This window comes from Fictibacillus sp. NPDC058756 (assembly GCF_042746035.1).
Classification (GTDB): domain Bacteria; phylum Bacillota; class Bacilli; order Bacillales; family Fictibacillaceae; genus Fictibacillus.
On the sequence record NZ_JBHYPU010000004.1, the window covers coordinates 1 to 56,501 of the forward strand.

A 56,501-nucleotide genomic window follows, 5' to 3' on the forward strand; every position below is an offset into this window, starting at 1 on the left:
GAGGTCACACCCGTTCCCATACCGAACACGGAAGTTAAGCTCTTCAGCGCCGATGGTAGTTGGGGGTCTCCCCCTGTTAGAGTAGGACGTCGCTGGGCTTTATCTCAAAATACGCAAATTATATTATTCCACAGTAGCTCAGTGGTAGAGCTATCGGCTGTTAACCGATCGGTCGTAGGTTCGAGTCCTACCTGTGGAGCCATTACTTTTTGCTTCCATAGCTCAGCAGGTAGAGTGCTTCCATGGTAAGGAAGAGGTCACCGGTTCGAGCCCGGTTGGAAGCTCCATATCATAAATATATGGCCCGTTGGTCAAGCGGTTAAGACACCGCCCTTTCACGGCGGTAACACGGGTTCGAATCCCGTACGGGTCACCAACTTTTCTTTAACTGAACATAACTTTTGGAGGATTAGCTCAGCTGGGAGAGCACCTGCCTTACAAGCAGGGGGTCGGCGGTTCGATCCCGTCATCCTCCACCATTTATGCCGGTTTAGCTCAATTGGTAGAGCAACTGACTTGTAATCAGTAGGTTGGGGGTTCAAGTCCTCTAGCCGGCACCATGTCTACTTACTATATATCTTCTTAGCTGACATGCGACGAGGAATATTCAGCTTGTATAAGCTAGTAGACGCAGGAGCATCAAATTGATGAGGAACATACTTCTTTTGAAATGTCTTTTAGACACAGGAGCATGTTTTAAAACGTCTCTTTTTTTATGTGGAGGGGTAGCGAAGTGGCTAAACGCGGCGGACTGTAAATCCGCTCCCTCCGGGTTCGGCGGTTCGAATCCGTCCCCCTCCACCATCTTTGTATAAGATTTAAAAAGACAGACAATACTGCTTTTACATAATGCGGGTGTAGTTTAATGGTAAAACAAGAGCCTTCCAAGCTCTGGTCGTGAGTTCGATTCTCATCACCCGCTCCATTTATTCCGGGGCTTTAGCTCAGCTGGGAGAGCGCCTGCCTTGCACGCAGGAGGTCAGCGGTTCGATCCCGCTAAGCTCCACCATATACATAACAATTGATATCAGGCGTTAGCCTTTTTTTTTATATTTAAAAACGGTTAGAAGATGGATAATTCCATCTTCTTTTTTATTTTAATGAATGATATTACCGAAATGTCGAAAAGCCTATAAACGGAGAATTACGGTCAGAAAATTAAAATTACAGCCTATAAAAGAGAATTACGGCTTAGAAAATAATATTACAGCCTGCAATTTCAAATTACGGCTGAAAAAGTAATGAAGACATTCCGCTGCAGTCATTCCCTTCTTTAATAAAAAAGAATCTCACCCATTTTCCATTCTATTTCTTATAAATATGTATCCAAGCATCGAAAGCGCTTTCTTTTTGGTATATCTATGCAAAATTTTGTCCAGTTGAACCATGAAATCCCTTACAGATACAATAGTATTAGGAATTCGTTAGTTTTTTTGTTTTTTTAAGGGAGGAAGAAGAAATGTTAAAAGATATATCAGTGATCGGAGTACCGATGGATTTAGGGCAAATGCGACGCGGTGTAGATATGGGACCGAGTGCTATCCGATATGCAGGAATTATTGAGCGTTTAGAAAACCTTAACTATCTGGTTGAGGATTTAGGTGATATTGAAATTGCTCGTCCAGAAAAACAAAGTAATGAGAACGAAGGTAATCTTAAAAACTTAAACGGAGTTTTGGAAGCAAGTGAAAAGCTATCTGAATCTGTATCCAGTGTAATTACGAACAAAAAGTTCCCATTAGTATTAGGCGGAGACCACAGTATTGCGATCGGAACTTTAGCAGGGGTTTCAAAACACTATAAAAACCTTGGTGTCATCTGGTATGATGCGCATGGTGATCTGAATACCGCAGACACTTCACCAAGCGGCAATATTCATGGAATGCCTTTAGCAGCCAGCATCGGTATTGGCCATGAGATGCTAACAAACATCAGCGGCTATACACCTAAAGTGAAGCCAGAAAACATTGTTATCATTGGAGCGCGCTCACTTGATGAAGGTGAGAGAGAGCTCATAAAAGAAAAAGGCATTAAAGTTTACACGATGCATGAAGTGGATCGTCTTGGTATGACAAAGGTAATGGAAGAGACGATCGAATACTTAGCACATACTGACGGGGTTCACCTTAGTCTTGATCTTGATGGATTAGATCCACACGATGCTCCTGGAGTTGGTACACCGGTACTTGGGGGAATCAGCTACAGAGAGAGTCACCTTGCGATGGAGATGCTTGCAGAAGCAGAAATTATTACTTCAGCAGAGTTTGTAGAAGTAAACCCGATTCTTGATGAGAAGAATAAAACAGCAACAGTTGCTGTGGCATTAATGGGATCTTTATTCGGAGAAAAACTTTTATAAAATTGTTCAAACAAAAACAGTTGCCTCTCTACGGAAGCAACTGTTCTTTTTCATTTATACGTTGATATTGATTTAGCAGCTGGTCTATTTCTTGAGAAAGTTCAACAACTTCTTCTGCAATTAAGGGAAGATGTTTCGAAAGCTCATTCATTTGTTGTCTGGAGTGTTCGATCTGTTCGATCAATACATCTCTATGCATACAAACAGCCCCTCTCTTCACTCGATTAAAGTATTTTATATGATTAATATTCCCAGGGCTTATTAGTTTGAAACACCGAAACTAGAAAAATATACCTTTTTATTTCGCCAAATTCTGCAACATGATAAAATAAAAAAATAAAGAGAATCATTGAAACTTATGGCAAGCTGGTACGTAAATAAAATCCGAGTGGTGATAATAGATGGACGCCTTAGTAGCGAATATGGTTGCCCAAGTCAAAAAAGGGGACCAGGAAGCGTTTGAAGGCATTGTAGACCTTTTTAAAGATAAAATATACCGGCATTGTTACCGGATGGTCGGCAATGGACACGAAGCAGAAGATTTAGCACAAGAAACTTTTTTAAGAGCTTACCGTAATATAAGTAAATACAATAATGAATTTAAATTTTCAACTTGGATTTTCAGAATTGCCACAAACCTATGCATTGACAGGCTCAGGAAGAAGAAACCTGATTACTATTTAGATGCTGAAGTGCCTGGCACTGACGGAGCTACGATGTATAGTCAGCTCTCATCTGAAGAACCGCTGCCTGAACAGGTGGTAACAGAAAATGAAAGATGGAATGAACTGCAAGAAGAAATTATGAAGCTCCCCGAGAAGTATAGGACAGCAATTGTTCTAAAATATGTAGAAGATTTATCACTGGAAGAAATCAGCCACATAATGGACATACCCGTCCCAACTGTAAAAACTCGGATACATCGAGGCAGAGAAGCGCTGAAGAAAGTATTTCAAATGGTTGTAAAAACGAGGTGAAGAAAAATGCAGTGTGAAGCTTCTGTATTTGATAAATTGATGAACAAAGTACTCGATGGTGAAGCGACGAAGGAAGAAGAGCGAGTCTTTCATGCTCATCTGGAAGAATGTGAATCATGTAAAGAAGAATACGAGCTGCTTTTAGATACTCTAAAAGAATTACAGTTACAGAATCATATTTTAAAGGCACCTGAAGGATTTACTCAGGCTGTTATGGCAAAGCTACCTAAAGAGAAGCAGCAGATGAAATGGAAACGATGGATGCAGCGCCATCCTGCTTTAACAGCCGCGGCGATCTTTATGTTCTTTATGGCAGCATCAGTTTTCACAAGCTATAATCAACAAGATCTGGCTGTTGTAAAAGGAGAAGGAAACCTTCAGATTAAAAAGGCTGAAAGGGTAGTCGTTGTCCCAGCTGGGGAAACGATAAAAGGCGACCTTGTCGTTGAGAATGCAGACGTCCGTATTGAAGGAAAAGTAGAGGGCGACGTCACAGTAATAAAAGGTAATCAATATCTTGCATCAGCAGGTGAGGTAACGGGCCACAGTCAGGAAATCGGCCAAGTTGTCGAATGGGTATGGTACAAGTTGAAATCATTGGTTAGTACAAAAGAAGAAACGATGCAAAATAATGATAAGGGCCGTTTTGAGACGGCTTTTTTTGTTGGGTGAAGAAAAATGATACGGGGGTATCGGCGGCGTGAAGTTTGTCAGGGATTGTCGTCTCGTGTGTATTTTTTAATTAACGTGCGAAAAACTCAACTAACGTGGGATTAATTCAGTTTACCGTGGGAATCCTTCCTCTAATACCTAGGGTGGTATTAAGCAAAGGGCAGTTTCATGGCCGCTACCAAAAGGGTGAGCCTCGAATTTCATAAACTTGAGTCTCTCATGCTCAGTTTTCTTTGTAATGAGGTATGCTATAATAAATAAGTTAAATCCATTATAAACTTCAACTTGGAACACATACCCGAGTTGGGAGGGAAGTTATGTTACCAATCGCAGATTTTAATATTTTTAATTACCTTACACAAATAATTGATATTTTATTGGTGACGTATGTCATCTATAAATTAATCATGATTATCCGGGGAACGAAAGCTGTTCAATTGTTAAAAGGGATAAGCGTGATCATTGTAGTATGGTTCCTGAGCAGTTCGTTCGATCTTCGGACGATGTCTTGGCTGATGGATAAAGTAATTACATATGGTTTACTTGCCATTATTATTATCTTCCAGCCAGAGCTGAGAAGAGCGCTGGAACAGCTTGGACGAGGCAGATTCTTTTCAAGGACGGGAATTCCTGAAGAAGAGGAAACCGAGAAAACGATCGCTGCTATTGTGAAATCTACAAACTATATGTCTAAACGCCGAATCGGAGCAATCATTTCCATTGAAAGAGAAACAGGATTGAGTGAGTACGTAGAGACTGGGATTCCAATTCAGGCGCACTTAACTTCCGAGCTGTTAACGAATATTTTTGTACCGAATACACCGCTTCACGATGGAGCTGTCATTATAAAACAAAGCCAGGTTTTTGCAGCTGGCTGTTATTTGCCGCTTACAGAAAGCCCGTTTGTTTCAAAAGAACTTGGGACAAGGCACAGAGCAGCATTAGGGATCAGTGAAGTGACAGATGCTATAACGGTTATCGTTTCTGAGGAAACAGGTACGATCTCCCTTACAAAAAACGGGGAAATCTATCGGAATCTGGACGAAGAGTCTTTAAGAAATTTGTTAAATGCAGAATTGATTATTGCTAATAAGTCCACTTCCTCAACTCGCTGGAATTGGAGGGGAAAGAAAAATGGACAAACTCCTTAATAGTTCATGGTTTGTTAAAATTATTGCTTTCCTCCTTGCTTTAATGATGTATACCATCGTTACAATGGAAACGCAGGAAGAAGCAGCTAACCGTTCTATTTTTTCAAAAATGTATACGGAAAGCGAGACCATTCAGGACGTTGAAATTACACCTTATTTTGATGAAAGGCAATATGTCTTAACCGATTTGCCTTCTTCAGTAGATATTACCTTAACAGGCTCGAGCCGGTTAATTACGAAAGCCACAAAAGTAGATAAAGAAGTCGAAGCATATATTGATCTGACTAATGAGGATCCGGGCAATAAACGGGTTAAAGTAAATGTCCGAGGTTTGCCTGAAGGCGTTAAGGCGAAGGTGAAGCCTGAATACATTGATGTAATCCTTCATAAGAAAGTTACGAAAGAGATGCCGGTTAACGTTGATCTGAAAAATACAAGAAAGCTTCCAGAGGGTTATACAGCTGGAGATGTTGAATTCTCTCCAAAATCCGTCAAAGTAACTGGTCCAGAAGGAATGATCGATCAGATCTCATTTATAACGGGATTTGTTGACGTAGGGAATGCGGACGAGACTATACAGACCAAAGTGCCTTTACGAGCATACAATCAACAAGGCGACCTCATTGATGTTCAGGTTTCTCCTGAAACGGCAGAGGTATCAGTGCCTATAAAGAAACCTAAAAAAACAGTACCTATTTCCATCCGTACAAGTGGAGAGCTGGAAGAAGGTCTCTCAATTGCGTCAATAACATCTGACCCGAGTGAGATTACGCTGACAGGTACAACGACTTCTCTAGATAAATATGATTCATTTAAAGAGATTTCTATAGATCTTAGCAAGATTAAAAAAGATACAACATTAACCGTGGATGTTCCTGTTCCAGATGGAATTGAATCTGTTTCTGTAAAAGAGGTATCCGTTTTGATTGACGTTGAAGATGAAGAGGTTACACGAACGTTTGAAGATGTTCCATTAACATTGCTTGGCACGACCGATGAGAAAAAAGCTACTATTCTAGACCCTGAAGATGGCGCCGTCAATGTGACGGTGCGAGGCAAGAAGAGTGCGCTTGATTCGCTCCAAAAATCAGATCTCGAAGGTATTTTAGATGTAAGCCAGCTTGAAGAAGGAACTCACGAAGTAAAGATAGATTGGAAAAATCCTGCTGATATTGATCTGACAGATACAGTTCAAGAAGCCAGTGTGGAAATTCAAACAGAAACTAGCAGTCAATAGATGAAGGAGAGAGCAATAATGGGAAAATATTTTGGTACCGACGGAGTAAGAGGAGTTGCAAATACAGAGCTGACGCCTGAACTTGCCTTTAAATTAGGACGTTTCGGAGGATATATTCTAACAAAAGATACAGATAAGCCAAAAATCTTGATCGGCCGTGATACACGAATTTCAGGACAAATGCTGGAAGGCGCTCTTATAGCTGGCCTTTTATCCATCGGTGCAGAAGTAATGCGCTTAGGTGTTATTTCGACACCTGGAGTTGCTTTTATTACAAAAGCGCTGGGAGCACAAGCAGGAATCATGATCTCAGCTTCGCATAATCCAGTTGCGGATAATGGGATTAAATTCTTTGGAGCAGACGGTTTCAAGCTTTTAGATGAGCAAGAAGCGGAAATTGAAGCACTTTTAGATAAAGATACAGACGAATTGCCTCGTCCTGTAGGAGGCGGCTTGGGCTCTGTCAGCGATTATTTCGAAGGCGGACAGAAGTACATGCAGTATTTAAAACAAACGATTCCTGGAGACTTCTCAGGATTGCATATCGCACTTGACTGTGCACACGGTGCTACATCATCACATGCACCGCACTTATTTGCTGATCTTGAAGCAGATATTTCAACGATGGGCACTAGCCCGAACGGCTTAAACATTAATGAAGGTGTTGGAAGCACTCATCCAGAGAAGCTTGCTGCGCTTGTAAAAGAAAAAGGCTGTGACATGGGATTGGCGTTTGATGGTGACGGAGACCGCTTGATCGCGATCGATGAAAAAGGAAACATTGTCGATGGTGACCAAATTATGTTCATCTGTGCGAAGCATCTTAAAGATCAGGGCCGTCTGAAGCAGGATACGGTTGTATCAACAGTTATGAGTAACCTTGGATTTTATAAGGCAGTTGAAGCAAGCGGCATGAAATCTGCCCAAACGGCTGTTGGTGACCGTTACGTAATGGAAGAGATGCGCAAAAACGATTTCAACTTGGGCGGAGAACAGTCCGGCCACATTATTTTCTTAGATTACACAACGACAGGTGATGGACTTCTTTCTGGAATCCAGCTTGCATCTATTCTTAAAGCAACTGGCAAACCACTATCAGAGCTTGCAGAAGAGATGAAGAAATTCCCTCAGCTTTTAATCAATGTTAAAGTAGCAGATAAATCTAAGCTGAACGGAAATGAAGCGATTAAAGCGGCTATCGATCAAGTGGAAACAGAACTTGAAGGAAACGGCCGAGTGCTTGTGCGTCCTTCTGGAACAGAACCGCTTGTACGCGTAATGGTAGAAGCACCTACAGAAGAACTTTGCCAAAAGCATGCAGAAACAATCGTAGAAGTCGTTAAAAAAGAGTTAGTATAAGGCTTTTTCTAAAAGATTAGTGCTTGAGGTCATTTTTTTCATTCTCTTCATTGACAAGTTGATTGGAGTGAAAGGTGTGAGACTCCTCGAAAATGAAAAATCACATTTTCTTCGTGCGATGTAACGCTGACGAAGCCTTCCTTGTCCTGCAGGATCAGTGGGACAGGTGAGACTCCTAAAGGCGCAAAGCGACAGGAGGCTCACCGCCCGCCCCGCGGAAAGCGAGCACCTGGAGCGGAAATCAAGAGCAACAAGGATTACGAGAAGCGCCTAGAATAAAAAGGAAGACCTTTATCCGACATAAAATGAAAAAGGGCACGAAACATATGCATATGCGGCTCACACAAAGGGCTGCTTATGCATATTTTTTTATTATGGGACTTTATGTTTCAACTTTTTCTGAAATAGGGAAAGAATAATAATTGACGGTTTTGAAAAACCCGTGTATGATTATTTTTGTTTACTTCAAATAAAAGGAAGGAGTTTACAGTTAATCATTCATCCTAAAAGCGCCTGAACTGCTGATCGGAAAAAAGCAGTTGACGAGGAAGAGGTTCATCGATATTTCGGCGGATGCCTCTCGGAACATTCACTTCCGTAAGCTTTTGTTCAAACCAGGCAAGGTGACTTCCTGTACAAAGACGAAAGCAAGTGAAACCAAAATAAAAATAGAAAACATAGGTGGGGTTGTGAGCCCCGCTCACGGCCCTCTTATGTAAGCCGTCAGCAGAGTGTGATGGCTTAAGGAGGACGTTTATTTATGTGTGGAATCGTAGGGTATATTGGAAAAAACGATGCAAAAGAAATTTTATTGCGTGGTCTTGAGAAATTAGAGTACCGCGGATATGACTCAGCAGGAATCGCCGTACTTAACGAAGACGGAGTTCATGTATTCAAAGAAAAAGGCCGTATTGCCAACTTGCGTGAGAGCGTTGATCTAGGTGTAGAAGCATCTGTAGGGATCGGACATACACGCTGGGCAACCCACGGTGTTCCAAGCAAAGTGAATTCACATCCACACCAAAGTTCAACAGAGCGTTTTACACTTGTGCACAACGGTGTAATCGAGAACTTTGAACAGGTGAAGAAGCAATACATTTCAGGTGTTGAGTTATTGTCTGAAACAGATACAGAAGTAATCGTTCAGCTGGTAGAGCACTTTGTAAAAGAAGGCATGAAAGTGGAAGAAGCATTCCGCCGTACATTGTCTGAACTTAAAGGTTCTTATGCGATCGGTTTAATCGACAACGAAAACCCTGAAACCATCTATGTTGGTAAAAACAAAAGCCCATTGTTAGTGGGTAAAGGTGAAGGCTTCAACGTTATTGCAAGTGATGCAATGGCTATGCTTTCTCAAACAGATCAATACGTTGAATTAATGGATAAAGAAATTGTAATCGTGACTCGTGACAGCTATACAATCAAGACTCTTGATGGTGAAGTTGTAGAACGTGCACCTTACACAGCAGAACTAGATGCAAGCGACATTGAAAAAGGCACGTACCCTCATTTCATGTTAAAAGAAATTGATGAGCAGCCTTTCGTAATGCGTAACATCATTAATCAGTACCAAAACGAAAATGGCGACCTTAAGCTCGATGATGATATCCGTGCTGCAATGAAAGGCGCAGACCGTGTATACATCATTGCATGCGGAACGAGCTACCATGCAGGTCTTGTTGGTAAGCAGCTTATCGAAAGCATTGCAAACATCCCAGTTGAATCACACATCGCAAGTGAGTTTGTTTACAACATGCCGCTATTATCTGAAAAGCCATTGTTCATCTTTATCTCACAATCCGGTGAGACTGCAGACAGCCGTGCCGTATTAGTTGAGATCAAAAGACTAGGTCACAAAGCATTAACGATCACAAACGTTCCGGGATCTACACTTTCTCGTGAAGCAGACCATACGCTTAACTTATATGCTGGTCCTGAGATCGCAGTTGCTTCAACAAAAGCATACACTGCACAAATCGCAGTTCTTGCTATCTTAGCTGTTGATTCTGCTCGTGCAAAAGGCATCGAGTTAGACTTCAATCCGCTTCAGGAGCTTGCGATTGTAGCAAACGCTATGGAAGTTTTATGTGATCAAAAAGAAGAGATGGAACAGATTGCTCGTGAGTTCTTAGCTGTAACTCGCAACGCATTCTTTATCGGCCGTGCTGCTGACTTCTATGTATGCTTAGAAGCTGCACTTAAGCTTAAAGAAATCTCTTATATCCAAGCAGAAGGATTTGCTGGAGGAGAACTTAAGCACGGTACGATCGCGTTAATCGAAGACGGTACGCCAGTTATCGCTCTAGCAACTCAAGAGCATGTTAACTTAAGCATCCGCGGTAATGTAAAAGAAGTAGCGGCACGCGGTGCATACACATGCGTAATCTCTATGGACGGACTGCAAGAAGAAGGCGATCGCATCGTTCTTCCGAAGATCCACCCATACTTGACTCCGCTTGTATCTGTACTTCCAATGCAGCTGATCTCGTACTACGCAGCGCTACACCGCGACTGTGACGTAGATAAGCCGCGTAACCTTGCTAAGTCAGTAACAGTAGAATAAATGATAGTAAAAACCCCATTTCTATTTTGAAATGGGGTTTTCATTTTTACATCTTCTCTTTTGAAAGTTTAGTTAATTCATTCCCCAGCTGCCCAAACAAAATCATCCGGTACATGCGAAAATCGGCTATCAAAGACCAGAATGGATGTCCAAAAGTAGCAGGCTTATTTCCCTCAACGAAAAAGTGACTGAACCAGGCAATGCCGTAAGCTACAACAGGAGCTAATAAAAGAAACAAAAGGCTTTTCCAAACCGCAAGAATAATAAAGATAAAGACAAATGAAGTACCAACAAAATGCCACGCTCTAGTCGATGGTTTGCTATGCTGCGAAAGATAGAATGGCCAAAATTCTTCGTAATTCTTAAACTCCATGCTAACACCTCCCTATAGTGGTTTAATATTCTCTTATCCAATACTAATTCCTTTTTCTTAAAGGGAAACTCAGCTTCTTGAGGAAGACTATAAAATGATGTGAAAAAAGTTTTGACTCTGTGGTGCACAACACGGTTTATGATGGAGATGCAGGTGGTGAATGAAAGGATGTATAGAGTTAGTGAGTTTTCAAAAATGACAGGATTAAGCAAGGAGACATTGAGGTATTATGCAGAGGTGAAACTGCTTGAACCAGCTTACATTGATCCAAAGAATAATTACCGGTATTACGATAATGGATCCTATTTAATTGCAATGATCCTGGTGAGTTTGCGGAAATTCAACTTTACGATTCAAGAAATGATCACCGTTATTGAAGATGAATCCTTCGAGAACCTGGAGAACATCCTTAATCAAAAAAAGCGGGACATTCAGAAAAAAATAAAGGGATTGCACGGCACAATAGATGAAATCGACCAGTTTTTAAAGTGGGGAAATGAGGAGGATGTAAGATGAAAACATGGAATGAAGAGAAAGTAATCTCCGTAAATATTGAAAAGGTGTGGGAACTCTTTTCTGATGAAAATCTGCAGCGCATCATGCCAAACGTTGTAGAACATAAACCAATTGAAAAGAAAGAAGGCATAGTGGGATCCACGTATCGTCAATCTTACAAAGAGGGACGAAGAATAGAAACATACATAGTTGAGACTCTCGGGTATGAAAACACTGAATCAAAAAAATACATGCGTATAGGTTTTACGTTAGGAAAAGCCTTCGAAATTGAAGCAGCCTTTACATTAATAAAATTGGATGAAACAAGCACACGCTTTATTTATACGGGACATACTAAAGGCATTAATTTCTTAGGCAAAGTCATGCTTAAAATCGCTGGTGATAAAAATAACAACAAAGTGGTAAAAGATTTTATGGATAAGGTAGAAGAGGAAGCGATGAAAGAATCTGCTTTTGTTTAACTTTAAACGAGTCTGCTCCGTTCATGCATAACATGATGTTTTATTTTCCATCCTAGAAGGTAGAGTTAGAAGAGCCAGTAAATTAAAGGAGTGGATGAAATGGATAAAGAGCAGCTAAAACAAGAAATATTGAACGTATTAGAAAAAAGACAAACAGGAGTACTTGCGAGTGTGAAACAGAATAAGCCGCATTCCAGATATATGACCTTTTATCATGATGAACTTACATTCTATACGCCAACTAGTATCGAAACTCATAAAGCTGAAGAGATTAAGGAAAATCCTAATGTGCATCTTTTAGTTGGTTATGACGGTGATGGATATGGTAACCCTTATCTTGAAGTAGAAGGTACGGCAACAATTCAAGATGAGCAGGGATTGAAGGAAAAGTTTTGGTCTGAGCAGATGTCTCATTATTTTGATGGACCAAATGATACTAATTATATACTGCTGAAGATAAAGCCAAGCTTAATCAGATTAATGAACAGTGAAGAAAATTCACCGCTAACATTAGAGTTATAAAAATAAAGGCCTCTCTTTTGAATAAAAGAGGGGCCTTCGTTCGTCTAATAGAAATAATCGAACTTAATTTTCCTATAATTGTAAAAAACGGTAAAATAAAAAGACCGAACATTCTTGAAATTAAAGGGGGATAACATGAAGAAGATATGGACGGCTATTGGACTATTTGTATTATTAATCGGATGCTCTGAAAAAGAGATAGATAAAGAGCAGAAGTTTACAGTGAAAGATGCAATCGAGAAAGATCATGTAGTCATTCAAAATCTATCGGATAAAGTAAACGAAATTATGACCGGGGGAACGAAAGCAGAACATCTCGTTCCTATGTTCGCTTTTCTAGATGATGTAGAGGCGGATAAAGAGAGTACTTTAAAAGTAACGATTTTTCCTAAAAACGGAGAGCCTAACACAAGTGAATTACACTATGTGAACAAGGACAAGACAATTTTTAAGAATAAGAATAAATCATTCACCATGCCAATAGGTGATATTGAATGTTCGAGTATAAGAGCTAGCAGTAGAAATTTAATGGCAGATGGATGTAATGGTAAGTACAGTACTGTTTTAGTCATTCCATTTGGAGTGAGGGAGTATAATCTTGCAAATGTAGAATACAAAAAGCAAAAAAATAAATAGGGGGACGTTATGCCATATATATTAAAAGATAGTTTGCTCTCTCTCATTCTATCTGTTGTTGGAATTATTCTCTTAGGCTCAGTACCGTTTATGTTTACAGGGTTGTCGTTTAATACAGGCAGCTATTTAGATGGAATAGGGGAACTATTTAAAACGATGATGAAACCTTCTGAAATCGTGTATTTTACCGGAAGCGGAGTATACCCTCTCTTTCCAGAAATATGGGGTATAATCGGATATTCATTAACCATTTTATTTTCTTCATTTTTTATCGCCATTCTCTTAGCGCTTATGTTTGCTCTTGGGATTTTTACGCTTCCAACACGATTAAAGGATAAGATCCGTGTATTTTCGTTTATGTTCGAATCGATTCCTGATGTTCTCATTGCGATTGGAATGCAGTTCTTTATTATCTGGTTTTTTAAGAAGACGAATATTCTCCTGTTTCAGATTGTCTCTTTGTATGACCAGAAAACTTATTTTGTACCGATCTTTTGTTTAACGGTATTGCCAACTCTGCTTATTTTGAGGATATTGCTCCTTAATATGGAAGAGGAATTCAAAAAACAATACATTGATACTGCTAAGGGTAAAGGGATTGGCAGATTTCGCATTCTCTGGAGGCATGTACTTCCGAACACGCTGTTAAGTGTTTTTCACCAATCTCGCAATATCCTCTGGTTTATGCTTTCTAATCTATTAATGGTTGAATACTTGTTTAATATCTATGGAGTTACAACACTGGTAAGAGAAATGGGGAACCCTGCTATTTTTACGATTTCTATGCTTCTATTATTTATACCCATGTTTCTATTTTTTACGGCTCTTAGAATTTTTACGTATAAGTGGGTGGGTGAAAAATGATAAAAGCGATTTGGAAAGACCCTTTTTTTCTAGCTGGTTTTTTATTTATTTTTGCTTTGATTAGCTTTAGTTTTTACCATCATTTTGTCATGAATAATGAAATCTATGAAAATCAGATTATCTATGAAGGAATTACACCTGTTGATAGAGCGCCTTTTGAACCTTCAAGTAAGTATTGGTTCGGGAGTGATCGTATGGGAGCGGATTTATTCTATCAGATTATTTCTGGTGCAAAATACACTTTGGGTGTTGCATTCGCTGCTAGTTTCCTTAGATTATTCCTATCATTCTTTGCTGGAATTTTGTTGCTAAGTGCCGGCAAAGTTCTTCCGTTCATTAAAGGATTAGGGCAATCTTTCTATTATATACCGTCGGCTCTATTAATCCTTTTCATAGTAGGACCGATTGTCACAGCAGAACAAATAACTTTTTGGGAAAAAGCATTTTTTCAGATCATGCTGATGGTCCTAATTGCAGTTCCCAATACGGCGATACTGATAAAGGAAGAAATAAATTTAATCCAGAGAAACGAATTTATCACGAGTGCCAAGTTAATGGGAGGAAGCAGGGTTCGTATTTTATTTAAACATGTTATGCCTCATCTATGGCCGAGGCTCGTCCTTATGTATGTCCAGCAGGTGATTGCAGTGTTATTGTTACTTGCTCATCTAGGCATATTAGGTGTTTTTTTTGGAGGAACAATCTATAGGGAATATGGAATGGAATTTTTGATACCTGCTTCAGTTTCAAACGAATGGTCAGGCTTGTTAGGAGGTTATTATGCTCAGTTAAGACTTGCACCATGGCTTGTGTTTTTTCCGGTACTAAGCTTTGCTGCAGTTATCATGGCGTTTAACTTTATGGCTGAAGGAATAAAGCGAGCCGGTGATCAATTGCCTGGCAGGAAAAAAGTGAAGAAGAGAGAAAAAGGTAAAGAGGAATCTGTCTCATGCGAATCTTTTGTTTTTTTAACAGAGCGGAAAATAGGATAAACAAAAAAGGCAAGAGCTGAAACTCTCGCCTTTGGGCTGTTCTTATCTCAACGTCGCACCGATGATGATGAGAAGGATAAAAAGCACTACAATTAAAGCGAACACTCCGCCACCGCTTCCGTATCCATATCCGCCGCCATAGCCATAACCGCCACATGGAGAGCAGCAGCCGTATCCGTATCCTGGATATCCCCAGTTACGTTGTTGTTGTCTCTTTCCAAACATGCTGTAATTCCTCCTTCTTTCTTGTGCCTTATGCTTTCATCTATAGTGTATGTCCCAGGAGAAGGAGTGACAGGGACAATACCCTAATTAAAATCAAAAAGTTTTGAAATTAAAGGAGGACAACCATGAGTGAAGTGCTGACTAAGTATAAGAGTTTTACGAATTGGCTTCTGCAGCTTAAACAAATGCCAGAGGAATATTGGCTGGTGCCTATTAAAGATGGGAAATGGTCAGTTGGTGAAATTGTTGCCCATATTAAAGCATGGGATGTCTTTGTCTGGGATGAGAGAGTTGCTTATTTTGTGAGCGGATCTGAAATTCCGTCAAAAAAAATAAACGTTGAAGAGATCAACAGCAATGCTGCAAATGAAGCAAAGTCAGGCATATCCAAAAACCAGCTTCTAGATGAAGTGATTGAATGCCGCCAAGTAGTTGCAAAGAAGTTAGGAGAAGTCCCGAGTTTTGTTTGGCAGGAAAAGATTGAAATGGGTTCAAAAATGATTACATTATGTGAATATATTGGCGGACTGGTGGAACACGACGAACATCATAGAATTCAAATTGAAGAATTCCTTACGGCGAAAGGGATTGACGTATTAAAACAGGAAGTGTTGACCGATAGGAAATAAAGTCGAATTTCCCCGGAAATTATTTCGGGAAATAATTGAAGTTATGGAAAGAGCTTCTATCAAGACAGAAGCTCTTTTTTCCGTTACCATATAATAAAACGCTCTTTTCTAAAGGATTGTTGCTTAAGTTTTTTTCTAATGTCATCATTTGTAAGTTGATTGGAGCGCAAGGTTGCCGACTCCTACGGGACGAGCGGTCAGGTGGAGACTCCTAATGGCGCAAAGCGGCAGGAGGCTCACCGCACGCCCCGTGGAAAGCGAGCAGCTTGGAGCGGAAATCAACTAACTTTCAGGAGCAACAATGGATACGAAAACAGCCAAATAAAAAAATAAAGAGGGCACATGGATACAATTACGCATACTTTATTTGGATTAACCCTTTATGGTGCGGCAAATAAATCAAATATGGATAAGTCACATAAAAGAGCACTCCTGCTTACAACTGTAGTGTGCAGTCAAATACCTGATATTGACGTGGTCGTTAATCTGACTGAAACTGGGCGAATCATGCAGCAAATGTGGCATAGAGGCTTAACGCACTCGTTTTTTCTAATACCAATCTGGGGAATCGTGATTTACTATTTGAGTCGTCTATTATTTAGAGTAAAAGACAGGCGGCTTTTTTATTGGGCACTTCTAGCTGTTTTCATACATGATACGAGTGATCTTTTCAATACATGGGGAACCGGTTATATCGAACCTTTCTCCAGTTATCGTGTAACATTCGGGACGATTCCGATTGTCGATTTTGTGTTTTGGTTTCTGATGCTTGCTGGATTCATTGTTTCTCGAAAAAAACCAGCCAGTGAAAGGTATAAAGTATTCAGAGTGGTATGGCTGCTAATGATCGCTCATGTTGCCATCCAGTCTGCTCAAGGATATATCATTTATAATGAAGCAAAGGAAAAGTATGAAGATGTAGCACTGGCTGCAGGTTTTGTGCCTACTCAATTTCAGGTGATCAGAAAAGATGGGAACGAAGTAGAGATTGTAAAAGACAGCATTTTTATAAAACCTGAATTAGAGCACCGTTTGATCTCAAAGGATGAAGCCGATCTTGCACCGCTTTTTGAAGAGAATCCGAGAGCAAAAACTCTTCATGAATGGTCTCCTTTCGTTGTTGTAGTTGAAGAAGATGACAAGCTGGGAATCTATGACCCGAGGTTTTATCGGAATGGAGAATCTTTCTTATATGAGTTCATAAAAAAGTAACCCTGAAATATTTAGGGTTACTTTTTGTGATGGCTATTTTTTATACATTGTTGCTATGAGAAGATGTTGATTTCCGCTACAGGATGCTCGCTTTCCACAGGGCGTGCACTGAGCCTCCTTGGCGCTTTGCACCATTAGGAGTCTCACCTGTCCCGCTGATCCCGCAGGAGTCTCGCACCTTACGCTCCAATCAACTAGTCAAAGAAGCGTACTCAACAATAAATGTGCATAAACACTAATCTATTAGAATAATACTCTGCGGTTAATTCGTTACTGTTTGAGTTTCTGTCGTTGTTGCGTTAGTTTCTGCAGTGCCATCATCTTCTGCTGGCGGATCAGTTGGTGGTGTGTCTGGTTCTGGCTCTGGTTCTTCCGGATCTTCAGGTTCTGTTGGCGGATCCTCTGGTTCAGGGTCTGTTCCGGGATCGTCCGGTTCGTCATCCTGTGGTGGTGGAGGATCAGCTTCGTCATCTCCTTTTGGTTCAGTTGGAGGAGGAGGATCTGTATTCTCGTCTTCGTCTTCTTTTCTTTTTTCTTCTTCTTTTTGTTTAGACTCTTCTTCCTTTTTCTTTTCTTTATCTTTCTCTTTTTCTTCATTCTCTTTCGATTCTTTCTTCTTTGGAGCTTTCTTTTCTTTTATTGGTGCTAAAAGCTCTTTTGTAGAAGTTCCTTTTACAATGAGCTCTCTAACTGTGTTGGAACCATTCTTATCTTTTGTGATATAGCCAGTATCTTTATTAATATAGATTTCTTCTACGGATTTTGGCTTTTCAAAACCGGCTGTTTTCTTATCTTTCGAAACCTCAGAAACAATTGATTTAAAGATATATTTAGCAATTTTTTGGTCTTCAGGGGTTAAATATTGTTCGGCGTTCGTCTTGTCATACCCCGTCCATACAGCTGCAGTGTAATTGGTGGTATATCCTGCAAACCATGAATCGCTGGATCCTTTTTCAATATCCAATCCTTCAGGCATGTTCGTTGTACCAGTTTTGCCGGCCACTTCTAATCCAGGAATAGCAGCTAATGTTCCTGTACCTCGCTTCACGACGTCTTTCAGCATATCTGTAACCATATATGCGGTGTAGTCATGCATCGCTGCAACAGGTTTTGATTCAAACTTCTTCTCATAGCCATCGGAAAACTTAACTTTACGCAAAGTTGTTGGTTTATGATACACACCCTTATTTCCAAAGGCTGTGTATGCTCCGGCAAGTTCCAGTGGGGAAGGACCATGCTTAAATCCGCCGATTGCATAAGCGGGATAAGCAGCCTTAAGCGGGATGCCGAGGTTATTGGCAAACTTAACGGCATCTTCAGATCCAACTTCCATAAATGTTTTTATCGCAGGAATATTGTAAGACATAACGAGTGCTTCCCGCATAGAAACGTCTCCATGGAATTCATCATCCCAGTTGCCTGCTTCCCAATCACCGATTTTTAATTCCTCATCTTTTATTTGTTTATAAGTCGACCATTTTAACTTTTCGATGGCAGGACCGTAATCAAGAATCGGTTTGATCGTTGAACCTGGCTGCCTTTGTGTGTCAGTGGCATAGTTAAATCCTTTTGCGATATCTTCATCACCGCTCGTTCTGTTTCCGCCTAAAGCACGAATGACTCCTGTCTTCGTATCGAGAAGCGCTACACCCGCTTTAAACTTTTCACTAGGATACTTTACATACTCTTCTGTAGACAGAACTTTTTCAGTATGTGCCTGTGCTTTTGGATCCAGAGTTGTGTAGATTTTTAAACCGCCTTCATAAATAGCACGTTCTGAGATGCCTTTCTCTTTTAATTCTTTTATTACTTGCTGAATGAAAGATTCATATTTTAATCGCTTGGCTTTTTCTTTAACCAGTGTATCAGTAACTGAAGTTTTTACTGCTTTTTCTTTCTGTTCTTTTGTAATAGCACCATTTTTGTACATTAACTCTAAAACTGTATTGCGTCTCTCCTCAGCCGCTTTTGGATGAAGAAAAGGGTCATATCCGCTAGGTCTTTGAGGAAGACCTGCTAATAATGCAGCTTCAGCTGGTGTTAAATCTTGTAGCGGTTTGTTGAAGTACGTCTTGGATGCAGTTGCAACCCCGTAAGCTCCACCGCCAAAATAAATCTTATTTAAGTACATCTCTAAAATTTCGTCTTTGGAGTACTTTTGTTCTAACTGAATCGCAAGGTATGCTTCCTGTACTTTCCGCTTAATCGTTTTATCTGATGACAGCACACTGTTTTTTACGACTTGCTGAGTGATGGTACTCGCACCTTCTGCACCAAAACCATCTTGCACGTTTGCTAATGCCGCTCCAAATATGCGTTTAACATCAACACCCATGTGTTCTTTAAAGCGGGTATCCTCTGTTGAGATAAACGCTTGCTGCACAAGTTCAGGAATGTCTCCAATTTTAGCGTATTCTCTGCGTTCATTGCTTGTAACATAAGTGACAAACTCATCGTTCATATCATAGATCATAGAAGATTGCGGATCATTTAAGGCTTCTTCCGTTAATTTCGGAGTTCCATTTACATAGGCAAATATCATTGCGCCTCCGAAGGTCACGCTGGATAAGAAAAATATGAGAGTAATAATAGCAGTTCGCCGGATCCAGCGTGACCGTTTCTTTTGCTGACGGAGCTCTGTTCTTTTAGCCACAGCACTCTTCCTTTCTTTGGATACTATCCTTGATTTACCCATTCTCTTCCTAAATAAAACAGTTTATGAAATGAATGAAGGGGAAAAATGAGTAAAAGAGGGAGTGATCTCATGAAACCACAGACAAAAGAACGCGCTGAGCTTATCTATTCTATGCTCGGACAAATCATTCAAAAACAGACCGCAAGTGAAATTGAATTAAACCGTTTAACTGAAATATGCCAGCTGTTAAAGGAAGATGTAGAAGTTGGAGAAAAGACATCCGGTGTACTGGATGATCTTTGTGAACTCGGAGGGAAAGCATTGGAACTTACCTCGGATAAACAAAGAGAGGAATTTATCCAGCAGGAGGATCGAAAGCTGGAAGAATATTATGAGCACTTTAAAACCTTATTAGAAGAAAAATGATGGGCTGTCCCAAAAGTAAGTTTAACTTACTTTTGGCAGCCCCAATTTTTTATTTTTAAAAATAAAATTTAATAAAGTCTATGGACCCATTAAATATTTGTCGAACGATTTTAATAGTCATCCATCGTTGCTTTTAATAAAATGAAATTAAATAAAACGACCAGTCGTTTTAAAATTAATTTCAGGGAGTGAAGCATGTGCTAGTCATTAAACGTTTTAGTGAGTTATCTTTTAACGAAGCTATATCTTTATGGAATGAATCTTGGAAACACTACTTCTCTGATATGACGATGGACCTCAACCGTTTCTTGCAAAAAGTAACAGGGGAGGGAATCTCATTAGAAAATTCCGTTGCAGCTGTTTACGAAGGGAAACTCGCGGGATTTGTACTGAACAGTTTTAGAACGATTAACGGCAAACAATATGTATGGAACGGAGGCACTGCGATCGCACCTGATTATAGAGGAATGGGAATCGGGAAAAAATTAATCTCAGTCTGTCTAGAGATCTACGAAGAGCAGAATGTAGATATTGCACGTCTAGAAGCAATTAAAGAGAATGAAACAGCAATAAAGTTATATGAAAAGATGGGCTATCAAACGTTTGAAGAACTTGCTTTTATGCAGCATGTAGGAGAGATTTCTGTATATCAAGGACTAGGTTCAAATGTCACTGTAAAAAATGCGGATATGCAGGAGATCAAATCATTGCCATTCTTTGAGCCTCTTACTGCATGGCAAACACAATTCCAAAGTTTAAAAGATTTTTCATGTGCGGTTGCAATAGATGGTGAAAAAACTATCGGATATGCAGTATATAAAAAGGGCTTTAAAGAAACAGGAGAGCTGGCAGGCATTGTACTGTATCAGTGCGGGGTTAACCCTGAATATCATCTAGAGGAAGAAGCAACAGCGAATTTGATCAATTTTGCCTTTGCTCCAGAAGAAGGGGCTGTAAGAAGATTAACGATGAACGTCCCTAAAAAGGATGATGCGTTAAACCGCTTATTGAATGAGGCAGGTTTTACTAAGTTCGTGGAACAAGTCCATATGGAGCGTCCGATTAAAAAAGAGATGGAATCCCAGGCAGCAAAAACTTTTTCCGAAATAGACTGAAAACTCTGTTATACTTGAAATGGAAGACGTGTCATAAATGGAGGAAGCATCATGCCTAAAGTTTCAGCTCAGTATAAAGAAGAGAAACGAAACCACATACTTGAGAGCGCCCTAAAATGTTTCGGTGAAAAAGGGTATCAAGCGACAATTATAGATGATATCGTGAAAGATTCAAACATCAGTAAAGGCGCTATCTATAATTATTTCGAAAGCAAAGAAGAGATCTATTTGCAGCTTCTTAAAAAACGCACCAATACGTTTTTTGAAGAAATGGATGAAGTGAATGCAAACCTTAATAGTGCGAAAGAAAAACTTGCTAATCTCTTTAAGCGATTTAAAAAGCAAGAATTAAAAGAAGATGATCAGCAGACAATGCGTGTTTATATTGAGTTTTGGCTTTATGGCTCGAGGCAAGAAGATTTAAGAAAAATTCTTGCAGAGAGATACAACCGTTTTATAGACTACATTGTTAATATTATAGTAGAAGGCCAGCAGGCCGGAGAAATTAAGAAGGAAATTGATCCGCAGAATATTTCAAGGATCTTCTGGGCAATTCGCGACGGCAATGTATTGCATTATTCTTTTTTAGGGGAAGAAGAGCAATACCGAATTGCCTGGGATACAATTGAAGAAATGTTCTTGAACTATGTACAGCAATAAAGACGCCGAGACCGGCGTCTTTTTCTATTACTCTTTTCTAAAGGCTGCTTTCGCATACATTGTTGCTTTTGGAAGTCGTTGAATTCCCCTCCAGGTAGCTCGCTTTCCACGGGGCTTACCGCATACCCTGCGAAAGCGAGTTCTGTAGCGGAAATTAACCTCTTACAAAAACGGTAATGTTTACGAAACACCTTTTTCTATTTAACGACTTTATTTGTCTAAGAAGTAAAGCTTTTGTTGGTAATTATCGACAAATTGGTCCTTTCGGGATGCCTCAATTAAGAGTAGACTAATAGAGTAACATGTTTGTAATGTAACTTTTTATAAGTAAATACGACTACATAAATAGATAGACAGGGGGCCATTCGAGGTGAAGGAAACGTTCGACCGGTTATACGATGAATATCACCACGCGTTGTTTCAATTTCTTTTTTACATGGTCCGAAACCGGGAATCGGCGGAGGATCTTGTTCAGGAAGTTTATATCCGGGTATTAAACGCGTATGAAAGTTTTGAAGGCAAAAGTTCAGAAAAAACATGGTTGTATTCGATCGCCAGGCATGTGGCCATTGACTGGCTAAGAAAACAATCACGGCGCAACAAACGATTTTTGATCTTTGACATTAAAGAAAGTGAAAGTGTGCTAAGAGATCAGGACCCCCTTCCAGAAGAGTTAATAGCAAAGAAAGAGTCTTTTAAAGATTTATATAAAATGCTTAAACGCTGTTCTTTAGATCAGCAGCAGGTACTCGTGCTTCGGTACATTCAGTCATTATCTATCTCGGAAACTGCGCAAATTTTAAGTTGGACAGAAAGCAAAGTGAAAACCACCCAGCACCGGGCCATAAAAGAATTGCGCAATTGGCTGGATCAGCAACCGGGCCTGGAGGAGGAATTGAAAGATGGAACCAATTAAGTGGAACGACGAAAACATTGAACAGCATCTTAAAAGTCTGCCCCCTATAAAAGACCGCCGATCTAAACAAGAGCTTTATTTAAAGGTACAGGCGAAGGTTCATTATAAAGACAATAAAGGGAAGCGGCTTCCGACGTGGAGTCTTCCAGCCCTTGCGACAGCTTGTGCACTTGTTATTTTTGGTGTGTTTGTTCCTGACCTTATAAAAAACGGCGGAAAGATGGAGCAGAACAAAATGGCTCTTGAAGCTGATAAAGGGTCAAAAGGAATGGATGCAGCTTCAACTGCCACAGACGAAAGGGTGAGTCAGAAAGCTGAAAACAAAGTTGTACCTGTTGCTTATCATGGTCCTATACAAGAAAGCAGCCTTGATGGCGGCGGGGTTGATCAAGATTGGGTAACGGTAGGTTATCTGGACGAACAAGCGCAGCTTGTCGTACCCGTTAGTTTTGTAACCGATCCTGACCATTATTTAACTAAAGTGAACGATCAAATAAAAAAGTTTGATCCAAAAGCAGCGGGCCTTTCTGGAAGTCCGCTTCAGCGTGCAAAGATTACTGAGGAAGAAGAAACCGTCTTTATTGACTGGCCGGCAGGTTCAATTTATGAAGCCGAAGAATCTTTATTGAAGCCATTAATGGCACTTACTTTTGCGAATGAGAACCAAAAGTATAAAGTGGTATTCCGGTCAGACGGTAAAGAGGGATATGAGTTTCCTAGAATGGGTCTGTTAAATTCTTTAGATCTTGAAGTTCCGGGAGCGCCTCACTTCCGTTATGATGCACCAACTACAGACGCTTTTATCGTCAGTTTATTTTCAGCAGGATTGGAAGGCGATGAACTGCCTGGAGAATTAAAAGGTGCACTTGATGTTATGGATGAAGAACAAGGGTACGGATTGAAACCGCTGCTGCCAAAAGATCTAGAGTTTGGAGTTAAGGAAATTGCAGATGATTCGGTTGAGATCACATTTCCTGACACTTTCAAACTGTCTCATGAGGATACAGAAGACCTGATGATGATTGATGCTATACTTCTTACGGCAGAAAGCTATGGATACGAATCTATAATGTTTAAGAATACAAATCTTGATTCTATTGGACCCTACCAGCTAAATGAACCGATCGAAGGCATTACAGGGCAAAATGTATACCACTATCAATAGATTGTCGAAAAAGGCTGCAATTTGCAGTCTTTTTCTTATGCAAAAAAAGTAACTTTGCGGTAGAGCCCATCGACTAATAGATTGTAAGAGCTAATTTAAGAGAGGATGTTTTATATGAAACGTATACTGCTGGCATTTGTTTCATTAGGGCTCGCTGCACTATTAATTCTAGGTGGTGTAACCGCAGCAAAAGCTTCTCCATCCTATGACCAGGAAGTAACTGAAACCGCTAAACTCTATAAGGGAACTCCATTCAAGTGGGGAGGCACAACGCCAAAAGGGTTTGATGCATCAGGTTTTACCAAATATATTTTTAAAACAACCGTAGTGAATAAAGATATTCCAAGAACAACAGCCGCTCAATATAAAGGCGGAGCGGCTGTTGTGAAAGGCAAAGAAAAAATGGGTGATCTCGTTTTCTTTAAAACAAACGGTAAAAGTATCTCTTTTGTCGGGATCTATCTAGGCAACAAGGAATTTATTGCAGCAACTTCTAAAGGGGTGCGCATCCAGTCATTAAATACAAAATATTGGAAAGACAGTTATGCAGGAGCGCGTCGATATTTACCATAATTTCATAGATTTACACAGCTGTTCTCATGTAAAAGAGAGCAGCTTTTTGCTGGAAAAATTCTATTTGTGTAGAATTGGCAAATTTTTATAAATGTTACTTGTTTTTCCTAATCAAACATACTACAATAACCAAGTATTGTGATATATTTGAGCCTTTTGTACTAGTGGAGGCGACAGGGGATGGAGGAAGGGAAATATGTTGAAACTGACCTGGTTTTCATTGAAAAACCGCTCAGCCATCGTAATTATGTGTTTGCTGATTTCTGCATTAGGGGTTTATGCAGGACAGCGCTTGCCGATGGAATTTTTACCAAGTATCGATAATCCTATGGTGACTGTAACGACACTTGCGGATGGCATGGATTCAGAAACGATGACAGATTCCATTACGGAGCCGATGGAGCAAGAGCTTCGCAACGTAAAAGGTGTGGAATCCGTAACATCCGTATCAGGACAGGGTATTTCTAGAATTGATTTAACATTTGATATGAAGTCAGATATGAAGGAAGTAACAGCAGAGGTTGAAAGAAAGACGAACAATTTCCCGCTGCCTGAAGGAATCAACAAACCTTACGTCGTCCAATTAAATACGTCCATGATTCCGATAATGGATCTGACGATTAACAAAGACGGTGCATTTACTACAGAAGATTATCAACTTATTGAAGAAGAAGTGATTCCCCAGCTAGAAGGTGTTGAAGGTATAGCCGATGTTGCCTTATTTGGTAAAGCAACACGAGAGGTTACCTTAACCCTGGATCAAGATAAACTTCTGGATAAGAAGGTAGCAGCTCCTCAGATCATGGCTGCTCTGCAGGGGAAAGATGTTTCACTTCCTGCAGGAAACGTAACACTTGATGAAAAAACAAACACGCTTCGGGTATTAGGTGAAATGAAGGACTTGGATGCGTGGAAAAACATTTCGGTTGCACCTGGTGTTTTATTAAAAGATGTAGCTGAATTAAAAGATGAACAGCGTCTTGAATCGTTTACACATGTTGATGGAAAAGACGCGATGTATTTATCTGTCACGAAAGAAGCTAGTGCAAACGCCGTCCAAATTGGTGACGATGTACGCGAGAAAATGAAAGAAATCAATAAGCAGTATGGGGACACATTTAAACTTTCGGTGTTCTATGCAACATCAGATTCTGTTTATGATTCTGTAATGAGCATGGCAAAAGAAGTAGCACTTGGAGCGTTGTTTGCATCTGTCGTTATTCTCCTTTTCTTGCGCCATTTTAAGTCAACGGTAATAGCTGTAATCAGTATCCCGTTATCCATTTTCTTAACACTGTTCTTATTGCATCAATCAGGCATAACCCTCAATGTTTTAACATTAGGTGGTCTGGCTGTAGCAGTTGGACGGTTAGTAGATGATAGTATCGTAGTTATCGAGAATATTTTCCGCCGTTTGCAGACAGGAGAGCGCTCTAAGGAATTAATCGTTGATTCGGTAGGAGAAGTAGCAAAAGCTATTACGTCTTCTACGATTACAACTATTGCAGTTTTCCTGCCGGTTGGTTTAGTTGAAGGTGCACTAGGTGTCTTCTTTATGCCTTTTGCATTAACGATGGTTTATTCTCTATTGGCATCACTGCTTGTAGCACTTACAGTAGTACCTTTAATGAGCTACAAAATGTTAAAGAATGTAAAAGAACATACACCAAAACCGCCTAGACGATATTTAAACATTTTAAATTGGTCATTGAACCATAAATGGATCGTTAGCGGACTTTGTTTCTTGTTATTTGCCGGTTCGATTGCTCTTTATGTTGTAATGCCAGCGGGCTCTATGGCATCAGCAGATGAAAGCATGGTTAACGTTAGTATCGAATATCCGAAAGATACATCTCTTGATGCAGTAAAAGAAGGAACATACAAGCTTGAAGAAGTAATCAATAATTACGACGGTGTGGTTTCAAGCTACTCTCAAGTTGGAGTATCAAGTGAGATGGCTCAATGGGGAATGGCTCAAGGAAACAACACAGCAAGATTGGTAGCAAAGATGGAAAAAGGTGCTGATACAGAAAAGTTTGTTGAAGAAATGAAAGAACTTGAAAATGAATACGCACCTGCAACAATTTCTGCTTCAATGGCAAGTATGATGGGTGGGAGCTCTGATTCCATCAGTTTAAATATAACTGCTGAAAAGCAAGCGGATCTGGCACCAATGGCTGAAAAGCTGACAGCAGAACTGCAAGATGTTAAAGGGCTTGAAAATGTTCAATCCAACAATGAAGATTTAAAAAATGAATGGGTACTGAATGTTGATCAATCGAAAGCGCAAGAAGCTGGATTAACACCAGCAGATATTGCCCAGCAAGTAAGAGGATTAACAGCGAACAGCCCAGTAGGTCAAATTACGCTGGAAGGCATTAAACTGCCGGTCATGATGAACTATGATTTACGTGATGTGAAGGATCGTGACGATTTATTAAATACAACGATTCTTTCTCCTGTAAAAGGTCCAGTTGCTTTAAAGGATGTTGCTGAACTATCGCTTCAGCCTGCAAAAGCTCAAGTATTCCGTAAAGACGGGAAAGAGTATCTGCAGGTTACGGGTATCATTACAGATAAAAACATCAAAAAGGTAAACGCTGATATTGCGAATATCCTTAAAAACATTGAGAAACCAGCTGGCGTATCAGTCGCATTAGGCGGAGTTGGAGAAGAAATGAACGAACAGTTCATGGATCTCTTCATGACGATGGGAGCGGCTATTCTGATCGTATACTTAATCATGGTGATCACATTCGGTCAGGCGCGCGCACCATTCGCGATTCTGTTCTCACTTCCGCTCGCAGCGATAGGAGCAATCCTGGCGCTTGTTATTACACGAATTCCAGTTGATATCTCATCATTAATCGGGGCACTCATGCTGATCGGTATTGTTGTAACGAATGCGATTGTATTCATCGACCGCGTTCAGCAGCAGCGTGAAAAAGGCTTAAGTGTAAGAGAATCGATCTTAGAAGCGGGTTCTACCCGTCTTCGTCCAATTTTGATGACAGCTGTAGCGACGATCTGTGCTATGATTCCGCTAATGTTTGGCGGAGCAAGCGGCAGCCTTGTTTCGAAGAGTCTGGCGATCGTAGTTATCGGCGGTCTATCCGTATCAACATTGCTTACATTAGTTGTCGTACCGGTGATCTATGAAATGCTGGCGAATATCGGCAACCTGTTTAAACGCAAAAAGAAAAAGCAGGCAAAAGCAGCAGCTTAATAGATAAGATATACTAAAGCCACCTTAGTATGAAATGCTCTAAGGTGGCTTTGTGTATGTCGAAAATTGTATATAAATGTAAACCCTCGTAGTAATTACGCTAACCACAACGAATCCCTCAAAAGAAGATTATGAAGCTATTTTTGTGCATCCACATGTTAATACAGCTGAAATCTTTAATAAACATTATCAATTAGAACGTATAAACTTCTTTATATTCTCGACGTATACTCCCATTGTTGCAGAAGAGCATGGAAAAATGCATTTAGGAATCCTCGGAAACTTTTTCCCTATATCAGACGGCCAGTTTGACTATCCAAAGTGGCTCGAACTTTTTAACTAGTTATCTTATTTCAAAAGCTTAGCGCAGCATCGGTTAAGCTTTTTATATGGCTTTGGTTAGATCATAACTTCATATGGTCATACTGTTAGAGATGAAATGAGGTGTGACCAATGACCATTATTCGGCTTGGATTTGTTGCGATGAGCATGGAACTGCAGAATGCTTCTCCTTCAAAGACAATGACATATAAACAGTTCAGCCAGCTTCAAAACAGAGAAGCAGGGTTAAGAAAACTAGAACGGATTTCGCTCGCAAATGTCACAAATACATTGCGGATCTTAAAACACGCAGCGGCTCACGATATTGCTTTTTATCGGATGACTTCAAGAATTATCCCTCTTGCCAATCATGGTGATTTACTAGACTGGGATTATATCAGTCCTTTAGCTGATGCACTTCATGAAATGGGACAGTTTGCCCTGAAAAATAAGATGAGACTGGATTTTCATCCGGATCATTTTGTTCTCATAAACTCTCCTAAAAAAGAAGTCCTGAAGAACTCTTTAAAAACGCTTCAGCTTCACTATAAACTTTTAAAAAATATGGGGATTGATACAACACACCGATGTGTGATGCATGTTGGGGGCAATTACAAAGAGACAGACGTAGCACTCGAGAGATTTGTGCAAAATTGGGCTTACGTTCCCGTCCAGATCCAAAAGATGATCATGCTGGAAAATGATGATACGTCTTTTACGATGGCAGATGCCCTTTACTTATGCGAAAAGCTTCAGATTCCGCTTGTTTTTGATTATCACCATCATCTTGCCTATCATCATGATGAAAATTGGACGCAGCATTGGCCCAGAGTAGTAGAATCATGGAAACAATCAACGCTTCCGTTAAAAATGCACATTTCCAGCCCAAAGAATGAAAAACAGTTTAGAAATCATGCAGATTACGTGAATGTTAATATGTTTTTTGATTTCCTAAAAGAAGTAAAAGGCAGTGTAGAACAGATCGATTGTATGATTGAATCTAAGAAAAAAGATTTAGCGCTCTTTCAGCTTATGAGGGAAATTAAAGAAAGAAAAGATGTGGAGATCATTGATGGAGCTTCATTTCGGCTTAAATAAAACCTTGCTGCGGCAAGGTTTTTTCTTTATCTAAAGAATTTGTCGAACGATTTATAATACAAAGTCATTGACGAATGAAATTATTGGGAATTATAATTTAAATACTTAGTAAACATAAATGTATAAAAAGTATATAATAACTCGAAAATTAAATATTGGAGGCTATAACATGAAAAAAGTTGTGATGATTACAGGAGCATCAAAAGGATTAGGGAAAGCGCTTACGCTATTTTTTGCTAAAGAAGGATACAACTTAGCAATTTGTGCACGTAATGAACAGGGAATTCAAGATGTGAAAGAGGAAGCAGAACAATTTGGAGCAGACGTACTGGCGGTAAGTGCAGATATGTCTTTATCAAAAGATGTGGAACGTTTTGTAGCATTGTCAGAAGAGTACTTTGGGAAAATCGATGTTCTCATCAACAATGCTTCGATCTTAGGACCTAGTCCGATGCCATATCTACTGGATTATCCAGAACAAGATTTTGAAGAAGTATTGCGGGTCAACACGATCGGACCATTCCTCGTGACGAGAAGAGTTCTGCCAATCATGCTGCAAAAACAACAAGGCAGTATTATTAACATCACATCTGAAGCAGGTGCAACTGGTTATGCAGGATGGGGAGCGTACGGTATTTCAAAATTTGCACTTGAAGGTCTTACAGAAACTTGGGCTGATGAAGTAAGTGGATCTGGCGTTCGCGTAAACATGGTAGACCCCGGAGAAATGGATACGGAAATGCACGATCTGGCAGTTCCGGATTGTGATTATGAACTGGCGAAACCTGAAGATATCACTGCTGTATTTGGTTACTTAGCATCAGACGCGTCAAGACATATCACTGGAAAACGATTTGAAGCACAAGAGTTTCAGCTTGAGGGGAGTGGAAACTGATGGAATTTGCCATGAAGTTTGAGCTTCCACAAGAATTAAATGCGAAAGAACCGCCGGAGCGCAGGGGAATTCGCAGAGACTACGTGAAGATGATGGTATTGGACAAAACTACTGGCCATACAGAACATACAAAATTTTTTCAGCTTGACCGTTATTTAAAAAAAGGTGATCTTCTCGTACTTAATGCGAGCCGCACAGTTCCCGCAGTTTTAAAAAGTATAAGAGAGATAGACGGAACGGAAGTAGAAGTGAGGCTCGCTCACAGAAAAAATGAATCCATATGGGAAGCCCTGCCGGTTAGCGGAAACCTTAAAAAAGGGGAAATCATCCGATTTTCACCATCACTCACAGCAACAGTAGTCGAACAATCATCTGATTCACCTTTCGTTTCACTAGCTTTTAACTTGTGCTGTTCTTCTCTTTATAACCAGATTTATAGTCTGGGAGAGCCTGTGAGATACGAGTACATTCAAGAGCCTTGGAATCTTGATTATTATCAAACTGTGTTTGCAACCATTCCAGGGTCAGTTGAGATGCCGTCAGCAGGCCGTGCGTTCAGCTGGGAACTTCTTTTCCGGCTGCAAAAGAAAGGTGTGCAGATCGCATACATCACTCTTCATACCGGACTTAGCTACCTTCTTGATGATAAATGGCATAAGGGACCAGACAAAAATTTTGAAAACTATGAGGTTCCTGAAGAAACAGTAAACCTGATCCATGAGACGAAAGAAGCTGGCGGTCGAGTAGTAGCTGTAGGCACAACGGTAGTCAGAGCATTAGAAACTGTAGCGCTTGAGAAAAATGAACTCCAGGCTCATACCGGCTGGACGAACTTGTACATTACGGAAAATACGAAACTGCAAATCTGTGATGGATTGATAACAGGTATGCATGAACCAGAAGCCAGCCATCTGCAGCTGCTTTCCGCATTTGTTGATAAAGATAAGTTATATGAAGCTTATAAAGGTGCCATCGAACAGCGTTATTTATGGCACGAATTTGGCGACATGAATCTGATTTTATAGGAGAATAGCATGCTTCATCATATTGGGATTTACATTACTGATTTAGAAAAATCGCTTCGATTCTATGAAACAATTTTGCCAGTTCAGAGAAAAGAAACAATGAATTGGAATAAGGCAGAGCTCGTCTTTTTAAGAGGCGAAGGATTTGCGCTGGAATTAATCCCTGCTACATTGTCTGATTCCCACTCAACTCATATCGCTTTTGCTGTGGAAAGTGTGAAAGCTAAAATAAAAGAGCTTCAACAATTAGGAATAACACCATCTGATGGACCATATAAGCTAGAAAACGGATGGCAAACCGTTTTTTATGAAGGACCAGATCGTGAGGAAATTGAATTTATACAATCCAATAACTAGCTTCTATTATGAAAGGCTTTCAGTAAAATAATGATGGCCGAAACCGATAAAGTCGTTTTGCGAAAGTTTCTGTATTGTTTCAAGATCAGGTTCATAAAGGGATCTTCTGAAATAGGAGATTCCTTTTTTCCTTGTTTAAAAGGATAATAAAAGAAGGATTTAAATAACAAAGGAGGACATCAATATGCTCTACCACTTTTCAGAAGAAGATAATATCGAGATTTTTCAACCAAGAAAACATCCGAGTTTTCCTGACCGCCCGCCTATGGTTTGGGCAATTGATGAAGAACGTTCCCCTCTATATCTTTTGCCGCGTGATTGTCCAAGAATTGGGTTTTGGGCTACACCTGAAACAAGTGATGATGACCGTGAAAAGTACTTACATACAACCTCAGCAGACAAGATCATTGCGATAGAAAGCAACTGGCTGGACCGCCTGCAAAACACAAAGCTTTACCGTTATTCATTTGCTCCTGATCATTTTACAATGATGGATGAAGGTGCAGGCTACTTCGTATCATATGAAACAGAGCGGTCTCTTGAAATGGAGGCTGTCGGGTCACTGTTAGGAGCAATGGTTCAAAAAGGAGTGGAGCTTAGAATAATGCCTTCACTTCAACCGCTTGCCGAACAGCTCCCAAAAACCACTTTGCACTACTCAATGATCAGGATGAGAAACGCGAAAAAATAGTCCCTGCACGAGGTGTGACCTGAGCAAGTCACAATGGTAGTGGATGAGGGTATAGCAGGGGACGAAATCGAGGATTGTAGGCTCGTGGATAAACAGCTGAAATTTTTCGAGTGAGGGCTAAAACTCGTGGATAAAGTGGCCGAATTTCTGAATTGAGGCTGCTTTTTTGTGGAATCACCGCCTTGAATAAGGATTAATACTCCGTTAGGTATCACCCGAAACTGCACCTGTTTTATGCGTTTTACGAGGGGTTCAACCTGACCAGCTTAGTTTTTTCTAATTTTCTCCCCAAAAATGAAATTTCCCTCCTGAAAACAATCAGAAGGGACAATCATATCACATTTTCTAACTCAGCTAGCCCACGGCTTTCGAACGCGAGGGTTATTTTTGTTTTAAGAACCTTAGCAGATCACCATATATAATCTGATCCGACTGATCAAGTTCTTCTTTGGCTTTTTCCATATACGGTTCACATTTGGAGGGGTCAACCGGTGCGCCAAATGGCTTAATGTAGCATGTTTCACTCGTATAAATGAAATCTTTCGTAATAAAAGAACCATTGCGAAGTACCGTTAGTTCATTATGATCTTTTGAAAAAAGGTCTGTACCAAAATGAATATCATCTTTTGCTTCAATACCAAGCAAGTGAAGCAGAGTAGGTTTTAGATCAATCTGTCCGCCAACCGTCTCGACTACTTTTCCTTTTTTACCTGGGATATGGATGAACAATGGAACCTGCTGAAGCTCTACTTGATTATAGGCTGTAATGGATGCCTTTCCTAGAACATCAGCCATCGCTTCCTGATGTCGCTCCGAGATCCCATAATGATCTCCATACACCACTACTACTGAATTCTCGTAAAGTCCAGATGTCTTAAGATCATCAAAAAACTGCATTAATGCCTCATCTGCGTAACGGACGGTGGTAAAGTACCGGCTTACTGTCCCGTCGTTCACTGGATATGGTTCAATCCACTGCTCCTCCTCATTGATTAAATAAGGATGATGGTTCGTTAACGTGATCATTCTCGCGTAAAAAGGCTGCGGGAGGTCTTTTAAGTAGGGTATGGATTGATGGAAGAAAGGTATATCTTTCAATCCGTAGTTAATCGTATTTTCGTCTGTGATCTTATAATATTCTTCACTGAAAAATTGATCATAGCCCATCGTCTTATACATGACATCGCGATTCCAGAAACTTTTATTGTTGCCGTGAAACACAGCTGAATAATAGCCGTTTGCTTTTAAGATCTCAGGCATGGCGTTATATTCATTCAATGGATGCGTCTGAAAAACTGCACCCCTTGGCAGCGGATATAGTGAGTTGTCGAGCAAAAATTCCGAATCAGACGTTTTGCCTTGTCCGGTTTGATGATAAAAATCAGAAAAATAATAGCTGGATCTTGCAAGTTCGTTTAAAAATGGTGTTACTTCCTCACCGTTAATTTCATAGTTCAAGACAAAGTTTTGAGTAGATTCAAGGGATATCACAATTAGATTCTTGTTTTTTGCTATCCCGTATAATTCAGGATTGTTTGCCGTTTCTTTATTAAGTTTATGTAGAATTTCCTCTGCATCCAAATTGCTTGCCAGCGCTTTTTGCATGGAAGATCTTGATTGAAGCATGATGTCATATAGATGGTAATTAAACGTTCCCAGGCTTTTTACTAGAATTTCCCTGTCAAATGTCCTAGTTAACAGCTGCGGACGATTAACCTCAGCTAAAATCAGGTGTACCGCTAAAATAGCCAGCCCGTATGCAAAGACTTTTCTTCGTTCTTTCGTTTTTATAGAATGATCTGACTGAAACAGAGGCTTTTTTAATAGATACGCCAAAACAAAAAGATCGGCAAAAAAGAATAGATCAGTCACGTAAACGAGCTCATAAACACTATTGCCGATATCCCCAACGTTCTTCGTCTGAAAAAGTACGGGTATCGTCAGGAAATCTGTGAAAAATCGATAATATACAACATTGGCGTATAATATAAAACTATAAATAAAAGACATCCAAATGATGACTTTTCTTCTTTTAGAAGGTGAAGTAAAGTAAGCGAAACTAAAATAGAGTACGAGAAAACTAAGCGGATTTAGAAATAATAAAATTTCTTGCAGGAAATGATCTGCAGGCAGCGTAAAAGAAACTTTAGAAACAATATAAGTTTTTATCCAAAGCAGAAAAATAGCCAGGAAGATTGCTGCGTGTTTTGTTTTAGCGGTCATGGAAACCCTCCTGTTTTGAAAACGGAAATCTTTACCATTGTAGGCTATTTTTTATAAGATTAAAAGTGTAATAATTACCTTTTAGCTATTTTAAATGATTGTATAGGGAGACAATGTTGGAATGAGCACATCTCAAGGACTTCACCACGTAGAAATTAATGTTCATGATCTTGCACGGACAAAGTCATTTTATGGCTGGCTGATGGCTGAGCTGGGCTACGAACCTTTTCAGGAATGGGACAAAGGAATGAGCTATAAAAATGGTTCTGCGTATCTTGTTTTTACACAAACAGAAGATAAGTACAATGAATTTTCTTTCCATCGCAAACATACTGGCCTGAATCATTTAGCTTTCTGGGCTAAATCACGTGCGCATGTGGAACACCTTCGTGTACAATTGAAGGGAAATAAAGTACCTTTTTTATATGATAAAGATTATCCCTTTGCTGGAGGCGAGGGGCATTACGCTTTATTTTTCGAAGATCCAGACCGCATAAAAATTGAAATTGTGGCTCCGAGGTGATGAGGATATGATAGAACAGGAAAAAGAGACCCAGCAGCAGAAGAGTGAATGGGTAAGCTGGCTTAAAGCGATCGGTTTTGCACTTGTATTTGTTTTCATAACGAAGGCTTATTTCTTCGCCCCTTATATGGTTGAAGGTGCATCCATGTCACCTACCCTTCATGATCAGGAAAAGTTGTATGTGAACAAAATCGTTTATGCATTTTCTGAACCGAAAAAAGGAGATATCGTCATCATTAAAGGTGATGATAAACGGTACGTAAAACGGATCATAGGGGTTGAAGGAGATGTTATACAAATGAAGAGTGACGTCCTCTATGTAAATAATAAAAAAGCTAAAGAATCGTATTTGCAGGAAAATAAATCAGAAGCAAAGAGCCTTGGAGTGTACTTAACTGAAGATTTCGGACCGCTGAAAGTACCAAAAGGCAAAGTATTCGTTATGGGTGACAACAGACTGAACAGCATGGATTCAAGAAATGGATTAGGCCTGATTGAAACAAAATCCATCGAAGGCCGTTCAGAAGTTGTAATCTATCCATTTAATGAAATGAGAGCAACTCAATAAAAAGTACAGCTGTGCTGTGCTTTTTTCTTTTATACAAAAAGGAGAATAAGAGATGAACCGATGCAAATGGAGTGAAGAAAGTGAAATGCTGCAGCTTTATCATGACGAAGAATGGGGCAAAAAGGCAGAAGGGAATAACAAACTGTTTGAATGCTTAACACTTGAGTTGTTTCAATCAGGTTTAAGCTGGAGAACCATTCTTCATAAAAGGGAAAATTTCAGAAAAGCCTTTGCTGATTTTAACGTAGAAAAGGTAAAGCAGTTTGGTGAAGAAGATGTTGAAAAATTAGTAGCAGACGCAGGAATCGTAAGGCACCGGAAAAAGATTGAAGCAACGATCGAGAATGCCAAAAGAATTGAAGAGCTTGTAAGAGATTATGGAAGTTTTGATGCCTTTTTGGATCAGCTGCCAGAAGACAAACTTGAAAAACAAAAAGTATTAAAGAAAACATTCAGGCATTTCGGCTTGACAACGGCAGAAAGCTTTTTAGAAGCAACAGGCAGAATACCCGCTTCACATAGTGAACACTGTTTCATGTTCACAAGCTAGTCAATGAATGAGGGGCACAACCGTTATTTCCTGCATAAGCTATAGCGGGAGGTATCACGCTATGCCTTATGTGATCTATGTATCAACAACTAGGAAAAGACTCGCCCTAGCGAAGGATGGCAAAGTAATCAAACGCTATCCGATTGGAGTCGGGAAAATGCTTACACCAACACCCACAGGAACCTATACCATTATCAATAAAGCACCCAATCCAGGCGGACCTTTTGGTGTTATGTGGATGGGACTGTCCCGACCGCATTATGGAATTCATGGTACAGACAACCCTGCATCTATCGGGAAATTTGTTTCAAAAGGCTGTATACGAATGCATAATACCCACGTGCTGGAGCTTTCTAAAATAGTGCCCATTGGGACGAAGGTGGTTATAAGTGCATAAAAAATAACCCATTAAGGGTTATTTTTTAATTTCCTGGAGGGTTATTTTCAACTCGCATAATAGAGATTAATGATAATGTTAGAGTTAGAGAACTAGGTTTATTACCAGGAGGGTTATTTTCAACTGATAATAAACTAGCTTTTTTGTTACCTGGTGGATTATTCTCTACTGCGGACATAGGTGAGTTACCTGGTGGATTATTTTCAACTGAAGTTGAATAAAAAGGCAATAAAATCGCTAAGGCAAAAGCGCTCGTAAGTAAAACTTTCTTTAAGTTTTTCATTTTATCCTCCTATTTAAAATATATTTTTTCTAGCGTTGTTAGCTATTCTGTAATATAAACTAGCTTTTTTGTATAAACCTTGTTCAAAATAAATATCTGCTAATAATTCAGAATATAAGGCTTCATACTCTAGTATACCTTTTTCTTCAAAAAATGGAATGGCAAATTTACTAAGAAAAATAGTTAGTTCTGAGTCATCGGACTTATTAAGTTTAAATTCTAAAATTTTAAGATGGTAGTACACTTCATCTTGATTATTTACATGTTTTAATCCTTTGGTTACCAATAATTGAGATTTTTCATGGTTACCTAATTCATAGTATTCAGTTGCTAATACAAAAATGGTATTCGCTGTGTGCTGAACTGATTGACTTTCCTTATACACCATACTTTTCTCTAAATAATGAATTGCTTTATTGTGGTTCTTTTGACAAGAAGCAACATAACCTAAATTATGATAGATAATACCACTTGTCATGTCATCTTTAAACAATGTTGAATATTTTAATGCTAGATTCAAATGGTATTCTGCTTTCTCATAGTTTCGTGCTCTCCGGTAACTTAATCCAAGAAGGATTTGACAATCTGCACTTCTTGAATAACAATATTCTCTATCGAAAATTGCAATTGCCTTATAAGCATAATTTGCTACTGAACTTATTCGAAGTAAATGATTATGAGTTAATCCAAGAAAATAATAAACAATGGCAGCTTCTACATCTGCAATATTTGAAGTTTGAGTAAATTGTTTATCTGCCTTATAAAAATAATCCAATGCTTCTTGATACATTTTATTGTAGTTATAATACATTCCCTGAAAAGTGAAATAATAGAATTTTAAATCATTCGGTAACTGTTGAAAAAGTTCTTTCACTTCTTTAAGTTGTGCTTTAGCTGCAAGAGTGTCAGGTGAATTACAGACGATGTAATGTCTGGCCTTAAACAGCTGATATCGTAACAGTAAGTTTGGTTCACTTACACCTTGCATTCTTTCCTCGAGTTGTTTACTAAAGCTTTGAGCTTCCTCAAATTGCCGATTAACCATCATCATATTCCACTCGTTCAACATCTCAAGTACTTTACTTTCATCAACATCCTCCGGCGAAATACCTAGACGTTCACAAAGCATGTTAATGACTTCTTCGCTTGATTTGGCGTCCCCTTTCTCGATCTTACTCAAGTAAGAAACAGAGCAAATTCCCTGTGCCAGCTCTTCCTGGGTTAGGCCTTTTGTTTTTCTATAATATCTTATTCGTTGACCGACCATAAAATCCCCCTTTCAGAACTTGGGAAAATTGTCATGCTAGACCCCCAATTAACAAGCATCTTTCCTACCATTTTTCCCAATACAGAATCAGCTGTTTGTTTGATAAGATAAATATAACAGAAAATACAAAGTTTTTGCTAGAAATTGATAATTTCGATAATTGACTTTTACATAAATCGAAGTCATGCAGGAACCGGCGTCAAATTTGAAGGGAGAGAGTACTATGGCCAAAATGTATAAATTATCATCACGAACTGCAGAGAACACGAGCTCGCTGTATGTCTCAAGTGATCCTGAACGGGCCGGAAGTGTAGTAAGAAATGAGGAGAGCGAATTTGCCTACTCCGAAGTATTCATGGACAACCAGAAGAATTACTGGTTCTCCAAAAAGGTTGAAAACAGCTCGAAGGATTATAAGTTATTTATCTTTGATCATAAAAACGGCTGCTTAAAGTCACAGATCATTAAAGGACAGCCTAACTTTTATGAATTCGATTCTTGTGTAGCAGTTGCTTGTGAGGGTGATGGTTCAAAAGGCTCAGTGCTCATCTTCTCGAAAAATGAACCAGAATTAGTTAAAGAGTGGAAAGTGAACGGCTATCTCTGGGAAGTTGAAATGAATAATGATGTTCTCTATATTTCTTCCTACATTGTTGAAGAAGATCAGGCAGTGCTTTACATCATCCGAAACGGAAAGAAAAAGCGTGTGAACCTAGGAAGCAATATGGCTCCGACAGATATCCTCTGTTATGAAAATCACGTTTACGTATCAGGAGCTCCTGTATTAAACGGAGATCCTAAGAAAGTCATGGTACTGAATGAAAAAGATAAAGTAGTCACTGAATATAAATTATCCATCTCACCTCGTGCCCTATATCAGGTAGATAATCACCTACTTGTATACGAATTGGATCTTTCAACGGGGAAAAGCGAAAGAATCGTTTATATCGATCTCCAAACTGGTGAACAAAAAGAACATGAGATTCCGCATTCGAAAATTGTGAAATGCACGAATGACTCCCTTTCTCTACTCGAACAAAACAGCAAGACGATCTACACTTGGGATCATGGCAACCGAAAAATCGTCAACACTCAAAAGGTAAATGAAAAAGCTAAAGTCATCTAATTGTTGAAAAGTCCTGTGTGAATGCGCAGGACTTTTTTGGTGCGCTCAAGAAAATTTTCCTGTAAAAGGGGGAGTTTATATGTTTTGGGAAGGTGCGAGCTGCATTTGTTTACATAAAGGGAAACTTTTAATGGTGCTGCAAGGAACACCAGAAGAAGAAAAACGATGGAGTGTTCCTTCAGGGGGCTTAGAACTAGATGAAACTCATGAAGAATGCTGTATACGCGAAGTGTGGGAAGAAACAGGCTATATAGTAAAGATCAAAGAAAAGCTTCATATAAAAGAAGGCGTATCGTTTGGCATAAACTTTAAAGTCCAATACTTTTTATGTGAAATAGTCGGCGGTACTCCAAACATTCAGGATCCTGACGGTTTAATCTACGATATAAGATGGGTATCCTTTGAGGAACTGAAACATTTAACCTTGTCCTTTCCAGAGGACCGGGAATTGCTGATGAATTATCTCGCTCCTTTTGCAGATATTATTTAGGTTTGTTCACGAAAATACAGGGGAATCTATTGAGGAGGAATCGTAGTGGAAGTTAAGTTTGCGGACAAAGCTGATTTGAACCGTTTGTTAGATTGGTGCGATGCAGCTCCAGAATTTCTTGATAAATTGCCTCAATACATGGATCGTGACGATACAACTGTATTAATGATGGAAAAAGATGAAGAAGTTATTGGCATCGCTTTATTAAAGGTAAAAGCGACCGAAAAAACGGGGACCATCTGGCTTCATTTAAATAGGGAAGGAACAGAGAACCATCCACAAATTATGCAGAAGTCGCTGAACTGGTTGAGACAAAACGGTGCAAAAGATTATACCGTCATATAAAGCTCAAAAAGGATGGGGTTATTAATGGAACATACTAGTGTATATGGCTGGACTTGGCACCAGCATGAATGCCATAAAGAGGAACTAAGCGAACTAATAGCGGATAATAAAGGCTGTAAGAAGTGGCTTATTCATATTAAAGAAAATAAAACGAACTATTTGAGAATTGAAAGAGACAATGACGGAGATCCGATTATTCGCGGGTCCCTTACTTACAAACAAAACCCCGAGAATCAGGAAGAGTTTGAAGTCTTTCATTTCTATATCCGGCCGAAATCATTTATCACAGTTGGTCTTGACCTATCAAAAATTACCGGTGACTATAGAGAATCTTGTGATCATCTTATTATAGGAGAAAAAACTCCAGTTGAAGGCTTTTTAATTCTTATGGGTGAATTGATTAATCATTTTTTAGATGGAATCGATCAGTTTGAGAGTAAGCTTAAGAAACTGCAGCGGGATGTACAGCGAAATAATCATACAACCCTTTTGAACAGTATATATGATAGTCGAATTGAACTCATTAACTGGAGTGATTTGACGCTGCCCGTTCATGAGACTGCAATGGCGATTAAAGAAGCGTTCTTAGATGACGTTACTGAAACAAACGCTTATAAAAAGATTACAACGCGTATAGAACGTACATTAACTCTGATATCGCATTACCGTCAGGATATCGATACACTGCTTAACCTGGAAGAGGTTCTTTCCTCGCACCGAGGCAATGAAATCATGAAAACTTTAACGGTATTTACGGTTATCGTTACCCCAGCCATGGCCCTTGGTGCGATTTGGGGAATGAATTTTAAACATATGCCGGAGCTTAACTGGAAGTTTGGCTATTTATATGCAATGATCTTGATTGTCGGTTCAACTGTAGGAATATATGCGTGGCTAAGAATGAAAGGCTGGACAGGCGACTTGCTTCGGGGAAAGAAAAACAGGAAGCATTTTGACTAAAGAATAGGCTGAAATGTACGATATATAAAAGGAATCAGGCGAATTTTGTCGAAAGGTATCAATTGATAAAATCGCCTGTTTTTTTATGGCGATAATTTCTAAATTTCATTTTGATTCCAACCATAATAGAAGAGAAACGTCTGGCGAAGAGTTATGAAGATTAAATGACTAACGGGAGCGGAATAGTATGAAAAAACTTAGCCTTTTTCTTGTTTTTTCACTTGTGATATTGGCGCAATCACATTTTGTGCAGGCAGCAGGAGAAAACAAACCGGATATTAAAAGCGAAAGCGCCGTAATGATTGATGCGAAAACTGGAGATGTTTTATATCAAAAAAATAGTACGGACCAAATGTATCCAGCGAGCATCACGAAGATTGTTACTGGTATTCTGGCTATAGAATCAGGCAAGTTAGAAGAGTCGGTTATTGTAAGCAGTGAAGCGGCTAAAGCTGACGGAACACGTGTTTACCTTTTAGAAGGTGAGCAAGTACCTCTGAAAAAGCTGGTTCAAGGTCTTTTGATTAACTCGGGAAATGACGCCGCGATTGCGATTGCAGAATATATGGCGGGGGATGTAGCATCCTTCGCAGATCAAATGAATGAATTCGCTAAAAAGGTTGGAGCAGAAAACACACATTTTGTGAATCCTAATGGCCTTTTTGATGTAGAGCATTACACAACCGCAGAAGACATGGCGAAGATTACACAATACGCGATGGAGAATGAAGTGTTTCGTGAGATTGTGTCTACAAAAGAGCTCCCTTGGGTTGGTGAAGGATGGGAAACCACATTGCGAAATCATCACCAGCTATTGTGGGATTATCCTGGCACTACAGGTGTCAAAAACGGTTACGTAAATGAATCCAAACATACTCTTGTTACCTCTGTTTCACGGGATAACCTCGATGTGATTATTGTTACTTTAAAAGCGCCATCAAGCCGTGCAGCTTATTGGGATACGATGACGATCGGAGACTATGGTTTTTCAAATTTTGAAAGACAAACCCTCTCAGCAGGAACAGAAATTCAGGCAGATAACGGAGAGACTTATCCCTTAAAAGAAGACCTTTCAATAACAATGCCTATCGGAGAAAAACCGATTCAAGACGTAACACCAGATGGTGAACTTCAATTAAAGAATGCAGAAGGTGAAGTATTGCTTTCTCATACTCTATTTAAAGAGACGAAAAAAGAAGCAGCTGCTGCATCTAAAGAGGAACCAGTGGAAGAAGAAGAGAGCTCAACATTTATGCAAACAGCTGTAAAGGCTAGTGTTTTTCTCTATGGAGGCTTACTTCTATTATTAGGTTTCCTCGTCATACTAAGAATGCGAAGCCAAAGACAAAAGCATAGAAAAATGAGACATGTAGCCAGAAGTTATGTGAAATAAGCCGTCCATTGGGCGGTTTTTTTCCAGTCATTCTCTATTGAAAAAATTATTAGGATTAAAAGTACGATTGGTATATAATTGCATTAAATTACAAAATTCGACAATTGGAGATTTTAAATGATTCGCAATATAAAACTCGGTCAGGTATTTATAATAGGAAGTGCTGTAATTCAGGCGCTGCACCATTATTTTATACAGCCAATGGAGCTCTTTTACACGTTTATTTTACTGTTTTTAATAGGCTTCTTGCCTGCTTTACTTATGAATTACATAAATAAAGATTGGACAAAAGCTGTCTTTGTTTTATGCAGTATATATGTTGTCTCTGTTTCTTACACCTATGTAGATTATCCAATCGTTCAAACTGCTTATTTCTTTTTGCCGGTTGCTGCTCTACTTTTAAATGACAGACGTCTTTATTACCTGTCAAGTGCAGGAGGGTTCCTTTCTTATCTTCTCTTATCAAAAGATGCTGTGGCTGATTATTTTGCATTTATTTCAATTTATATGATCTTTTGTTTGCTGCTTTTTATGGTTCAAACGATTGTCTATAAAACAGTGAGGGAAAAGGAATCCATACAGCAAGGCGTCAAAGCTTTTTCTCTGGCAGTTGAAGCCAAAGACGTATATACACAAGGTCATTCAAGAAGAGTAGCACTTTATTCGATGATTTTGGCAAGACACGGGGCGTTTAAGAATATTAATCCTGAAGAGCTGGAGTTAACGGCATTGATTCATGATATAGGTAAGATTTCTACGCCGGACGCAGTGCTTATGAAGAACGGCAGACTAACCGAAGAAGAGTATGAAATTATGAAAAAGCATCCTGTCGATGGAATGGAACTGGCTAAGTCTTTTGGATATTCAGAGCGGGTGCTCAAGGCGATTCTTCACCATCATGAAAGGTTTGATGGCTTAGGTTACCCTTGTAAGCTAGCGGGTAAAGATATTCCTTTTTATTCCCGGATATTAGCGGTCGCAGATTCATTTGATGCTATGACAAGCAGCCGAGCCTATCGAAAAGCTATGACTCCTTGGGATGCAAAAAAAGAGATCGAAAATCAATCTGGAAAAATGTATGATCCGGCAATTGTAGAAGTATTTAATCGAGCTTATTATGACATGCTTTTAATCTGTGAAGAGAATGAGGACATCTATAATAACGTGAATCTTATCGCACATAAAGAGGTTTCCTCGGGATTATTCGAAGGAAAATTGAGTTAGCCAAAGAATAAATAAGAGTGAAAATAATTTATAAAGTAAGGGGCTAATAAAGATGAATGCTACTGTTTCATTGACCGAGACATTATTGGAAGAGTTCTATACTGTCGTTCGAACGACAAGCAATTTATTGAAAAAAGCGGATCAATCAGTATTCGATTTCCGCCCATCAGATAATATGAGGACATTCTTAGAACTGGCTAACCATCTTGTTCAGATCTCACATGTTGATTTAGCCATCCTTCAGGAAAAGTCTGAAAAGGAAATTCGTGAACTGGAAAAGAAATTATCTGCTCAAAATGTTACTGAACTTACACATGTTCTGGAGGAAGGCTATCATTTATTAAAGTCCTATTTTTTATCTCTTTCAGAAGAAGAATTTTTGAATAAGGAAACAAAAGCATTTTACGCTGAAAAAGGCATGACACAGGCAAAGTGGCTCGTCGAAATCGTGACGCACGCTTTTCATCATCGAGCACAATTATTTACATATTTAAAGCAAACGAAACATGAAGTGAATATGTTCAATTTGTACTAAAAGCACCGGGGAAATTTCCCTAGTGCTTTTCCTTTTTAGTGACATATCTGTTTCTTTCCTGTAGTATTGGGAGTCAAATAAAGCAGAAGGTTCTTGCAAGGTGCGAGACTCCTGCGTGCCATCCACTTGATTAAACTTCTTGCAAGGCATGCGTCGAGAAACACACTTCGTCAGGATTTGCTTTTAGACGCAGGAGCACACAAACTTCCTTGATGGTAAGACCCCGCCAGCGCAAAGCGATAAGGAGGCTCACCGCACACCCCGCGGAAAGCGAGCATCCTGGAACGGAAATTTACCACTTTCAATAACAACAAAGTTTAAAAAAACAGCCTTAGAATAAAGAAGGAAAAATATTATTCTTTATTGAATCTTTCATGAAATGAATAATTATCTTGATTTAAATACATCCACGAGGTGATATTTGCATGTATACAGTTTTTTCTACATTTGATGTACCTAATGAAAAAGCAGAAGAAGTAATCAATATCTATAAAAATCGCTCACGTTCTGTAGACCATGCACCAGGATTCGTGGATTTTTTACTATTACAAAATGATAAGAGAGAGGGCGAATTAACTGTTCAGCTCATTTTTTCTACAAAGGAAGATTATTTAAAATGGGTCAGAAGTGAGGACTTCAAAAAAATTCACGATCTGGAGAAAAAGTATCCTGATAAGGAACTAGCTGCTGTTATTCCTACGGTTAAACAATATAAGGTGGTTGCAAAATGACGGAATTTAACATAAATACTATGGTAGAAAGAGTTACTGAGAAAATTTATGAAAATGACCCGTCACTTATGGATCGATATGGTGATAAAGGAAGAGCTAAATGTATCGAAGACAATCACCACCACTTTAAGCATCTAGAGACAGCTTACGAGTTGGACAACGAAGAATTTTTTTCGGATTATGCTTTATGGCTGGACGGAATCTTACAGAAGTTTGGTATGAGCACTGAACTCCTGATGGATAACTTTTCAATAATCATTGATGTTATAAATGAACAAGATGAAAAAGATACCCTGAGGATTAAAGCATATATAGATTATTTAAACAAAGCCAACAACATTTTAGGAGAGAAAGCAGCAGCAGCTCACTAATAAAAGGGAGGGGTCGGCCAATGGCTATTTCAGATGTTGAGAAACTGGCACGGTTGTTTTTAGATGGCAATCATGCTGAAGCGATGCGATTTATTAAACAGCAGCCCAATCAAAGCCGGATGGTTTTATTTAGAGACCTGTTTACTCCTGCTATGTACCTTATAGGCGAATTATGGGAAAACAATGAGATTTCAGTAGCTGATGAACATTTAGCTACAGGAGTTTGTGATTTTGTTCTTTCTAGATTGTTTCAAGTTTCAGAGGAAAAGATGGGCGGAAACAACAAAGCCATGTTTCTGTGTCTGCAGGGTGAGCAGCATTATTTAGGCATAAAAATGATTAATAGTCTTTTTGAAGAAAGAGACTGGGAAACGAAATATTACGGAGCTAGCCTTCCGCTAGAATATGCGCTAAAGTCAGCTCTTCATTGGAAACCTGAAGTGATCGGTCTTTCAGTGTCCATCGTTTATAACCTGCCAGTTCTTAAAAATTATGTCCGTACATTAGCCGCTCTGCCTCATAAGCCAGTTATTTTAATAGGCGGGAGACTCGCGAATAAGTATGACTTAGAACCATATAGCAACAATCAAGGGATCATCATTAACAATCTCGAACAGGCAGAAAAATGGCTGGACGAGTATGTGGAAAAGAGGATCAATGCCTGAACATGAACTGCGCATTACCGGTACCATACGTAAAAATAAATAAAGATGGGCTGATTCAGGGTATGTCTCAAAAGGCAATTGTCCTTTTAACTGGACAGGCAGAAACGATTCATGATTGTTTTGATGAGGAGAGTCATAATAAGCTAACCAAGTATTTGCTGCCTTTTGAAGGTGAAAAAAGCTTTGAAGCAAACGTAAAAGGAAAAGATAACCCTTTTGTTCTCTGCGACATTCATATCTCTTGGGAACAAGACTATGCTCATGTTGTTTTTATCCCGACTGGCACGCATGTAAGGGGACTCGAAGAAAAGCTTTCAGAACTTAGATTGAGGCTGGCTTCTACGGATTTTGAGCTTTTTGAGAAAAAAGAAGCGTTAGAAGATGCTTTGAAGCGCCTGGATGAATTGTCAGGCCCTTTTATTCCGGTTTCAGAAAAGATGGCTTTTGTCCCTTTATTCGGAGATATTACGGAAAGTAAGATGATGACAGTCACGGGAAATGCTTTGAAAGCCGCGTACGAAGGCCAGTTTGAAGACATTTTCTTTGACTTGTCTGCTACTGGCGAAATTGATGAACCAGGAGTTCAAAAGTTAAGCGAACTATTCCGCATGCTGCACTACATGAATGGAAAGCCGGTCAATATTATAGGTGTAAAACCTAAGCACGCAAGACAGCTTCATAAACTTGATGTGGACTGGCCCGTCAATTATGAAACGTCATTAAAAGAAGTACTGCAGCAGCACTCCTAAATACAGAAAGCTTTTTTCTTTTGTTCATTCCCTTCACTTACAAGTTGATTGGAGTGGAAGGTTCGAGACTCCTCGAAAATGAAAATCACATTTTCTTCGTGCGATGTAACGTCGAAGCCTTCCTTGTCTTGCGGGACGAGCGGTCAGGTGAGGCCACTCATAGGCGAAAAGCGGCGAGGGGGCTCACCGCACGCCCCGCGGAAAGCGAAGCAACCAGGAGCGGAAATCAACTACTTACATGAGCAACAAAGTTTGCAACAACAGCCATGAAAAAAGCAAAGCACCTCGCATAAATAGAGGTGCTTTTTTCATAGAGATTAATATCTATTTTTCTTCCGGTGCAATGAAGCAAGGATGATAGGGGCTAATGCCGCACCGCCGATCAGTCCGAACAAGTGACCGAGAACATTGATTCTTTCATTTAAAAACGTAGAAACTAAACTGATCCCCAATACGACGAGAAGGATCTGTGTATTGGCTCTGTCGATATATTGACGGTGATTATACAGCATATAAACATAAATTCCGAACAGCCCAAAGATTGAACCAGAAGCACCGATGTGTGCATATGACAACGGAAGCATTAAAAGGGTTGCGATGTTCGCTATCAGACCAGCACCGACATAACCGATGATAAACCTGGCTTTTCCGAGTATATGTTCCAGAGCAGGACCGAATAAAATAAGTGAAAACGAGTTAAAAATGAGATGTCCCGCAGCTTCATGCGTAATAATGGGTGTTAAAAGCCGCCAATACTCTCCCGCTGCAATATAATAGTTAGAACCGACCATCAAATGATACAAAGAAGTGCGAAAAGGGGTAAAATTAATAAGAAGAAACACAACAATATGAACAGCTGTCAAAAAAGTTACAATTGGATAGCGCCTAATAAAGGTTTGAAAGCTTTCATCCCTTATAAACATTAAAATAGATCACCCTTTTTTATCCGAAGTTTATACATACCTTAAATTCTTCCTTAAGTTTACCATGTGAGAGGGAAGAGAGCGAAAGATATAGCTGTAAAGGAGAAAGCGAATGATTGTAGGAACAGGCATCGATATTATAGAAATGAAAAGAATCAAAAAAGCAGCGCTTCATCAAGAACGTTTTTCAAAAAGAATCTTAACGCCTTTTGAGCAAAAAAGATTTGAATCACTGAACGGGAACAGAAAATACGAATACCTTGCCGGAAGATTCGCTGCTAAAGAAGCGATGGCAAAAGCACTAGGAGTTGGAATTGGTGCAGAGCTATCATGGCACGACATGGAGATTAAAAGTGATGAAAAAGGTAAGCCTTTTATAACATCTCCTTATCCTTATTTATGCCACTTATCGATCTCTCATACGAAGGAATACGCTGTGGCTCAAGTTATTTTAGAAAGCTCGTCAAGCTAGTCTGCATATTGTCCAGGGTTGTCTCATATATTGTAATGCGGTAGAAGGGGCAGTCCTTTGCTTGTAGCGAAGTTAGCACCCCCTTCAATGTCGAAATTACTTTGGGACAAAGGGGATGGCAAAAAATGAAGAAAACACTGTCAATTATTTTGACGGCGTTCATGGCTTTAATGGTCCTGTCTGCATGCGGTGAACAAAGCCAGAGTGATGTTCTGGATTCTTTGGAAGAAAGAATGGAAAAAATGACAGGCTATAAAGCAGAAGCCAAAATGACTTTAAACACAGGGGAAAAGCCATTAACGTATGATTTGGAGATATGGCATAAGAAACCGGATTTTTACCGAGTCAGCTTAAAGAATGCTGAAAAAGACCAAAGTCAGATGATTTTGCGCAATAAGGACGGGGTCTTCGTACTGACGCCAGCTCTTAACAAAAGCTTCCGTTTCCAAAGTGACTGGCCGGAAAACAATAGTCAGGTTTATTTGTTCCAATCACTTATCGCAGATATCTTAAACGATACTGACCGCGGCTTTAAATCAAAAGAGAAAAGCTATGTTTTCCATACAAAAACGAATTACCAGAACAAAAACTTATATCAGCAGGAAATCACATTAAATAAAGATTTGGATCCAACACAAGTTCGTATTATGGATCAGGACCAAAAAGAGCTTGTGAGACTGGATTTCTCAAAAGTTCAATTTAATGCAAAGTTTGATAAGAACTCTTTCGATATGGAGTCCAACATGTCGAGTGCTCAATTTGAAATTCCCACTTTCTCGGGATCAGACGAAGAGTTTGAAGTGCTGTATCCGACATACACATCTAACTTGAATCTTGTGAATGAAAGAGAAGTAGCACTTGGAGACAATGATTCGAAAGTAGTTCTAAATTATGCCGATGCAGAAGAAAATAAATCATTTACACTCATGCAGCAAAAAAATACAGCTGTAGAAGCAGCGTCCAGGTTAACTTTAGCTAACGGAGAACCTGTTGATCTAGGCTTTACGGTTGGTGCCATGACAGAACAATCTGTAACATGGAATTATAACGGTGTAGATTACTTCCTCGCATCAAATAATTTAAATCAAGAAGAGCTTATGGCTATTGCAAGATCCGTTTATGGAGAAGCAATAAAATAATTTCTTCTATAATATTGAGGACGGCTAAAAAATGTTAGCCGTCTTTTCTTTTGGCGTTCTATAGGTTTAAGTGTTCTTTTTTTGAGATCTTTTTTAATAGCTTGTTGCTTTTTGGCGTTTTATTTTTTCTTCCTATGCAGTTGATTGAAGCGTAAGGTGCGAGACTCCTATGGGACGAGCGGTCAGGTGGAGACTCCTAATGGCGCAAAGCGGCAGGAGGCTCACCGTACGCCCCATGGAAAGCGAGCAACCTGAAGCGGAAATCAACTACTATCAGAGAGCAACAATGTTTACGAAAACAGACTCCTAGGACCGCTCAACTTTTCCCATCTTCGCTCAAAACATGGTTTTACTCCTATGGCTAAACCTGACTTTTCAAAGAACCAACCCTTATTTACTTACATAATTCTAATGAAACAGTTAAAATAAGAGGCAATCATTCAGTTTTTCTTTGCAGGAGGCTTAATTGTGGACAGAAATCATTTTTATAGAGATACATGGGCAGAAATTAACCTAGATAAAATCAGCAGAAACATAAAATCATTTAAAAAACATCTTCCAGATCAAAAAATCATGGCAGTTGTGAAAGCAAATGGCTATGGCCATGGAGCGTACCAGACTGCAGTGGAGGCGCTCGAATCAGGAGCTGAACTGCTTGCTGTAGCCATGCTGGATGAAGCATTGGCTTTACGAAAACAAGGGGTTTCAGCACCGATTTTAGTTATGAACCGTATAAGTCCTGAATATGTTAGTCTTGCGGCTGAAAATGAGATAAGCATAACCGTTTTCCAAAAAGATTGGCTTATAGAAGCTTCGGAGTTTCTAAAAGAAACCGATAAAGTATTAAACATTCACTTAAAACTTGATACAGGTATGGGCCGGGTGGGTATTATAGAAGAAGAGGAGCTTCATGATGTTTCTCTTTTGATACAGAATTCTTCTGCCTGTGAAATAGATGGGGTTTTTACTCATTTTGCTACGGCAGATGAATGGGAATCTGAACTGTTTGAAACTCAAAGAAAAAGATTTATTAATCAATTAGATTTACTGAATAAGTGGGGAGTTACACCGAAATACGTTCACAGTGCCAACAGTGCCGCGGCATTGCGTAAAGTTGAAGGACCTTTTAATCTCGTGAGATTGGGAATAAGCATGTATGGTTTATCTCCATCTTCAGAGATGAAAGAAAAGCTCCCTTTTACTTTAGAAGAAGCTTTCAGTCTGCATTCTCAGCTGATACATGTTAAAAAAATAATGCCTGGGGATACTGTAAGTTATGGAGCAACTTATATAGCGAAAGAGGAAGAGTGGATAGGCACCCTTCCAATCGGTTATGCAGATGGCTGGCAAAGAAGATTATCGCCAGGTGCTGATGTGCTGATCCAGGGAGAGCGTGCACCTATTATCGGCAGAATCTGTATGGATCAATGCATGGTAAGGCTTCCTTATAAAATGGATGTTGGTGAAAAAGCTACCTTAATAGGGAACCAGAATGATGAAACGATTGAAATGGATGAAATCGCTTCTCTAGCTAAAACCATAAATTATGAGATACCGTGTTTAATTTCTTCACGAGTGCCGAGAGTTTTTGTGAAAAAGGGTCGAATTTCAGAAAATATGAATGTAATTCTAAATTTTTAGCAGAATATTAGAAGGACTATTAAAAATTTTGTAGAATAAATACTTTGAAATCGCTTTGCAAATGGAATATTGAAGTGATAAGATTATATGTGGTTAAAAGGAACTCGATCGTAGTATAGCTTTGCGCTGGAGGTGTATGTTGTGTCCGAATTGAACACAAAAAGAATCGTGATTAGTCTTCCTCAAAAGTTGCTGACTGAGGTAGATCGTGTCATTAAAAAAGAAAATTTGGACCGCAGCGAATTTATCCATCAAGCTACTGAAATGTTTCTTCGTGAGCGGAAGAACAAACGCCAGTTTCGTGATGAGATGAAACAGGGTTACATGGAAATGGCTAAGATCAATCTAACGATTGCCTCAGAAGCATTTATGTTAGAGGAGGAAGCCGATCATACCTTGGACCGCTTAGTTAGCGGGGTGTAGTCCTTGATAGTCAAACGCGGAGACGTTTACTTTGCAGATCTTTCACCAGTAGTAGGTTCAGAACAAGGCGGAATACGTCCTGTACTGATAATCCAGAATGATATCGGAAACCGTTTTAGCCCAACAGTGATAGTTGCTGCAATCACAGCCCAAATTCAAAAAGCAAAACTTCCAACACATGTTGAAATAGATTCTAAAAAATATGGCTTTGAACGGGATTCTGTTATTTTGCTTGAGCAGATCAGAACGATTGACAAGCAAAGATTAACAGATAAGATTACACAGCTGGATGAAGACATGATGCGCAGGGTAGACGACGCATTGCAGATCAGTACTGGTCTGGTAGATTTTTAAATTTCCATATCACACATTGAGAAACTGTCTGACGGAGGTCTGGCGGTTTTTTATTTTATCTGGAAAAAAATACATGTTTAGACTTTGATTGAATGGGTTATATATCCAAAGTTAGAAACAGTGTAAACATTGCAGAAAATTATCAGAAATGAAATAATAGAGTCGAGACTATATGTAGCGGGGGTGCTATAAGAATTGGACAACTTGATTGTAAAAATGATTAACGAAAATCAAGAAACCCTTAAAAATAATTGGCTTGAAGAGGTCAATCTTTTTAAAGATAAAGAAATTGCTGGCTTTACAACTACACTTAAGCTTAGTGAAGAAACAGACCTGCAGTTTTTTGAGCTATTAATTAAGCATATTAATTATCACGATATTTCCAAGGATGGAACACTGGATCAATTTTTCGACCAGGTGCTTCATACTGGATTGCCGCTTAAATATTTAACGCAAGGGCTTCAAGTTGCTCGCCGCGTTATTTTAAATATGCTTGTCGAATCGGAAATGGATCAGGAGAAAATTGCTGCTCTTTACCGTGAAATCGACAGCTGGCTAGATCCAATTTTAAACAGGGTGGTAGAAAACTCATCTCAAATTTGGGAGAGAACAGTATCCATTCAGAAAACAGCACTATTGGAACTCTCTGCTCCACTTATTCCGGTATTCAAAAATATCAGTGTAATGCCTTTGATCGGTTCTATCGATACAGAACGCGCAAAGCTGATTATGGAGAACTTATTGAATGGTGTAATCAAGTACCGCTCAGAAGTAGTTCTTATTGATATTACAGGAGTGCCAGTCGTTGATACGATGGTTGCCCATCATATTATTCAGGCTGCCGATGCTGTTAGATTACTTGGATCTACTTGTATCCTTGTAGGAATCCGGCCTGAAATTGCACAGACAATTGTAAGTCTGGGCATTGATTTAAGTTTATTCCCTACAAAGAGCACGCTTCAAAAGGGTATGGAAAATGCTTTGGAAATTACGAATCAGCAGTTAATAAGCAATGAATAGGGAGTGTTGGAAAAAATGAGAATTCCTATTTTAAAATTGCATGAATATTTATTGATCACTATCCAAGTGGAAATGGACGATCAAACAGCCCTTCAATTTCAAGAAGATCTGTTGAATAAAATTCATGATACCGGTGCTAAGGGAGTAGTAATTGACTTAACTTCCGTTGATATGATCGACTCTTTTATTGCAAAAGTTCTTGGGGATGTAGTGAGAATGTCAAAATTAATGGGAGCGCAAGTTGTATTAACAGGAATACAGCCCGCAGTTGCTATTACACTTATTGACCTTGGAATATCCATGAGGGAAGTTTCGACAGCACTTGACTTAGAACAAGGGCTTGATAAATTGCGTCTGGAACTGGAGGGATGATAATGGACATCCAATCCTGTGTGGAAGTACGCAACGAGTGGGACATTGTAAGTGCCCGTCAGCTTGGCAGAAACATGGCCAAGGAGCTTGGCTTCGGAAATGTTGACCAAGCCAGAATTACAACAGCTATTTCTGAACTTGCCCGGAATATTTATTTGTATGCGGGCAGAGGGAAGATTTGTATTGAGCCTATCGATCAATTAGGAAGAAAGGGTTTGCGAATTGTAGCCCTAGATAATGGACCAGGAATCCGCGAAATCCGTAAAGTAATGGAAGATGGGTATACTACTTCCGGTGGTTTAGGAGCGGGATTGCCAGGCGTGAAGCGATTAATGGATGAATTTTCTATAGAATCCACAGTAGATGTGGGAACGGAGATTTCTGCTACTAAATGGCTTCGTTAGGAGGAGAGCTCTTGACTGCAAAAGACGCACTAACAGAACGTTACCAAGATCTATTATCGGTCTATCTAAAAGCTAAAACTGAGACGACACTCTATAAAGGCCAGCAATTCAGCAGAAAATTGCTTGAACAGCAAATCTCACCTGAAGATCTTGTCAGTCTGCATATTCAGGTTATGGACGAATTGTTCCCTGATATGTCAGAAGAAATGAGGGATTCCTTTGATTTTCTTCTCGAGGCAATGATTGGATACGGGTTTGCATATCGTGAACATCAAAGTTTACGTGATAAACAGCAGCAGCTGGAATCAGAAATTGAAGTGGCTGCTAGCATGCAGCAGACTTTGCTGTTAAGTGATGTGCCTAAATTTGATGAACTGGATATTGGAGTTGTCAGTGTTCCAGCTAAGAAAATGAACGGTGATTATTATAATTTTGTAAAAAGTGGAAGTAGTCTTAGTGTCGCCGTAGCTGATATAATCGGCAAAGGCATACCTGCTGCACTTTGTATGTCTATGATTAAGTACGCGATGGACAGTCTTCCTGAAGAACAGATGAAGCCTCATCTTCTTTTAGAAAACCTAAACCGTGTTGTTGAACAGAACGTTCATAGCAATATGTTTATTACAATGTTTCATGGTGTATATGAGCCTGAAAGTCATAAATTCTTCTATGCGGGTGCAGGTCACGAACCTGGATTTATCTATAATGCAAAAGAAGATCAATTCCACGATTTAATTGCTAAAGGGCTTGTATTAGGCGTTTCCCGGACAACCACCTATCATCCTTATGAGAGAGTAATCGAAATTGGAGATATGGTGATCCTCCTTTCTGATGGAGTAACGGAATGCCGTACAAGCAAAGGTTTTATCGAAAGAGAAGAAATCGTTTCTCTTATCCGAAAGTATATGGATCTGCCAGCTCAGCAAATCGTTCAGAATGTTTTTCAGGAACTGGATCGATTACAAGGATTTGAGCTTAGAGATGATTTCACCTTAATTATTTTAAAACGAATGGTTTAGCATACTTTGGTTTAGGGTAAAGGTAATTTATCGGGTTTTAATCAAAGCGTGGGGGGAAAACAATGAATTTGCAAATTAATCAACACCAAATAAATGAAACACACGAGTTACATCTTACTGGAGAAGTCGATGCATATACTGCTCCAAAGCTAAAAGAGGTAATGCTTCCATTAACCGAAAAAGAAGGCAGCGTTGTTGTTGTCGATCTTTCTGGAATTGATTATATGGACAGCACAGGATTAGGAATTTTTGTTGGAGCGCTAAAATCTTCAAAAGCTAACAATAGTTCATTAAAACTTCGCGGTATGACAGATCGTGTTAAACGTATCTTTGAGATTACTGGATTAACTGAAGTGATGGACATTGAAAGCGGAGTAAAGGGGGAGGCGCTATGAGAACAGCGTCCGACTATATTGAAATGAACGTCCCCGCGAAACCGGATTATGTGGGTGTGGTCAGATTAACAATTTCTGGCCTTGCTAACAGAATGGGTTTTGCGTTTGATGAAATAGAAGATATTAAGATCGCTGTTTCTGAAGCAGTGACGAATGTTGTTAATCACGCTTATGCGGATGAAGATAAAGGTCAAGTCCGTGTTGGCTGCAATATTTTCGATGACCGTATTGAAATAACTGTTGTCGATCAAGGTAAGAGCTTTGATGTTAAATCTATCTCAAAAAATCTTGGCCCGGTAGATGGGAAATCTGTTGATCAGTTAAATGAGGGAGGTTTAGGCCTCTTCTTAATAGATACACTCATGGACAAGGTAGAAATAAGCAGTGAAGCCGGCGTCGTTGTTATGATGACTAAGTATCTTCACAGAGATGAGGTGGAGGAACATGTCGACAGAATCTCGCCAGCGCCTTCACAGTAAAGAGCAAGTTTATGAATGGATCGACGAGTTGCAGCAAGATCCACAAAATGAAGAAATTCAGACGAATCTTGTTCTGCAATATCAAGATCTAGTTCATTCCTTGGCAAGAAAGTTTTCTAAAGGCAAAAGCATTCATGACGATTTAGTTCAAGTGGGTATGATTGGTTTATTAGCTGCATTTAGAAGATATGATAAAACGTTTGGCAGATCTTTTGAATCCTTTGCGGTTCCGACAATTGTTGGAGAAATTAAACGTTTTATCCGTGATAAGACTTGGAGTGTACATGTACCTCGCCGAATCAAGGAATTAGGACCGAGAATTAAAAAAGCGGTTGAAGAATTAACAACCAGCTTGCAAAGATCACCTAAGATTGCCGAAATTGCTGATTATCTGGAAGTTTCAGAAGAAGAAGTGCTAGAGACGATGGAAATGGGCAAGAGCTATCAAGCTCTTTCTGTAGACAGCTCTATCGAGGCTGACCAGGAGGGAAGTACAGTAACACTTCTGGATCTTGTTGGTTCGAATGATGAAGGATTTGATCAGATTGACAAAAGACTTCTTTTACAGAAAGCTTTTGCGGTTCTCTCTGAACGTGAACGCGAAATTCTTCAGTGCACTTATTTTGAAAACTTAAGCCAGAAGGAAACTGGAGAAAGGTTAGATATTTCTCAAATGCACGTTTCCAGATTGCAAAGGAGAGCTTTAGAAAAACTGAAAGAAGCCTTGCGAGTGACTCCTTCGGAGGCGCTTAGATGATCGAACACTATCAATACAGCAGAGCATCTGTTTCCTCGTATCAAAAACCGAAAAAGGGAAATGATCTTTGCGGAGATAGTTTTTATGTGAAAGAAACGGACAATTATTTGATTTGCGCTGTTGCGGATGGCTTAGGAAGCGGGAAAATGGCTAAAGAAGCTTCGGGAGCAGCAACTGACATCATCGATCAGCATCATCATGAGACAGTAGAGCAGCTGATGCAACTTTGCAACGATGGACTAAGACATACGCGCGGTGCTGTTATTGCAATCGTTAAAGTCGATTATAAAAATAAAACTGCCACTTATTCTGGAGTAGGTAACATCCGTTTTATAATCTCTGCGGAAAGACAACGTGCTGTACACCCTTTGCCGAAAGTCGGTTTCCTAGTAGGAAAACCAGAACGATTTAAAGTACAGGATTTTAGATACGAGAAAGAGTTAACATTTATGCTCTATTCAGATGGCATGGATATTCATACGCAAAGCCGTGCGCTTTTAACAAAAATGATTTCACCGAAGGAATCTGTAAAGTATATAAGCGGATTACCGCAGGATATCAATGATGATGCTACAGTCCTGGTAGGTCAAGTGAATATGAGTTAGAGAAACATCATCCTTACCGTATTTGAGGATGGTGTTTTTTGTTTGTGTGAATTTTTTGGTTTTTTTCTCTAAAAGATTGCTGCCCTTTATTTATTTTGTTCTGTTTTCTTCTTCGATACGTTGATTGGAGCGTAAGGGTGCGAGACTCCAGCGGGATCAGTGTGACAGGTGAGACTCCTAAGTGCGCAAAGCGCAGAGGAGGGTCACCGCACGCCCCGCGGAAAGCGAGTACCCTGAAGCGGATATC

Annotated in this window: 62 protein-coding genes, 8 tRNA genes, 1 rRNA gene and 1 pseudogene; 64 read left to right on the forward strand and 8 right to left on the reverse strand. The window is 39.5% G+C overall.

Annotated features, from left to right (window positions below):
- The 10 genes from rrf to rocF form a co-directional block, all read left to right on the forward strand.
- Positions 1-98, forward strand: a 5S ribosomal RNA gene (rrf, locus tag ACFW35_RS18565); the annotation flags it as partial.
- A gap of 29 nt (positions 99-127) precedes the next feature.
- Positions 128-202 (forward strand) — tRNA-Asn (locus ACFW35_RS18570).
- Positions 203-211: 9 nt separating this feature from the next.
- Positions 212-287 (forward strand) — tRNA-Thr (locus ACFW35_RS18575).
- Between the two features lie 14 nt (positions 288-301).
- A tRNA-Glu gene (locus tag ACFW35_RS18580) sits at positions 302-376 on the forward strand.
- A gap of 27 nt (positions 377-403) precedes the next feature.
- Positions 404-479, forward strand: a tRNA-Val gene (locus ACFW35_RS18585).
- A 5-nt stretch (positions 480-484) separates the two neighbouring features.
- Positions 485-560: transfer RNA gene (locus tag ACFW35_RS18590), tRNA-Thr, on the forward strand.
- A gap of 159 nt (positions 561-719) precedes the next feature.
- Positions 720-804 (forward strand) — tRNA-Tyr (locus tag ACFW35_RS18595).
- A 47-nt stretch (positions 805-851) separates the two neighbouring features.
- A tRNA-Gly gene (locus ACFW35_RS18600) sits at positions 852-925 on the forward strand.
- A gap of 8 nt (positions 926-933) precedes the next feature.
- Positions 934-1,009: transfer RNA gene (locus ACFW35_RS18605), tRNA-Ala, on the forward strand.
- Positions 1,010-1,459: 450 nt separating this feature from the next.
- Positions 1,460-2,359, forward strand: a complete 900-nt coding sequence (gene rocF / locus ACFW35_RS18610; protein WP_379848055.1) for an arginase — start codon at positions 1,460-1,462, stop codon at positions 2,357-2,359.
- Positions 2,360-2,387: 28 nt separating this feature from the next.
- Here rocF and ACFW35_RS18615 read toward each other — a convergent pair whose 3' ends face one another.
- Positions 2,388-2,558 (reverse strand): aspartyl-phosphate phosphatase Spo0E family protein, encoded by a 171-nt coding sequence (locus tag ACFW35_RS18615; protein ID WP_077365737.1) that lies wholly within the window; start codon positions 2,556-2,558, stop codon positions 2,388-2,390.
- Positions 2,559-2,760: 202 nt separating this feature from the next.
- Here ACFW35_RS18615 and sigW point away from each other — a divergent pair, with 202 nt between their 5' ends.
- From sigW to glmS, 6 genes are all read left to right on the forward strand, one after another.
- Positions 2,761-3,336: an RNA polymerase sigma factor SigW gene (sigW, locus tag ACFW35_RS18620; protein ID WP_066285604.1), complete on the forward strand. Its 576-nt coding sequence runs from the start codon at positions 2,761-2,763 to the stop codon at positions 3,334-3,336.
- 6 nt (positions 3,337-3,342) lie between these two features.
- Positions 3,343-4,008 carry a zf-HC2 domain-containing protein gene (locus ACFW35_RS18625; RefSeq protein ID WP_379848057.1) on the forward strand — a complete coding sequence of 222 codons (666 nt, stop codon included), beginning with the start codon at positions 3,343-3,345 and terminating at the stop codon, positions 4,006-4,008.
- A gap of 317 nt (positions 4,009-4,325) precedes the next feature.
- Positions 4,326-5,159: a diadenylate cyclase CdaA gene (cdaA, locus tag ACFW35_RS18630; RefSeq protein ID WP_066285608.1), complete on the forward strand. Its 834-nt coding sequence runs from the start codon at positions 4,326-4,328 to the stop codon at positions 5,157-5,159.
- Positions 5,143-6,396, forward strand: coding sequence for a CdaR family protein (locus tag ACFW35_RS18635; protein ID WP_379848059.1), 1,254 nt, complete (start codon positions 5,143-5,145; stop codon positions 6,394-6,396). Before cdaA ends, ACFW35_RS18635 begins: the two co-directional genes overlap by 17 nt.
- A gap of 18 nt (positions 6,397-6,414) precedes the next feature.
- Positions 6,415-7,755, forward strand: coding sequence for a phosphoglucosamine mutase (glmM, locus tag ACFW35_RS18640; protein WP_379848061.1), 1,341 nt, complete (start codon positions 6,415-6,417; stop codon positions 7,753-7,755).
- Positions 7,756-8,515: 760 nt separating this feature from the next.
- Entirely contained in the window at positions 8,516-10,318 is a 1,803-nt protein-coding gene (glmS, locus tag ACFW35_RS18645; RefSeq protein ID WP_379848063.1) for a glutamine--fructose-6-phosphate transaminase (isomerizing), read from the forward strand.
- A 46-nt stretch (positions 10,319-10,364) separates the two neighbouring features.
- On the opposite strand, the gene ACFW35_RS18650 is transcribed toward glmS, so the two are convergent.
- On the reverse strand, positions 10,365-10,691 hold the full coding sequence (locus tag ACFW35_RS18650) for an Mpo1-like protein (RefSeq protein WP_379848065.1): 327 nt from the start codon (positions 10,689-10,691) through the stop codon (positions 10,365-10,367).
- 168 nt (positions 10,692-10,859) lie between these two features.
- Between ACFW35_RS18650 and ACFW35_RS18655 the strand changes: the two genes are divergently transcribed.
- The 6 genes from ACFW35_RS18655 (at position 10,860) to ACFW35_RS18680 (ending at position 14,682) form a co-directional block, all read left to right on the forward strand.
- The gene (locus ACFW35_RS18655) at positions 10,860-11,207 is read left to right on the forward strand and encodes a MerR family transcriptional regulator (protein ID WP_379848067.1); all 348 of its coding nucleotides are present in this window, start codon (positions 10,860-10,862) and stop codon (positions 11,205-11,207) included.
- The gene (locus ACFW35_RS18660; protein WP_379848069.1) at positions 11,204-11,668 is read left to right on the forward strand and encodes an SRPBCC family protein; all 465 of its coding nucleotides are present in this window, start codon (positions 11,204-11,206) and stop codon (positions 11,666-11,668) included. Before ACFW35_RS18655 ends, ACFW35_RS18660 begins: the two co-directional genes overlap by 4 nt.
- A 99-nt stretch (positions 11,669-11,767) precedes the next feature.
- Positions 11,768-12,190, forward strand: coding sequence for a pyridoxamine 5'-phosphate oxidase family protein (locus tag ACFW35_RS18665; protein ID WP_379848071.1), 423 nt, complete (start codon positions 11,768-11,770; stop codon positions 12,188-12,190).
- A 135-nt stretch (positions 12,191-12,325) separates the two neighbouring features.
- On the forward strand, positions 12,326-12,826 hold the full coding sequence (locus tag ACFW35_RS18670; RefSeq protein ID WP_379848072.1) for a hypothetical protein: 501 nt from the start codon (positions 12,326-12,328) through the stop codon (positions 12,824-12,826).
- A 9-nt stretch (positions 12,827-12,835) separates the two neighbouring features.
- Positions 12,836-13,690 (forward strand): ABC transporter permease subunit, encoded by an 855-nt coding sequence (locus ACFW35_RS18675; protein WP_379848074.1) that lies wholly within the window; start codon positions 12,836-12,838, stop codon positions 13,688-13,690.
- Complete coding sequence (locus ACFW35_RS18680) at positions 13,687-14,682, forward strand: ABC transporter permease (RefSeq protein ID WP_379848076.1); 996 nt, start codon at positions 13,687-13,689, stop codon at positions 14,680-14,682. Before ACFW35_RS18675 ends, ACFW35_RS18680 begins: the two co-directional genes overlap by 4 nt.
- A gap of 42 nt (positions 14,683-14,724) precedes the next feature.
- On the opposite strand, the gene yjcZ is transcribed toward ACFW35_RS18680, so the two are convergent.
- A complete protein-coding gene (gene yjcZ, locus ACFW35_RS18685) occupies positions 14,725-14,907 on the reverse strand; it encodes a sporulation protein YjcZ (RefSeq protein ID WP_379837378.1) in 183 nt (60 codons plus the stop codon).
- 125 nt (positions 14,908-15,032) lie between these two features.
- Here yjcZ and ACFW35_RS18690 point away from each other — a divergent pair, with 125 nt between their 5' ends.
- Together ACFW35_RS18690 and ACFW35_RS18695 are read left to right on the forward strand one after the other, a co-directional pair.
- On the forward strand, positions 15,033-15,536 hold the full coding sequence (locus ACFW35_RS18690) for a DinB family protein (protein WP_379848078.1): 504 nt from the start codon (positions 15,033-15,035) through the stop codon (positions 15,534-15,536).
- 342 nt (positions 15,537-15,878) lie between these two features.
- The gene (locus ACFW35_RS18695) at positions 15,879-16,748 is read left to right on the forward strand and encodes a metal-dependent hydrolase (protein WP_379848080.1); all 870 of its coding nucleotides are present in this window, start codon (positions 15,879-15,881) and stop codon (positions 16,746-16,748) included.
- A gap of 262 nt (positions 16,749-17,010) precedes the next feature.
- Here ACFW35_RS18695 and ACFW35_RS18700 read toward each other — a convergent pair whose 3' ends face one another.
- Positions 17,011-19,401: a transglycosylase domain-containing protein gene (locus tag ACFW35_RS18700; protein ID WP_379848082.1), complete on the reverse strand. Its 2,391-nt coding sequence runs from the start codon at positions 19,399-19,401 to the stop codon at positions 17,011-17,013.
- Positions 19,402-19,512: 111 nt separating this feature from the next.
- Between ACFW35_RS18700 and ACFW35_RS18705 the strand changes: the two genes are divergently transcribed.
- The 12 genes from ACFW35_RS18705 to ACFW35_RS18760 all read left to right on the forward strand — a co-directional run bounded on the left by ACFW35_RS18705 (position 19,513) and on the right by ACFW35_RS18760 (position 31,851).
- Positions 19,513-19,809 (forward strand): hypothetical protein, encoded by a 297-nt coding sequence (locus tag ACFW35_RS18705; protein WP_379848084.1) that lies wholly within the window; start codon positions 19,513-19,515, stop codon positions 19,807-19,809.
- Between the two features lie 197 nt (positions 19,810-20,006).
- Entirely contained in the window at positions 20,007-20,924 is a 918-nt protein-coding gene (locus ACFW35_RS18710) for a GNAT family N-acetyltransferase (RefSeq protein WP_379848086.1), read from the forward strand.
- Positions 20,925-20,975: 51 nt separating this feature from the next.
- On the forward strand, positions 20,976-21,584 hold the full coding sequence (locus ACFW35_RS18715; protein WP_379837392.1) for a TetR/AcrR family transcriptional regulator: 609 nt from the start codon (positions 20,976-20,978) through the stop codon (positions 21,582-21,584).
- A 370-nt stretch (positions 21,585-21,954) separates the two neighbouring features.
- The gene (sigX, locus tag ACFW35_RS18720) at positions 21,955-22,500 is read left to right on the forward strand and encodes an RNA polymerase sigma factor SigX (RefSeq protein ID WP_379837394.1); all 546 of its coding nucleotides are present in this window, start codon (positions 21,955-21,957) and stop codon (positions 22,498-22,500) included.
- Entirely contained in the window at positions 22,487-23,665 is a 1,179-nt protein-coding gene (locus tag ACFW35_RS18725) for a hypothetical protein (protein WP_379848088.1), read from the forward strand. The genes sigX and ACFW35_RS18725 overlap by 14 nt, the downstream gene beginning before the upstream one ends.
- Positions 23,666-23,779: 114 nt before the next feature.
- A complete protein-coding gene (locus ACFW35_RS18730; RefSeq protein WP_379848090.1) occupies positions 23,780-24,238 on the forward strand; it encodes a C40 family peptidase in 459 nt (152 codons plus the stop codon).
- 196 nt (positions 24,239-24,434) lie between these two features.
- Positions 24,435-27,464 carry an efflux RND transporter permease subunit gene (locus ACFW35_RS18735; protein ID WP_379848092.1) on the forward strand — a complete coding sequence of 1,010 codons (3,030 nt, stop codon included), beginning with the start codon at positions 24,435-24,437 and terminating at the stop codon, positions 27,462-27,464.
- A 453-nt stretch (positions 27,465-27,917) separates the two neighbouring features.
- Positions 27,918-28,883 (forward strand): UV DNA damage repair endonuclease UvsE, encoded by a 966-nt coding sequence (gene uvsE, locus ACFW35_RS18740; RefSeq protein WP_379848094.1) that lies wholly within the window; start codon positions 27,918-27,920, stop codon positions 28,881-28,883.
- A 169-nt stretch (positions 28,884-29,052) separates the two neighbouring features.
- On the forward strand, positions 29,053-29,778 hold the full coding sequence (locus ACFW35_RS18745) for an SDR family NAD(P)-dependent oxidoreductase (protein ID WP_379848096.1): 726 nt from the start codon (positions 29,053-29,055) through the stop codon (positions 29,776-29,778).
- Positions 29,778-30,803 (forward strand): S-adenosylmethionine:tRNA ribosyltransferase-isomerase, encoded by a 1,026-nt coding sequence (locus ACFW35_RS18750; RefSeq protein WP_379848098.1) that lies wholly within the window; start codon positions 29,778-29,780, stop codon positions 30,801-30,803. The genes ACFW35_RS18745 and ACFW35_RS18750 overlap by 1 nt, the downstream gene beginning before the upstream one ends.
- Positions 30,804-30,812: 9 nt before the next feature.
- The gene (locus ACFW35_RS18755; protein WP_379848100.1) at positions 30,813-31,160 is read left to right on the forward strand and encodes a VOC family protein; all 348 of its coding nucleotides are present in this window, start codon (positions 30,813-30,815) and stop codon (positions 31,158-31,160) included.
- A 184-nt stretch (positions 31,161-31,344) separates the two neighbouring features.
- Entirely contained in the window at positions 31,345-31,851 is a 507-nt protein-coding gene (locus ACFW35_RS18760; RefSeq protein ID WP_379848102.1) for a DUF6886 family protein, read from the forward strand.
- A 381-nt stretch (positions 31,852-32,232) separates the two neighbouring features.
- Here the strand turns inward: ACFW35_RS18760 and ACFW35_RS18765 are convergent, their stop codons facing one another.
- The gene (locus ACFW35_RS18765) at positions 32,233-34,074 is read right to left on the reverse strand and encodes an LTA synthase family protein (protein WP_379848103.1); all 1,842 of its coding nucleotides are present in this window, start codon (positions 34,072-34,074) and stop codon (positions 32,233-32,235) included.
- Between the two features lie 121 nt (positions 34,075-34,195).
- Between ACFW35_RS18765 and ACFW35_RS18770 the strand changes: the two genes are divergently transcribed.
- The 4 genes and pseudogenes from ACFW35_RS18770 to ACFW35_RS18785 form a co-directional block, all read left to right on the forward strand.
- A complete protein-coding gene (locus ACFW35_RS18770) occupies positions 34,196-34,597 on the forward strand; it encodes a VOC family protein (RefSeq protein ID WP_379848105.1) in 402 nt (133 codons plus the stop codon).
- 10 nt (positions 34,598-34,607) lie between these two features.
- Positions 34,608-35,165 (forward strand): signal peptidase I, encoded by a 558-nt coding sequence (lepB, locus tag ACFW35_RS18775; protein ID WP_379848150.1) that lies wholly within the window; start codon positions 34,608-34,610, stop codon positions 35,163-35,165.
- Between the two features lie 52 nt (positions 35,166-35,217).
- Complete coding sequence (locus tag ACFW35_RS18780) at positions 35,218-35,715, forward strand: DNA-3-methyladenine glycosylase I (protein WP_379848107.1); 498 nt, start codon at positions 35,218-35,220, stop codon at positions 35,713-35,715.
- Positions 35,716-35,773: 58 nt separating this feature from the next.
- Positions 35,774-36,112, forward strand: a pseudogene (locus tag ACFW35_RS18785) (L,D-transpeptidase); the annotation flags it as partial.
- Between the two features lie 25 nt (positions 36,113-36,137).
- Here ACFW35_RS18785 and ACFW35_RS18790 read toward each other — a convergent pair.
- On the reverse strand, positions 36,138-36,395 hold the full coding sequence (locus ACFW35_RS18790; protein ID WP_379848109.1) for a hypothetical protein: 258 nt from the start codon (positions 36,393-36,395) through the stop codon (positions 36,138-36,140).
- Between the two features lie 13 nt (positions 36,396-36,408).
- Positions 36,409-37,662, reverse strand: a complete 1,254-nt coding sequence (locus ACFW35_RS18795) for a tetratricopeptide repeat protein (protein ID WP_379848111.1) — start codon at positions 37,660-37,662, stop codon at positions 36,409-36,411.
- A gap of 223 nt (positions 37,663-37,885) precedes the next feature.
- Between ACFW35_RS18795 and ACFW35_RS18800 the strand changes: the two genes are divergently transcribed.
- From ACFW35_RS18800 to ACFW35_RS18850, 11 genes are all read left to right on the forward strand, one after another.
- Positions 37,886-38,788 carry a hypothetical protein gene (locus ACFW35_RS18800; RefSeq protein ID WP_379848113.1) on the forward strand — a complete coding sequence of 301 codons (903 nt, stop codon included), beginning with the start codon at positions 37,886-37,888 and terminating at the stop codon, positions 38,786-38,788.
- 79 nt (positions 38,789-38,867) lie between these two features.
- Positions 38,868-39,278 (forward strand): NUDIX hydrolase, encoded by a 411-nt coding sequence (locus ACFW35_RS18805; RefSeq protein ID WP_379848114.1) that lies wholly within the window; start codon positions 38,868-38,870, stop codon positions 39,276-39,278.
- A gap of 45 nt (positions 39,279-39,323) precedes the next feature.
- Positions 39,324-39,623 carry a hypothetical protein gene (locus ACFW35_RS18810; protein WP_379848116.1) on the forward strand — a complete coding sequence of 100 codons (300 nt, stop codon included), beginning with the start codon at positions 39,324-39,326 and terminating at the stop codon, positions 39,621-39,623.
- 24 nt (positions 39,624-39,647) lie between these two features.
- On the forward strand, positions 39,648-40,583 hold the full coding sequence (locus ACFW35_RS18815) for a magnesium transporter CorA family protein (RefSeq protein ID WP_379848118.1): 936 nt from the start codon (positions 39,648-39,650) through the stop codon (positions 40,581-40,583).
- Between the two features lie 187 nt (positions 40,584-40,770).
- Complete coding sequence (locus tag ACFW35_RS18820) at positions 40,771-41,976, forward strand: D-alanyl-D-alanine carboxypeptidase family protein (RefSeq protein WP_379848120.1); 1,206 nt, start codon at positions 40,771-40,773, stop codon at positions 41,974-41,976.
- A 117-nt stretch (positions 41,977-42,093) separates the two neighbouring features.
- A complete protein-coding gene (locus tag ACFW35_RS18825) occupies positions 42,094-43,200 on the forward strand; it encodes an HD-GYP domain-containing protein (protein WP_379848122.1) in 1,107 nt (368 codons plus the stop codon).
- 52 nt (positions 43,201-43,252) lie between these two features.
- Complete coding sequence (locus ACFW35_RS18830; protein ID WP_379848124.1) at positions 43,253-43,735, forward strand: DinB family protein; 483 nt, start codon at positions 43,253-43,255, stop codon at positions 43,733-43,735.
- A gap of 425 nt (positions 43,736-44,160) precedes the next feature.
- The gene (locus tag ACFW35_RS18835) at positions 44,161-44,466 is read left to right on the forward strand and encodes an antibiotic biosynthesis monooxygenase family protein (RefSeq protein ID WP_066285692.1); all 306 of its coding nucleotides are present in this window, start codon (positions 44,161-44,163) and stop codon (positions 44,464-44,466) included.
- Positions 44,463-44,837, forward strand: coding sequence for a hypothetical protein (locus tag ACFW35_RS18840; RefSeq protein ID WP_379848126.1), 375 nt, complete (start codon positions 44,463-44,465; stop codon positions 44,835-44,837). Before ACFW35_RS18835 ends, ACFW35_RS18840 begins: the two co-directional genes overlap by 4 nt.
- A gap of 20 nt (positions 44,838-44,857) precedes the next feature.
- Positions 44,858-45,502 (forward strand): cobalamin B12-binding domain-containing protein, encoded by a 645-nt coding sequence (locus ACFW35_RS18845; RefSeq protein ID WP_379848128.1) that lies wholly within the window; start codon positions 44,858-44,860, stop codon positions 45,500-45,502.
- The gene (locus ACFW35_RS18850; RefSeq protein ID WP_379848130.1) at positions 45,463-46,251 is read left to right on the forward strand and encodes a Stressosome protein rsbRB; all 789 of its coding nucleotides are present in this window, start codon (positions 45,463-45,465) and stop codon (positions 46,249-46,251) included. Before ACFW35_RS18845 ends, ACFW35_RS18850 begins: the two co-directional genes overlap by 40 nt.
- 317 nt (positions 46,252-46,568) lie before the next feature.
- Here the strand turns inward: ACFW35_RS18850 and ACFW35_RS18855 are convergent, their stop codons facing one another.
- Positions 46,569-47,174 (reverse strand): rhomboid family intramembrane serine protease, encoded by a 606-nt coding sequence (locus tag ACFW35_RS18855; RefSeq protein ID WP_379848132.1) that lies wholly within the window; start codon positions 47,172-47,174, stop codon positions 46,569-46,571.
- A 112-nt stretch (positions 47,175-47,286) separates the two neighbouring features.
- Between ACFW35_RS18855 and acpS the strand changes: the two genes are divergently transcribed.
- The 13 genes from acpS (at position 47,287) to ACFW35_RS18920 (ending at position 56,254) form a co-directional block, all read left to right on the forward strand.
- Positions 47,287-47,646 (forward strand): holo-ACP synthase, encoded by a 360-nt coding sequence (gene acpS / locus ACFW35_RS18860; protein WP_379848134.1) that lies wholly within the window; start codon positions 47,287-47,289, stop codon positions 47,644-47,646.
- Between the two features lie 125 nt (positions 47,647-47,771).
- Positions 47,772-48,785 (forward strand): LolA family protein, encoded by a 1,014-nt coding sequence (locus tag ACFW35_RS18865; RefSeq protein WP_379848136.1) that lies wholly within the window; start codon positions 47,772-47,774, stop codon positions 48,783-48,785.
- 465 nt (positions 48,786-49,250) lie between these two features.
- Positions 49,251-50,426 (forward strand): alanine racemase, encoded by a 1,176-nt coding sequence (alr, locus tag ACFW35_RS18870; RefSeq protein WP_379848152.1) that lies wholly within the window; start codon positions 49,251-49,253, stop codon positions 50,424-50,426.
- A 141-nt stretch (positions 50,427-50,567) separates the two neighbouring features.
- Positions 50,568-50,849, forward strand: a complete 282-nt coding sequence (locus ACFW35_RS18875; RefSeq protein ID WP_066285713.1) for a CopG family ribbon-helix-helix protein — start codon at positions 50,568-50,570, stop codon at positions 50,847-50,849.
- A gap of 3 nt (positions 50,850-50,852) precedes the next feature.
- Complete coding sequence (locus ACFW35_RS18880) at positions 50,853-51,203, forward strand: type II toxin-antitoxin system PemK/MazF family toxin (RefSeq protein WP_066239453.1); 351 nt, start codon at positions 50,853-50,855, stop codon at positions 51,201-51,203.
- A 195-nt stretch (positions 51,204-51,398) separates the two neighbouring features.
- Entirely contained in the window at positions 51,399-52,223 is an 825-nt protein-coding gene (locus tag ACFW35_RS18885; protein ID WP_379848138.1) for an STAS domain-containing protein, read from the forward strand.
- Positions 52,224-52,238: 15 nt separating this feature from the next.
- Complete coding sequence (locus ACFW35_RS18890; protein WP_066239455.1) at positions 52,239-52,595, forward strand: STAS domain-containing protein; 357 nt, start codon at positions 52,239-52,241, stop codon at positions 52,593-52,595.
- Between the two features lie 2 nt (positions 52,596-52,597).
- Positions 52,598-52,999, forward strand: coding sequence for an anti-sigma regulatory factor (locus tag ACFW35_RS18895; RefSeq protein ID WP_066285716.1), 402 nt, complete (start codon positions 52,598-52,600; stop codon positions 52,997-52,999).
- An 11-nt stretch (positions 53,000-53,010) separates the two neighbouring features.
- A complete protein-coding gene (locus tag ACFW35_RS18900; RefSeq protein WP_379848140.1) occupies positions 53,011-54,018 on the forward strand; it encodes a PP2C family protein-serine/threonine phosphatase in 1,008 nt (335 codons plus the stop codon).
- A 62-nt stretch (positions 54,019-54,080) separates the two neighbouring features.
- The gene (locus ACFW35_RS18905; protein ID WP_130297393.1) at positions 54,081-54,413 is read left to right on the forward strand and encodes an STAS domain-containing protein; all 333 of its coding nucleotides are present in this window, start codon (positions 54,081-54,083) and stop codon (positions 54,411-54,413) included.
- Positions 54,410-54,892, forward strand: a complete 483-nt coding sequence (gene rsbW, locus ACFW35_RS18910) for an anti-sigma B factor RsbW (protein WP_379848142.1) — start codon at positions 54,410-54,412, stop codon at positions 54,890-54,892. The genes ACFW35_RS18905 and rsbW overlap by 4 nt, the downstream gene beginning before the upstream one ends.
- Entirely contained in the window at positions 54,858-55,649 is a 792-nt protein-coding gene (sigB, locus tag ACFW35_RS18915) for an RNA polymerase sigma factor SigB (protein WP_379848144.1), read from the forward strand. Before rsbW ends, sigB begins: the two co-directional genes overlap by 35 nt.
- Entirely contained in the window at positions 55,646-56,254 is a 609-nt protein-coding gene (locus ACFW35_RS18920) for a PP2C family serine/threonine-protein phosphatase (protein WP_379848146.1), read from the forward strand. Before sigB ends, ACFW35_RS18920 begins: the two co-directional genes overlap by 4 nt.
- The last annotated feature ends 247 nt before the right edge of the window (positions 56,255-56,501 follow it).

Bases quoted from the DNA above. Each gene is read 5' to 3' on its own strand.
- ACFW35_RS18745 (WP_379848096.1), top strand. From the start codon at position 29,053: ATGAAAAAAGTTGTGATGATTACAGGAGCATCAAAAGGATTAGGGAAA.
- glmM (WP_379848061.1), top strand. From the start codon at position 6,415: ATGGGAAAATATTTTGGTACCGACGGAGTAAGAGGAGTTGCAAATACA.
- ACFW35_RS18795 (WP_379848111.1), bottom strand. From the start codon at position 37,662: ATGGTCGGTCAACGAATAAGATATTATAGAAAAACAAAAGGCCTAACC.
- rsbW (WP_379848142.1), top strand. From the start codon at position 54,410: ATGAGAACAGCGTCCGACTATATTGAAATGAACGTCCCCGCGAAACCG.
- ACFW35_RS18695 (WP_379848080.1), top strand. From the start codon at position 15,879: ATGGATACAATTACGCATACTTTATTTGGATTAACCCTTTATGGTGCG.
- ACFW35_RS18650 (WP_379848065.1), bottom strand. From the start codon at position 10,691: ATGGAGTTTAAGAATTACGAAGAATTTTGGCCATTCTATCTTTCGCAG.
- ACFW35_RS18770 (WP_379848105.1), top strand. From the start codon at position 34,196: ATGAGCACATCTCAAGGACTTCACCACGTAGAAATTAATGTTCATGAT.
- uvsE (WP_379848094.1), top strand. From the start codon at position 27,918: ATGACCATTATTCGGCTTGGATTTGTTGCGATGAGCATGGAACTGCAG.
- ACFW35_RS18635 (WP_379848059.1), top strand. From the start codon at position 5,143: ATGGACAAACTCCTTAATAGTTCATGGTTTGTTAAAATTATTGCTTTC.
- ACFW35_RS18825 (WP_379848122.1), top strand. From the start codon at position 42,094: ATGATTCGCAATATAAAACTCGGTCAGGTATTTATAATAGGAAGTGCT.
- ACFW35_RS18675 (WP_379848074.1), top strand. From the start codon at position 12,836: ATGCCATATATATTAAAAGATAGTTTGCTCTCTCTCATTCTATCTGTT.
- rocF (WP_379848055.1), top strand. From the start codon at position 1,460: ATGTTAAAAGATATATCAGTGATCGGAGTACCGATGGATTTAGGGCAA.
- ACFW35_RS18755 (WP_379848100.1), top strand. From the start codon at position 30,813: ATGCTTCATCATATTGGGATTTACATTACTGATTTAGAAAAATCGCTT.
- ACFW35_RS18760 (WP_379848102.1), top strand. From the start codon at position 31,345: ATGCTCTACCACTTTTCAGAAGAAGATAATATCGAGATTTTTCAACCA.
- ACFW35_RS18660 (WP_379848069.1), top strand. From the start codon at position 11,204: ATGAAAACATGGAATGAAGAGAAAGTAATCTCCGTAAATATTGAAAAG.
- ACFW35_RS18835 (WP_066285692.1), top strand. From the start codon at position 44,161: ATGTATACAGTTTTTTCTACATTTGATGTACCTAATGAAAAAGCAGAA.
- ACFW35_RS18655 (WP_379848067.1), top strand. From the start codon at position 10,860: ATGTATAGAGTTAGTGAGTTTTCAAAAATGACAGGATTAAGCAAGGAG.
- sigW (WP_066285604.1), top strand. From the start codon at position 2,761: ATGGACGCCTTAGTAGCGAATATGGTTGCCCAAGTCAAAAAAGGGGAC.
- sigB (WP_379848144.1), top strand. From the start codon at position 54,858: ATGTCGACAGAATCTCGCCAGCGCCTTCACAGTAAAGAGCAAGTTTAT.
- ACFW35_RS18815 (WP_379848118.1), top strand. From the start codon at position 39,648: ATGGAACATACTAGTGTATATGGCTGGACTTGGCACCAGCATGAATGC.
- yjcZ (WP_379837378.1), bottom strand. From the start codon at position 14,907: ATGTTTGGAAAGAGACAACAACAACGTAACTGGGGATATCCAGGATAC.
- ACFW35_RS18890 (WP_066239455.1), top strand. From the start codon at position 52,239: ATGAGAATTCCTATTTTAAAATTGCATGAATATTTATTGATCACTATC.
- ACFW35_RS18850 (WP_379848130.1), top strand. From the start codon at position 45,463: ATGGCTGGACGAGTATGTGGAAAAGAGGATCAATGCCTGAACATGAAC.
- acpS (WP_379848134.1), top strand. From the start codon at position 47,287: ATGATTGTAGGAACAGGCATCGATATTATAGAAATGAAAAGAATCAAA.
- ACFW35_RS18800 (WP_379848113.1), top strand. From the start codon at position 37,886: ATGGCCAAAATGTATAAATTATCATCACGAACTGCAGAGAACACGAGC.
- ACFW35_RS18765 (WP_379848103.1), bottom strand. From the start codon at position 34,074: ATGACCGCTAAAACAAAACACGCAGCAATCTTCCTGGCTATTTTTCTG.
- ACFW35_RS18895 (WP_066285716.1), top strand. From the start codon at position 52,598: ATGGACATCCAATCCTGTGTGGAAGTACGCAACGAGTGGGACATTGTA.
- ACFW35_RS18750 (WP_379848098.1), top strand. From the start codon at position 29,778: ATGGAATTTGCCATGAAGTTTGAGCTTCCACAAGAATTAAATGCGAAA.
- ACFW35_RS18920 (WP_379848146.1), top strand. From the start codon at position 55,646: ATGATCGAACACTATCAATACAGCAGAGCATCTGTTTCCTCGTATCAA.
- ACFW35_RS18820 (WP_379848120.1), top strand. From the start codon at position 40,771: ATGAAAAAACTTAGCCTTTTTCTTGTTTTTTCACTTGTGATATTGGCG.
- ACFW35_RS18790 (WP_379848109.1), bottom strand. From the start codon at position 36,395: ATGAAAAACTTAAAGAAAGTTTTACTTACGAGCGCTTTTGCCTTAGCG.
- ACFW35_RS18680 (WP_379848076.1), top strand. From the start codon at position 13,687: ATGATAAAAGCGATTTGGAAAGACCCTTTTTTTCTAGCTGGTTTTTTA.
- ACFW35_RS18780 (WP_379848107.1), top strand. From the start codon at position 35,218: ATGAACCGATGCAAATGGAGTGAAGAAAGTGAAATGCTGCAGCTTTAT.
- ACFW35_RS18725 (WP_379848088.1), top strand. From the start codon at position 22,487: ATGGAACCAATTAAGTGGAACGACGAAAACATTGAACAGCATCTTAAA.
- ACFW35_RS18705 (WP_379848084.1), top strand. From the start codon at position 19,513: ATGAAACCACAGACAAAAGAACGCGCTGAGCTTATCTATTCTATGCTC.
- ACFW35_RS18865 (WP_379848136.1), top strand. From the start codon at position 47,772: ATGAAGAAAACACTGTCAATTATTTTGACGGCGTTCATGGCTTTAATG.
- ACFW35_RS18615 (WP_077365737.1), bottom strand. From the start codon at position 2,558: ATGCATAGAGATGTATTGATCGAACAGATCGAACACTCCAGACAACAA.
- ACFW35_RS18735 (WP_379848092.1), top strand. From the start codon at position 24,435: ATGTTGAAACTGACCTGGTTTTCATTGAAAAACCGCTCAGCCATCGTA.
- ACFW35_RS18855 (WP_379848132.1), bottom strand. From the start codon at position 47,174: ATGTTTATAAGGGATGAAAGCTTTCAAACCTTTATTAGGCGCTATCCA.
- ACFW35_RS18905 (WP_130297393.1), top strand. From the start codon at position 54,081: ATGAATTTGCAAATTAATCAACACCAAATAAATGAAACACACGAGTTA.
- ACFW35_RS18845 (WP_379848128.1), top strand. From the start codon at position 44,858: ATGGCTATTTCAGATGTTGAGAAACTGGCACGGTTGTTTTTAGATGGC.
- ACFW35_RS18715 (WP_379837392.1), top strand. From the start codon at position 20,976: ATGCCTAAAGTTTCAGCTCAGTATAAAGAAGAGAAACGAAACCACATA.
- ACFW35_RS18670 (WP_379848072.1), top strand. From the start codon at position 12,326: ATGAAGAAGATATGGACGGCTATTGGACTATTTGTATTATTAATCGGA.
- ACFW35_RS18805 (WP_379848114.1), top strand. From the start codon at position 38,868: ATGTTTTGGGAAGGTGCGAGCTGCATTTGTTTACATAAAGGGAAACTT.
- ACFW35_RS18830 (WP_379848124.1), top strand. From the start codon at position 43,253: ATGAATGCTACTGTTTCATTGACCGAGACATTATTGGAAGAGTTCTAT.
- ACFW35_RS18665 (WP_379848071.1), top strand. From the start codon at position 11,768: ATGGATAAAGAGCAGCTAAAACAAGAAATATTGAACGTATTAGAAAAA.
- ACFW35_RS18690 (WP_379848078.1), top strand. From the start codon at position 15,033: ATGAGTGAAGTGCTGACTAAGTATAAGAGTTTTACGAATTGGCTTCTG.
- ACFW35_RS18840 (WP_379848126.1), top strand. From the start codon at position 44,463: ATGACGGAATTTAACATAAATACTATGGTAGAAAGAGTTACTGAGAAA.
- ACFW35_RS18625 (WP_379848057.1), top strand. From the start codon at position 3,343: ATGCAGTGTGAAGCTTCTGTATTTGATAAATTGATGAACAAAGTACTC.
- cdaA (WP_066285608.1), top strand. From the start codon at position 4,326: ATGTTACCAATCGCAGATTTTAATATTTTTAATTACCTTACACAAATA.
- glmS (WP_379848063.1), top strand. From the start codon at position 8,516: ATGTGTGGAATCGTAGGGTATATTGGAAAAAACGATGCAAAAGAAATT.
- ACFW35_RS18730 (WP_379848090.1), top strand. From the start codon at position 23,780: ATGAAACGTATACTGCTGGCATTTGTTTCATTAGGGCTCGCTGCACTA.